32 protein-coding genes and 3 rRNA genes are annotated in these 46032 nt (G+C 59.6%); 32 read left to right on the top strand and 3 right to left on the bottom strand.

The features are described from left to right. The 7 genes from AQ996_RS10015 to uvrB all read left to right on the top strand — a co-directional run. Positions 1-284: hypothetical protein (locus tag AQ996_RS10015; protein ID WP_216594998.1), on the top strand; the 284-nt coding region annotated here is incomplete at its 5' end. Positions 285-870: 586 nt separating this feature from the next. Further along, positions 871-2377 (top strand): 16S ribosomal RNA (locus AQ996_RS05625). 397 nt (positions 2378-2774) lie between these two features. Beyond that, positions 2775-5748: ribosomal RNA gene (locus AQ996_RS05635) — 23S ribosomal RNA — on the top strand. Between the two features lie 147 nt (positions 5749-5895). After that, positions 5896-6011: ribosomal RNA gene (gene rrf, locus AQ996_RS05640) — 5S ribosomal RNA — on the top strand. Together the 16S, 23S and 5S rRNA genes form the textbook arrangement of a ribosomal RNA operon. Before the next feature lie 193 nt (positions 6012-6204). Then, positions 6205-6846 carry a dephospho-CoA kinase gene (gene coaE / locus AQ996_RS05645; protein ID WP_055251805.1) on the top strand — a complete coding sequence of 214 codons (642 nt, stop codon included), beginning with the start codon at positions 6205-6207 and terminating at the stop codon, positions 6844-6846. After that, positions 6839-7420 (top strand): lytic transglycosylase domain-containing protein, encoded by a 582-nt coding sequence (locus AQ996_RS05650; protein ID WP_055251807.1) that lies wholly within the window; start codon positions 6839-6841, stop codon positions 7418-7420. Before coaE ends, AQ996_RS05650 begins: the two co-directional genes overlap by 8 nt. A gap of 51 nt (positions 7421-7471) precedes the next feature. After that, positions 7472-9712, top strand: a complete 2241-nt coding sequence (gene uvrB, locus AQ996_RS05655) for an excinuclease ABC subunit UvrB (protein WP_055251809.1) — start codon at positions 7472-7474, stop codon at positions 9710-9712. Between the two features lie 65 nt (positions 9713-9777). On the opposite strand, the gene AQ996_RS05660 is transcribed toward uvrB, so the two are convergent. The 3 genes from AQ996_RS05660 to AQ996_RS05670 form a co-directional block, all read right to left on the bottom strand. Then, on the bottom strand, positions 9778-11418 hold the full coding sequence (locus AQ996_RS05660) for an NAD(P)/FAD-dependent oxidoreductase (protein ID WP_055251811.1): 1641 nt from the start codon (positions 11416-11418) through the stop codon (positions 9778-9780). A gap of 79 nt (positions 11419-11497) precedes the next feature. Further along, positions 11498-12769, bottom strand: a complete 1272-nt coding sequence (locus tag AQ996_RS05665) for an NAD(P)/FAD-dependent oxidoreductase (protein ID WP_055251813.1) — start codon at positions 12767-12769, stop codon at positions 11498-11500. Continuing rightward, positions 12770-13600, bottom strand: coding sequence for an Mrp/NBP35 family ATP-binding protein (locus AQ996_RS05670; RefSeq protein WP_055251815.1), 831 nt, complete (start codon positions 13598-13600; stop codon positions 12770-12772). It abuts the gene before it with no gap. Positions 13601-13861: 261 nt separating this feature from the next. On the opposite strand from AQ996_RS05670, the gene uvrA reads away from it, so the two are divergent. The 25 genes from uvrA to AQ996_RS05795 all read left to right on the top strand — a co-directional run bounded on the left by uvrA (position 13862) and on the right by AQ996_RS05795 (position 45900). Continuing rightward, positions 13862-16741, top strand: a complete 2880-nt coding sequence (gene uvrA, locus AQ996_RS05675) for an excinuclease ABC subunit UvrA (RefSeq protein WP_055251817.1) — start codon at positions 13862-13864, stop codon at positions 16739-16741. A 133-nt stretch (positions 16742-16874) separates the two neighbouring features. Next, positions 16875-17375, top strand: a complete 501-nt coding sequence (gene ybaK, locus AQ996_RS05680; protein ID WP_055251819.1) for a Cys-tRNA(Pro) deacylase — start codon at positions 16875-16877, stop codon at positions 17373-17375. 3 nt (positions 17376-17378) lie between these two features. Further along, a complete protein-coding gene (gene murJ / locus AQ996_RS05685; protein WP_253274610.1) occupies positions 17379-19682 on the top strand; it encodes a murein biosynthesis integral membrane protein MurJ in 2304 nt (767 codons plus the stop codon). Positions 19683-19688: 6 nt separating this feature from the next. Then, positions 19689-21629 (top strand): excinuclease ABC subunit UvrC, encoded by a 1941-nt coding sequence (gene uvrC, locus AQ996_RS05690; protein ID WP_316242507.1) that lies wholly within the window; start codon positions 19689-19691, stop codon positions 21627-21629. 365 nt (positions 21630-21994) lie between these two features. Continuing rightward, positions 21995-23608 carry an ABC transporter substrate-binding protein gene (locus AQ996_RS05695; protein ID WP_035138897.1) on the top strand — a complete coding sequence of 538 codons (1614 nt, stop codon included), beginning with the start codon at positions 21995-21997 and terminating at the stop codon, positions 23606-23608. A gap of 157 nt (positions 23609-23765) precedes the next feature. Continuing rightward, positions 23766-24722, top strand: coding sequence for an ABC transporter permease (locus AQ996_RS05700; protein ID WP_055251823.1), 957 nt, complete (start codon positions 23766-23768; stop codon positions 24720-24722). 3 nt (positions 24723-24725) lie between these two features. Then, positions 24726-26741 carry a dipeptide/oligopeptide/nickel ABC transporter permease/ATP-binding protein gene (locus tag AQ996_RS05705; protein ID WP_055251825.1) on the top strand — a complete coding sequence of 672 codons (2016 nt, stop codon included), beginning with the start codon at positions 24726-24728 and terminating at the stop codon, positions 26739-26741. Next, a complete protein-coding gene (locus AQ996_RS05710; RefSeq protein ID WP_006236159.1) occupies positions 26742-27569 on the top strand; it encodes an ABC transporter ATP-binding protein in 828 nt (275 codons plus the stop codon). A gap of 80 nt (positions 27570-27649) precedes the next feature. Beyond that, positions 27650-28627, top strand: coding sequence for an acetylxylan esterase (locus AQ996_RS05715; protein WP_055251828.1), 978 nt, complete (start codon positions 27650-27652; stop codon positions 28625-28627). Further along, entirely contained in the window at positions 28620-29471 is an 852-nt protein-coding gene (locus tag AQ996_RS05720) for an acetylxylan esterase (RefSeq protein WP_055251829.1), read from the top strand. Before AQ996_RS05715 ends, AQ996_RS05720 begins: the two co-directional genes overlap by 8 nt. Before the next feature lie 68 nt (positions 29472-29539). Continuing rightward, positions 29540-30460, top strand: coding sequence for a dihydrodipicolinate synthase family protein (locus AQ996_RS05725; protein WP_055251831.1), 921 nt, complete (start codon positions 29540-29542; stop codon positions 30458-30460). Positions 30461-30632: 172 nt separating this feature from the next. Then, a complete protein-coding gene (locus AQ996_RS05730; RefSeq protein WP_006236155.1) occupies positions 30633-31598 on the top strand; it encodes an ROK family protein in 966 nt (321 codons plus the stop codon). A gap of 140 nt (positions 31599-31738) precedes the next feature. Further along, positions 31739-32425 carry an N-acetylmannosamine-6-phosphate 2-epimerase gene (locus tag AQ996_RS05735; RefSeq protein ID WP_022094877.1) on the top strand — a complete coding sequence of 229 codons (687 nt, stop codon included), beginning with the start codon at positions 31739-31741 and terminating at the stop codon, positions 32423-32425. A gap of 98 nt (positions 32426-32523) precedes the next feature. Continuing rightward, the gene (gene rapZ, locus AQ996_RS05740) at positions 32524-33444 is read left to right on the top strand and encodes an RNase adapter RapZ (RefSeq protein WP_055251833.1); all 921 of its coding nucleotides are present in this window, start codon (positions 32524-32526) and stop codon (positions 33442-33444) included. Positions 33445-33450: 6 nt separating this feature from the next. Continuing rightward, positions 33451-34380, top strand: coding sequence for a DNA-binding protein WhiA (whiA, locus tag AQ996_RS05745; protein WP_055251835.1), 930 nt, complete (start codon positions 33451-33453; stop codon positions 34378-34380). Between the two features lie 193 nt (positions 34381-34573). Then, positions 34574-35599, top strand: coding sequence for a type I glyceraldehyde-3-phosphate dehydrogenase (gene gap, locus AQ996_RS05750; RefSeq protein WP_022094880.1), 1026 nt, complete (start codon positions 34574-34576; stop codon positions 35597-35599). Positions 35600-35739: 140 nt separating this feature from the next. After that, positions 35740-36930 carry a phosphoglycerate kinase gene (locus AQ996_RS05755; protein ID WP_006236149.1) on the top strand — a complete coding sequence of 397 codons (1191 nt, stop codon included), beginning with the start codon at positions 35740-35742 and terminating at the stop codon, positions 36928-36930. Next, complete coding sequence (gene tpiA / locus AQ996_RS05760; protein WP_022094882.1) at positions 36923-37690, top strand: triose-phosphate isomerase; 768 nt, start codon at positions 36923-36925, stop codon at positions 37688-37690. The genes AQ996_RS05755 and tpiA overlap by 8 nt, the downstream gene beginning before the upstream one ends. Before the next feature lie 5 nt (positions 37691-37695). Next, the gene (gene gpmI, locus AQ996_RS05765) at positions 37696-39249 is read left to right on the top strand and encodes a 2,3-bisphosphoglycerate-independent phosphoglycerate mutase (protein ID WP_055251837.1); all 1554 of its coding nucleotides are present in this window, start codon (positions 37696-37698) and stop codon (positions 39247-39249) included. A 158-nt stretch (positions 39250-39407) separates the two neighbouring features. Then, positions 39408-39662 carry a preprotein translocase subunit SecG gene (gene secG / locus AQ996_RS05770; protein ID WP_006236144.1) on the top strand — a complete coding sequence of 85 codons (255 nt, stop codon included), beginning with the start codon at positions 39408-39410 and terminating at the stop codon, positions 39660-39662. Positions 39663-39956: 294 nt separating this feature from the next. Then, entirely contained in the window at positions 39957-41633 is a 1677-nt protein-coding gene (locus AQ996_RS05775) for a peptide ABC transporter substrate-binding protein (protein ID WP_040359996.1), read from the top strand. A gap of 156 nt (positions 41634-41789) precedes the next feature. Continuing rightward, complete coding sequence (locus AQ996_RS05780) at positions 41790-42827, top strand: ABC transporter permease (protein ID WP_006236142.1); 1038 nt, start codon at positions 41790-41792, stop codon at positions 42825-42827. A 14-nt stretch (positions 42828-42841) separates the two neighbouring features. Beyond that, entirely contained in the window at positions 42842-43777 is a 936-nt protein-coding gene (locus AQ996_RS05785) for an ABC transporter permease (RefSeq protein WP_006236141.1), read from the top strand. A gap of 2 nt (positions 43778-43779) precedes the next feature. Further along, positions 43780-44871: an ABC transporter ATP-binding protein gene (locus AQ996_RS05790; RefSeq protein ID WP_055251840.1), complete on the top strand. Its 1092-nt coding sequence runs from the start codon at positions 43780-43782 to the stop codon at positions 44869-44871. Continuing rightward, complete coding sequence (locus AQ996_RS05795; RefSeq protein ID WP_006236139.1) at positions 44872-45900, top strand: ABC transporter ATP-binding protein; 1029 nt, start codon at positions 44872-44874, stop codon at positions 45898-45900. Positions 45901-46032 lie beyond the last annotated feature (132 nt).

Consider the following 46032-nt stretch of genomic DNA (forward strand, 5'->3'; position numbering starts at 1 on the left):
GGGAGGCCAGGGCGCCGCTGACCGGTGGACGGCACCGAGCCGTCGCAAGACTTGAAGAAGGGGGAGGCCTCGCGGCCTCCCCCTTTTTTGCGATATACAAACCGACATTTACACTATCTGTTTTAGGTGTGTTCGGATTGGCTTTAGTCGAGGGCATCGTTGTCGTCCGCGGTGAGGTAGATCCGATCTTTTTGCTTATGTCGCTTTCTGGTGGCGCTCAGTCGGCTCCAGGGTTCTGTCGCCACGTTTATCCGGACGGATCTTTTGCTCCTTATTTCCAGTAAATCAATTAAGGGGCATTGTTTCAATCAAATTCGCTCCGCCTGCGGGGGCTCTATCACTAATTAGATAGAGCCCCCGCAGGCGTTTTATAGGTTTGTTAACGTTGTCCTTCAATTTATGACGGGTTAATTAGCGGAGACCAACGAGGGTATAAAGATGCTATGTCTACAGTGGACAGCAAGATTCCCGAGGTCATACGGTCTGTCCATGGTTTATGACCAAATGTGTGACTCTGAGCAACTCGGAGCCAGCTAATTCATTTGTGAACAAAATATGGAGTGCGCGATTCCCGCCCACGGCGCCCCTCCGGTCTGGCAATATATCTCCTTGCCGCGCGGCCCGGTCGGACCGGATCAGCCGCCAGGCGTGCACCTTGAGAACCGGATACTGCGAGGATGGACACACCAGTTGTGTCGCATCCGGGCAGACATCGAACCATTTGAAATGGTCTAACTTGGATTTGTTTTTCGCAAGGCCGCCGAGAGGCGGCCCCGAGAAATTCCTTTTCCTATACAGAACCATATGAATCGAACGGAACCGATCAGCGATGGACTGAGAGGACCGGACGGGCTCGAAGCCCAGATATTTTGGACGGAGAGTTCGATCCTGGCTCAGGATGAACGCTGGCGGCGCGCCTAACACATGCAAGTCGAACGGCACCCACCTCCGGGTGGAAGCGAGTGGCGAACGGCTGAGTAACACGTGGAGAACCTGCCCCCTCCCCCGGGATAGCCGCCCGAAAGGACGGGTAATACCGGATACCCCGGGGTGCCGCATGGCACCCCGGCTAAAGCCCCGACGGGAGGGGATGGCTCCGCGGCCCATCAGGTAGACGGCGGGGTGACGGCCCACCGTGCCGACAACGGGTAGCCGGGTTGAGAGACCGACCGGCCAGATTGGGACTGAGACACGGCCCAGACTCCTACGGGAGGCAGCAGTGGGGAATCTTGCGCAATGGGGGGAACCCTGACGCAGCGACGCCGCGTGCGGGACGGAGGCCTTCGGGTCGTAAACCGCTTTCAGCAGGGAAGAGTCAAGACTGTACCTGCAGAAGAAGCCCCGGCTAACTACGTGCCAGCAGCCGCGGTAATACGTAGGGGGCGAGCGTTATCCGGATTCATTGGGCGTAAAGCGCGCGTAGGCGGCCCGGCAGGCCGGGGGTCGAAGCGGGGGGCTCAACCCCCCGAAGCCCCCGGAACCTCCGCGGCTTGGGTCCGGTAGGGGAGGGTGGAACACCCGGTGTAGCGGTGGAATGCGCAGATATCGGGTGGAACACCGGTGGCGAAGGCGGCCCTCTGGGCCGAGACCGACGCTGAGGCGCGAAAGCTGGGGGAGCGAACAGGATTAGATACCCTGGTAGTCCCAGCCGTAAACGATGGACGCTAGGTGTGGGGGGACGATCCCCCCGTGCCGCAGCCAACGCATTAAGCGTCCCGCCTGGGGAGTACGGCCGCAAGGCTAAAACTCAAAGGAATTGACGGGGGCCCGCACAAGCAGCGGAGCATGTGGCTTAATTCGAAGCAACGCGGAGAACCTTACCAGGGCTTGACATATGGGTGAAGCGGGGGAGACCCCGTGGCCGAGAGGAGCCCATACAGGTGGTGCATGGCTGTCGTCAGCTCGTGTCGTGAGATGTTGGGTTAAGTCCCGCAACGAGCGCAACCCCCGCCGCGTGTTGCCATCGGGTGATGCCGGGAACCCACGCGGGACCGCCGCCGTCAAGGCGGAGGAGGGCGGGGACGACGTCAAGTCATCATGCCCCTTATGCCCTGGGCTGCACACGTGCTACAATGGCCGGTACAGAGGGATGCCACCCCGCGAGGGGGAGCGGATCCCGGAAAGCCGGCCCCAGTTCGGATTGGGGGCTGCAACCCGCCCCCATGAAGTCGGAGTTGCTAGTAATCGCGGATCAGCATGCCGCGGTGAATGCGTTCCCGGGCCTTGTACACACCGCCCGTCACACCACCCGAGTCGTCTGCACCCGAAGTCGCCGGCCCAACCGTCAAGGGGGGAGGCGCCGAAGGTGTGGAGGGTGAGGGGGGTGAAGTCGTAACAAGGTAGCCGTACCGGAAGGTGCGGCTGGATCACCTCCTTTCTAGGGAGATAAATCTTCTAGAGAGATCAACTTAACTCGAATAGAGGGCAGGAGCCCGTCCGGTGGATGTCGCCCGGGGGAAGTCCCCGCAGCACCCGGTCCCCGGGGTCGCACCCGCGTACCTTGAGAGCCGCATAGCGATAGGAGAGAGATGGAAGATCATTCTTCCAGACTCGATTCTTTTCTGCGATTTATCAGACAGAATGATAGCAATCATTCATCCGATCCAAACAAGAAGAATTCACTTATTAATGAGTGAGGAGCATCTGATCGCGAGCACAGTGAGGACACTGTGCCGCGGTATGAGATACCCGAATTGCGACATACGAGCGCTATTCATGATATCGATTAATTAATTTTAGCGACACGTGGATATCCCGCGGGCCCGAGTGCGGTCCCGCAAGATACCACGGGCGCACGGCGGATGCCTTGGCACAGGGAGCCGATGAAGGACGCGGCAAGCTGCGATAATCCCCGGCGAGGAGCACACATCCTTCGACCCGGGGGTCTCCGAATGGGCGAACCCATCCGTAGCAGTACGGATATCCCGACCCCGAACACATAGGGGCCGGGAGGACAACCCGGGGAACTGAAACATCTAAGTACCCGGAGGAGAGGAAATCAATCTCGAGACTCCCCGAGTAGCGGCGAGCGAAAGGGGACCGATGGCCAAACCGTCGAGCGGGCATACCCGGCAGGGGTTCCGCCGGCGGGGTTGCAGGGCCGCGCATCCGGGGGCTGCCGCCCCCGGGCGCAGGTCCGGCTGGGGAGCGGAACGGCATGGGAGGGCCGGCCGCAGCGGGTGACAGCCCCGTACGCGAACCCAGACCGGACGGCGCGACGCGGTCCCTGAGTAGGGCCGGGCACGTGAAACCCGGTCCGAACCTGGGTGGACCACCATCCAAGCCTGAGTACTACCCTGTGACCGATAGCGCACCAGTACCGTGAGGGAAAGGTGAAAAGCACCCCGGGAGGGGAGTGAAACAGTACCTGAAACCGTGCGCCCACGAGCAGTCGGAGCACCCTTCGGGGTGTGACGGCGTGCCTTTTGTAGAATGAGCCAGCGAGTCGCTGGCGCGGGGCGAGGTTAACCGAAAGGGAGCCGTAGCGAAAGCGAGCCTTAACAGGGCGACTTGAGTCCCGCGCCGCGGACGCGAAGCCGGGTGAGCTATCCGTGGGCAGGCTGAAGCGGGGGTAAGACCCCGTGGAGGGCCGAACGCACGTCGGTTGAAAACGGCGGCGATGACCTGCGGATAGGGGTGAAAGGCCAATCAAACCCGGAGATATCTCGTTCTCCCCGAAATAGCTTTAGGGCTAGCGTCGCGCGTTCACCGCCGGAGGTAGAGCACCGGATGGACGAGGGGGCTTCGCCGCCTACCGAATCCAACCGAACTCCGAATGCCGGCGGCCCAGAGCGCGGCAGTCAGAGCATGTGGGCTAAGCTGTGTGCTCGAGAGGGAAACAGCCCGGACCGCCCGCTAAGGTCCCCAAGTTCCAGCCGAGTGGCAAAGGATGTGCGTCCGCCCAGACAACCAGGATGTTGGCTTAGAAGCAGCCATCCATTCAAAGAGTGCGTAACAGCTCACTGGTCGAGTGGACATGCGCCGACAATACACGGGGCTAAGCTGGACACCGAAGCGGCGGGATTTTGATTTTCAGAATCGGTAGGGGAGCTTCCCATGGGCGGTGAAGCCGCCGGGCGACCGGCGGTGGAGCGCATGGGAGTGAGAATGCTGGCATGAGTAGCGAGAGACGAGAGAGTAACTCGTCCGCCGTGAACCCGAGGTTTCCTGGGCAAGGCTAATCCTCCCAGGGTCAGTCGGGGGCTAAGGCGAGGCCGGGAGGCGTAGCCGACGCGCAGCAGGCAGACATTCCTGCACCGCGCACGCGGCGCTACGACCGACGGGGCGACGGATGGGGGTGGCTCGGCGGGGTTCTGGACGTCCCCGTGATGGAGCGCGGCCCGCGGACCAGGGAAATCCGGTCCGCACGAGGGCGAGGCTCCGGACGAAGCGACTGAGCGAAGCGAGTGAGCCCGAGGTCCCTAGAAAAACCCCTAGGCAGGCGCGTGCGCGCCCGTACCGCAAACCGACACAGGTGGGTGGGTAGAACATACCGAGGCGATCGGGTCAACCATGGTCAAGGAACTCGGCACAATGGCCCCGTAACTTCGGGAGAAGGGGTGCCCGCGCGTACGTGAACGGACTTGCTCCGGGAGCGGAGGCGGGCCGCAGTGGAGAGGCCCAAGCGACTGTTTACCAAAAACACAGGACTCTGCAGAAGCCGCAAGGCGACGTATAGGGTCTGACGCCTGCCCGGTGCCGGAAGGTCACGCGGAGGAGTTAGCCGCAAGGCGAAGCCCCGAAGCCAAGCCCCGGTAAACGGCGGCCGTAACTATAACGGTCCTAAGGTAGCGAAATTCCTTGTCGGGTAAGTTCCGACCTGCACGAAAGGCGCAACGACTTGGGCGCTGTCTCGACCATGGACCCGGTGAAATTGCACTGGTCGTGAAGATGCGACTTACCCGCGGAAGGACGGAAAGACCCCGTGAACCTTCACTGCAGCTTGGCATTGGCCGCTGGTCCCGCGTGTAGAGGATAGGCAGGAGGCATCGATCCGGAGGCGCCAGCCCCCGGGGAGCCGCCCTTGGAATACTGCCCTCGCGCGACCGGCGTCCTAACCCGAGGCCGTCAACCGGCTCGGGGACCGTGCCAGGCGGGCAGTTTGACTGGGGCGGTCGCCTCCTAAAGGGTAACGGAGGCGCGCGAAGGTCCGCTCGGGACGGTCGGCAACCGTCCTTTTGAATGCAAGAGTACAAGCGGGCTTGACTGCGAGGCCCACAAGCCGAGCAGGTGCGAAAGCAGGCTCTAGTGATCCGGCGGCCCCGAGTGGGTGGGCCGTCGCTCAACGGATAAAAGGTACTCCGGGGATAACAGGCTGATCTTGCCCAAGAGTCCACATCGACGGCAAGGTTTGGCACCTCGATGTCGGCTCATCGCATCCTGGGGCTGGAGCAGGTCCCAAGGGTACGGCTGTTCGCCGTTTAAAGCGGTACGCGAGCTGGGTTCAGAACGTCGTGAGACAGTTCGGTCCCTATCCTCCGTGGGCGCAGGAGAATCGATGGAGGCTGCCCCCAGTACGAGAGGACCGGGGTGGACGCACCTCCGGTGAACCGGTTGTCGACCAACGGCACGGCCGGGTAGCCGCGTGCGGCGCGGATAACCGCTGAAGGCATCTAAGCGGGAAGCCGTTCCAGGGATTAGTTCTCCTTCCGGTAAGGGCCCAGGTAGACTACCTGGTCGATAGACGGCAGGTGCAAGGACGGCGACGTCCTCAGCCGAGCCGCACTAATCGCCCGAGCTCTTCCGGAACCGCACCTCGCGGCCCGCGGGACTGAGCGCTCACGCGCGCGGTCCGGGCACGAGGATGCCCCCGAGTCGACTCCTCCTATGCGCCATGCGGCCCCCAGGGCACGTAGATGAGACCCAGGACACCGTAACGGTGGGCGCCGCCCACCGGTCAGCGGCCAGAGCATGGGGGGCACGCCCGGTCCCGTTCCGAACCCGGAAGCTAAGCCCCATCGCGCCGAGAGTACTGCGGGGCCAGCCCGTGGGAGGCCAGGGCGCCGCTGACCGGTGGACGGCACCGAGCCGTCGCAAGACTTGAAGAAGGGGGAGGCCTCGCGGCCTCCCCCTTTTTTTGCGTTATATATAAGCTGTGTCTTGTGAACGGGTCCTTCCTTTGACTCTCTTACTGTTTGGCTGTTTTTTGAACTGTCGCTTTCTATTTGCGCGATAATAACTCCCATTGGCGTTGGGGAGGGTTTGATGTTTACCGTATTTGTCTTGGGCAATATTGCTTCGGGTAAGTCTACTGCCTGCCGCTATCTCGAATCTCATGGCGCCATGCTTATCGATCTGGACGAGCTCGCCAAATCGCTGTATGTGCCAGGCTCCGATATCGTCAATGCCCTCGCGGAAGAATTCGGTTGGGACATTCTAGACGGGGAGGGCGGCATTCGCCGCGATGTCCTCGCTGTTCGAGCTTTCGCCTCTCCTGATACAGTTGCGCGGCTCAACGGCATCGTTCATCCGGTTCTCATCGAACAGCTGTCACTGAGGATTCTTGATCCGGTTTGCTGCACGGTTTCGTCCCCCCGTTATCCCTTTGCGGTTGTCGAGGTTTCTGCCCCGACTGGGTTTGAGGATGCTTTTGGGCTGGCTGATGAAATTCTGGTTATCAGCGCTCCTTTAGCAGTTCGTCGCGAGCGTGCCATCCATCGTGGTATGGAGTCCTCTGATTTTGATGCTCGCTCTGCATGCCAACCTGATGAGGCTTCGCTTTGCCATCTCGCTACGACGGTAATCGATAATGCGGCAGGCGATAATTCGCTCTTTGAACAACTGGACGCATGGCTTGCGCGCCATGGCTTCGCGGATGTAGTGGATAAGGAGGAGGACGATGCCTAAGACACGTTTCTTTACGTGGTATCGCGTGGCGCCACTTGCTGTTGTGTTCGTCTTCGGCCTTATTTCGCTCGTCTACTCGTATGCTCCTGCCGCCTTCTTTAAGCCTTTGTATCCAATTGACTACGAGGCATATGTAAAGCAATCGAGCATTTCGCACAATCTTGATCCATATCTGGTGTGTGCTGTCATAAAGTCGGAATCGAATTGGGATCCCGAGGCTGAGTCGAATCAAGGTGCTCGGGGGCTGATGCAGCTGATGCCCGAGACTGCCCAGGATATGATTGCCAAGGGTCTTGTCGATGGTGGCGAGTATTCGGCCGACAACCTTAACGATCCGGCTACGAACATCGAGTTTGGCTGTGCGTATCTTTCGTATCTTCTAACGTATTTTAACGGGTCGACTGACAGTGCCATTGCCGCCTATAACGCCGGCATGGGCAATGTCGACGGATGGGCGCAGCAGAGCACGTCGCTTCATAATGCAATCACCTTTCCCGAGACGCAGGCGTATCTGATTCGTGTCAATAATGCCTGGGTTCGCTACAAGACCCTCTATCCCGATCGGTTCGTATAGGACTATGCCCGCCGCCTGCGTATACTGCAGATATATGAGTTAGGAGTATCCATGGCGGAATTTGAAGTTGAGCGTGTTGGAGGAGAGCTCAAACGTTTTGGCGTTGAGGGCTCTGAGGTGCCGTTTGAGGTCGTGTCTCCATACGAGCCCGCTGGTTCCCAGCCTAAGGCCATTGAGTCGCTTGTGCAGGGCGTGAGGGACGGAGATCGCTATCAGGTTTTGCTGGGCGTGACTGGTTCGGGCAAGACCTTCACGATGGCTAAGACTATTGAGGCCCTGGGGAAGCCGACGCTGGTCATGGCTCCCAATAAAACCCTCGCCGCCCAGCTTGCGAGCGAGCTCAAGGAATTCTTTCCCAACAACGCCGTGGTCTACTTCGTCTCGTACTACGACTATTATCAGCCCGAGGCATATGTACCGCAGAGTGATACGTATATCGAGAAGGATTCCTCGATTAACGAAGAGGTCGAGATGCTGCGACATCAGGCGACCGCATCGCTGCTTTCTCGACGCGACGTGATCGTCGTCGCATCGGTCTCGTGTATCTATGGCATCGGTTCTCCCGAGGACTATGCGGGCCTAGCTCCGAACGTCGACAAGAAGGTGCCGCTCGAGCGCGATGACTTTATCCATGCGCTTATCGATATCCAGTACGATCGCAATGACTATGATTTGGCACGCGGTACCTTCCGTGTGCGCGGCGATGTCGTCGACGTGTATCCGCCCTATGCCGAGCACCCGTTGCGGTTTGAGTTCTTTGGCGACGAGGTCGAGCTGATTGCCGAGATCGACGAGGTTACCGGCGAGATGCTGCGTGAGTACGAGGCCATTCCCGTGTGGCCGGCCTCGCACTACGTGACTGAAAAGCCTAAGGTCAAAGCGGCTCTGAAATCAATCAGTGAAGAGTGCGAGAAGCGTGTGGCCGAGCTCAAGGCGACTGATAAGCTGCTCGAGGCGCAGCGTCTACAGCAGCGCACTGACTATGATCTCGAGATGCTCGAGACCATGGGTTTTTGTAACGGTATCGAGAACTACTCGCGTCATCTGGACGGTCGAAAACCGGGCGAGCCGCCGTTTACCCTGATCGATTACTTTCCTAAGGACATGCTCTGCATCATCGACGAGAGCCATGTAACGGTGCCGCAGATCCGCGGCATGCACGAAGGCGACCGCTCGCGTAAGGTGACGCTGGTGGAGCATGGCTTTCGTCTGCCTTCGGCACTCGATAACCGCCCGCTTCGTTTCGATGAGTTTGAGGCGAGGATTCCCCAGTTCATCTACGTTTCGGCCACGCCGGGCGACTATGAGCTGCGGGTGAGCCAGAACGACGTTGAGCAGATCATTCGTCCGACCGGCCTGCTCGACCCCAAGATCGATGTGCGTCCGGTTCGTGGGCAGATTGACGATCTTGAGGACGAGATTCGCGAGCGCGTTGCCCGCAAGGAGCGCGTGCTGGTGACCACGCTCACCAAGCGCATGGCCGAGGACCTGACCGACCATCTGCTTGATGCCGGCATTAAGGTCAATTACATGCACTCCGATACAGCGACGATGGACCGTGTCGAGATCCTGCGAACGCTGCGCGAGGGAAAGATTGATGTTCTCGTTGGCATCAACCTGCTCCGCGAGGGTCTAGACCTTCCCGAGGTCTCGCTGGTGGCAATTCTCGACGCTGACAAGGAAGGCTTCTTGCGCAATCGCCGTTCGTTGATTCAGACGATTGGCCGTGCGGCCCGTAATGCCGACGGCGAGGTCATCATGTATGCAGACGTTGTGACCGATTCGATGAAAGAAGCCATCGAGGAGACGCAGCGCCGTCGCGAGATTCAGATGGCATATAACGAAGAGCATGGCATTGTGCCCAAGACGGTCCGCAAGGCCATTAACGACATTTCGAGCTTTATTGCCGAGGCCGAAAAGACTGTGGGCTCGAAGGGACGCTCTAGGGGCGATTCGCTGGGTCACGGTGCGTTCTATACACCCGACGAAAACGGCGAGGGCGCCGCGCCGGAGACGGTGGCACCCGAGCAGACGCTTGCCGAGCAGCTGGAAGGGCTACCGCATGACGAGCTCGTACGGATCGTCGAGACCATGGAGGAAGACATGCGTAACGCTTCCGCCGCCATGGACTTTGAGGAGGCGGCACGTCTGCGCGATGCCGTCGTTCAGATTCGGGTGATGCTTGAGGGCGCATCTGAGGACGAAACGATCGAGCGTTTGCGTTCACAGGCTCGCAAGGGCTCTACCTTTGCTTCGGGCAGAAAACGCCAGGGTGCGCGATTCAGGAAGTAGCGAACAGGCCCCGAGTTCCCTGTGGAGCTCGGGGCCTGTGTCGTTCGGACGCGGGGGTTCGTGCACTAGAGGTCTGCTATCAGCGCCTCGGCGCAACGGATGCCGTCAGTGGCGGCACTCATGATGCCGCCGGCATATCCGGCACCCTCGCCGCAAGGGTAAAGACCCGGGGTCGACGCGGCGTGGCATGTTCGATCGCGGGTGACGGTGACCGGGGAGCTCGAACGCGTCTCCACGCCAGTGAGAACCGCATCGGGACGGTCATAGCCACGCAGTTTCTTGCCGAGCAGAGGGATTCCCAAACGAAGCGATTCGACGATATGCTGCGGGAGGGTATCGTCGATCGCCGTCCAGGTCACGCCAAGTGGATAGGTTGGTTTTACCTTTCCGGGCGCCGTGCTGGCGCGCCCCGCAAGGAAATCTCCGACGAGCTGTGCCGGCGCGTTCCAGTTGGAGCCACCCAGGCGATAGGCGGCTCGCTCGCAGGCGCGCTGGAGCTCAATGCCCGCGAGCGGATCATCGCCGGGAAGGTCGTTAGGTGTGACGTTAACGAGTAGGGCGGCATTTGCGTTGCGCCCGTCGCGGGCATTGAGGCTGGCGCCGTTGACGCACAGATGGCCCTGCTCGGAAGAAGCCGCGACAACCTGTCCGCCGGGGCACATACAAAACGAGAACACGCTGCGGCCGTTGGGGAGATGGGCGACAAGCTTGTAGGGGGCTGCTCCGAGTACCGGGTGCCCCGCCGAAGGGCCATATTGGGCACGGTCGATGTCGCGCTGTGGATGCTCGATGCGCACACCCATGGCAAAGGTCTTTTGCGCGAGGGCAACGTTATGTTTTTTGAGAAGCTCGAATACGTCGCGGGCGGAATGGCCGCAGGCGAGAATGAGGTGCTTTGTGGCGATTGTCTCGCTTGCGGTTTCTTGGGGCGTTTGGACATCGACGCCGGTAATGGCGCCAGATCCATCGGTTCGAATATTGACGAGCTTTGTTCGATAGCGGACGGTTCCGCCGAGTTGCTCGATGCGCTGAGAAATGTTGGTGACGACGGCGGGGAGGATGTCGGAGCCAATGTGCGGCTTGGCATCCCACAGGATGTCGCGAGGTGATCCCGCATCGACGAAGGTCTCGAGAATCAGTCGATGGGCGGGATTCTTGGTTCCCGTGTTGAGCTTGCCGTCCGAGAAGGTCCCTGCGCCGCCCAGGCCAAATTGGATATTGCTTTCGGGGTCGAGGGTGCGCTCCTTAAGAAAGAGATCAATCGCTTCCGAGCGGCGAAGTGCGGGGTCGCCGCGCTCGATGAGCAGGGGTTTAAGGCCCGCTTCGGCAAGGGTCAGGGCGGCGAAGAGACCGGCGCAGCCGGCGCCGACAACGACGGGACGCCCCTTGGGTGCATTCGGGACAGGGTTGGGGAATGAAGGAGCCTCGCCGCCTACCATGCGGATGCGCGAGCGGTCGCGCTCGGCGACGCGGCCGACCAACTCCTGCTCGAGTCGGGAGCTTGTCAGCTCAACTCGAAAGCTCAAAATAAAATGAACATCTAGCTTTTTACGGGCGTCGATTGACTTGCGATGGAGCTCAATTGCTTTAATCTGGGAACCCTCGCATCGCAGGGCTCGTTTGACGGCGCGTCTGCCAATAGCAAGGCAGGCGGTTTCATCGCCGGCCTCATCGAGTGACGCGTGGACTTGGGTGATTTCGATCATCGAGGTCTCCTTAGATGCAAGAAAGAGGCCGCCCGGTGTCCCAGACGGCCCGAATGCGTTTTGATTATAGACTGCGCGGCTATAGGCTGCTTGCAGCGCGAATACCCGAGATCCAAGCCCACGCAAGGTTGAAACCGCCGCAATCGGCATCGATGTCGAGCGCCTCGCCACAGATGTAAAGTGGGGCGCCTGCCGCGTTGCTCACGCAGAGGTTAGGAGCCGAGATGCTCTCGATGGGCACGCCGCCGCGCGTGACCTGGGCCGAACGCTCCTCTGTCGTTCCCTCGACGAGCAGCTTAAAGTGCTTGAGGATTGAGACCAGATGGATGACGTCGTACGACCCAGGGTGGCACTGTTCGAATGCGGTGCAGACAACGTGAGAGAACTGCGGGGCGAGCATGCCGTCGAGCCAGCGGCGGTCGCGGGGTGAAAAGCCGCCGAGCAACTCAACTCGCTGGTTGAGCATATCGAGCAACTCGTCTTTGGAGAGGTCGGGGAAAACGTCGAGCAGAATCGTGTCGCCGCGCTGGACGCGACGGGAGAGGTTAAAGGCGGCAACGCCCGAGATGCCAAAGGTTCGGAAGAGCACTTCGCCGTCTTCGCGCCAGAGCTCCTCGTGATTGCGGGTGAGCGTCAAACGGGCGCGGACGCGCAGGCCATCCAGCGTCTTGAGCGCAGTCTGGTCGCCGAAGACCGATGCCGACACAGGGCAGAGGACGGGGTGCTGCGGGGTGAGGGGAAGATTGAACGTCTTCGCGATGTCGGCAGGGCTGCCGCCCGTAGCGATAATTACGGCCTTTGCCTGCAGCGTCTCGTTCTTGCGAGGGGTGTCGGCGAGTGCCTTCCGAAGCGAGCGGAGTTCCGATTTTCGGTCGTCGTGCATTTTTGCCTTGAGTGCTCGCGCGGGACGGTCTATTTGGAGCGCCCAGCCCTCGGGGGCTTTGAATGCCGAGGCAACGTTTGCTCCGCAGATCAAGGTGATACCCAGGTGATTGCAAGCGTTGAGAAGCGCATCGCGCACCGATTCGGCACGAAGGGAGCGCGGATACAGCCGGCCCTCCTCGGAGGTCGTCATGATGCCCAGCGAGGAGAAGAAACTGCCGAGCTCTTGCTCAGGCTGGGGACCCATGATGGATTCGACGAATTCGGGGTGGTTGTACCGCTGGAAATCAATTGATTCGTTGGAAAGGTTACAGCGGCCGTTGCCGGTCGCAAGGAGTTTAAGGCCGCAGGCAACATCGCGCTCAACGATGCAGACGCTTTTGCCTGCGCGTGCGGCCGTAATGGCGGCGGCGAGACCCGAGGCCCCGCCGCCGATTACCAAGACGTTATAGGAGGCGTTTGTGTTCACTTAGGCCTCGGCGGTCTCGTGCGGGGCAATGGCCTCGACGGCAGAGACGGCCTGGGGCAGCATGTGTGCGGGCAGTGCGGTCTCAACCTCGCCCTTATCGCAAGCCTCGGCGAGTGCCGGATTGATGGGAAGCTGCCCTAGGATCTCGAGGTTGTAACGCTCGGCGACCTCGGGGAGCTTGCTCTTGCCAAAGACTTCGATCTTCTTGCCGCAATCGGGGCACTCGATATAGCTCATGTTTTCGACGATTCCCAGAATGGGGACGTTCATCTTCTCGGCCATGTTGACCGCCTTGGCGACGATCATCGAGACCAGATCCTGCGGGCTCGTGACGATGACGATGCCATCGACGGGCAGCGACTGGAAGACCGTGAGGGCGACGTCGCCCGTTCCCGGAGGCATGTCGACCAGCAGGTAGTCGATGGGGCCCCATGAGGTTTCGCTCCAGAACTGCCTGATGGCACCCGCGATAACCGGACCGCGCCAGAGGACGGGGTCGGTTTCGTTTTGGAGTAGCAGGTTAGAACTCATAACCTTGACGCCGTGCTCGGAGATTTCGGGAAGCATAAGGTTGCCGAGGGCATGGACATGGCGTCCGCTCATGCCGAACATCTTGGGGATAGAGGGGCCGGTGATATCGGCATCGAGGACGCCGACCTTGTGGCCGTGGCGGGAAAGCTCCGTGGCGATGGCGCCGGTGACGAATGACTTGCCGACGCCGCCCTTGCCAGAAAGCACGGCGATAACGCGCTTGACCTCGGACAGCGTATTCTCCTCAAATTGCGACGGCGACGTTTGCCCGCCGGCTGCCTGTGCGTGCTCGCAACCCATGTAAGACTCCTTATGAATGATATTGGGACCAGGATCCCACGATGTGACACGAGCGTCATTGTACCCTCGTTTGCGAGCGGGAGTCATTCATGATGCGTGGTAGGTGATCGACGGTATTCGAAAGTACGGTCCGAGCGTGCAGCCTGCGGCGTCAGGCAACGCAAAAGGTCTGCGAATCTTGTATTACGAACATCTGTGCGCGTCGAGTGCGCTAAACTCATCGTCAGTGTGATTTGAAGTTGTAGGAGGCAAGGAGCTTCCATGTCTGATTCTTCTATCGTTATTCGCGGCGCGCGCGAGCATAACCTGCGCGATATCGATGTTTCCATTCCGCGCGACCAGCTCGTGGTCATAACCGGTCTTTCCGGATCGGGCAAGAGCTCGCTGGCGTTCGATACCATCTATGCCGAGGGCCAGCGCCGTTACGTCGAGAGCCTTTCGAGCTATGCACGTCAGTTTTTGGGCCAGATGGACAAGCCCGATCTGGACTCGATTGACGGCCTGTCGCCGGCTGTGTCGATCGATCAGAAGACGACGTCCAAAAACCCACGCTCGACGGTGGGCACCGTAACCGAGATTTACGACTATCTGCGTCTGCTGTTTGCTCGCGTGGGAACGCCGCACTGTCCTGAGTGCGGTCGTGTCATTGAACGTCAGACGACCGATCAGGTCGCCGATAAGGTGCTGGCGGCGGGGGAGGGCCGTCGCGCGTTTGTGTTGGCGCCGGTGGTTCGTGGACGCAAGGGCGAATATGCCAAGCTGTTTGAGGACCTGCGTGCGGAGGGCTTTAGCCGCGTGCGCGTCGACGGCGAGGTGCGCTCGCTTGACGACCCTATCGACCTGGACAAGAAGTTCAAACACGACATTGAGGTCGTGGTCGACCGTATCGTGATTCGACAGAACTCCCTGGGTCGCATTGCCGAGTCCGTTGAGCAGGCGACGGCACTGGCGCACGGTAACGTGAACGTGTACATGCTGCCCGACCGCGACGCTCCCGAGGGAACCGAGGGCGAGCTGCTGGAGTATTCGCTGGCACTGGCGTGCCCGGAGCACGGGCATTCCATCGACGACCTGCAGCCGCGCGATTTCTCGTTCAACGCGCCCTATGGCGCATGTCCCGAGTGCGATGGCCTGGGCTTTAAAAAGACAGTCGATGCCGAGGCGCTGATTGAAGACCCCTCAAAGTCGATTGCCGACGGAGTCTTTGGCAGCCTGTTCGGAAATTCCAACTATTATCCGCAGATTTTTGCCGCGGTCTGCAAACACTTTAAGGTGAGTGCCGATACGCCATGGGAAGACCTGCCCCCGCGGGTGCGTCGTGCGTTTTTGGATGGCATGGGCGACACGAAGATTTCGGTCGACTATCAAAAGCTCGACGGGCGTCGCAGCCAGTGGGACACTAAGTTCTCGGGTGTGCGCAACATCCTGTACGAGCGCTACAGCGAGACGACGAACGAGAACACCAAGGCTCGCTTGGAGAAATACATTCGCGAAGAGCCATGCTCGAGCTGTCACGGTGCTCGCCTGCGTCCCGAGATGCTTGCCGTCACCGTAGGCGGCAAGTCCATTTACGATGTCTGCTGCCTGTCGTGTCGCGAGTCGCTCGAGTTTTTTGAGGGCCTGGAGCTTACCGAGCGTCAGCGGTTTATCGGCGGGCGCATCGTCAAGGAGATCCTGGAGCGCCTGCGTTTTCTGGTCGACGTCGGACTCGACTATCTGACGCTCGATCGTGCCTCGGCGACGCTTTCCGGCGGTGAGGCCCAGCGCATTCGCCTGGCAACGCAGATCGGCGCCGGCCTCATGGGCGTTCTGTACATTCTGGACGAGCCGTCGATCGGCCTTCACCAACGCGATAACGAGCGCCTGATCAAGACGCTCGAGCGCTTGCGCGATATCGGTAATACCGTTATCGTCGTCGAGCACGACGAAGATACAATTCGCGCTGCCGACTACGTGATCGATATGGGTCCCGGTGCGGGCGTTAACGGTGGACACGTGGTCGCCGCGGGAACGCCTGCCGATATCATGGCGTGCCCCGATTCCATGACGGGTGCCTATTTGACCGGCAAGCGGATGATCCGCGTGCCCGATGAGCGCCGCAAGCCCGGCCGTGGCTGTCTTAAGATCACGGGTGCCCGCGCTAACAACCTCAAAAACGTTACCGCCAAGATTGAGTTCGGTACGCTCACGGTCGTTACCGGTGTTTCGGGATCGGGCAAGAGCTCCCTGGTCACCGATACGATTGCGCCCGCTCTTACGAATGCCATTCATCGTTCGACGCGTCCCGTGGGGCCGTACAAGAAGATTGAGGGCATCGAGTGCATCGATAAGGTAATCGATATCGACCAGTCACCGATCGGTCGCACGCCGCGTTCGAACCCTGCGACCTATATTGGCCTGTGGGATGATCTGCGTGCGCTATTTGCAAGCACGCCGGAGTCGAAGGCGCGCGGCTACTCGCCGGGACGTTTCTCCTTTAACGTAAGCGGCGGTCGCTGCGAGGCGTGCAAGGGCGATGGCCAGATCAAGATCGAGATGCACTTCCTTCCCGATATCTATGTCCCCTGTGAGGTATGTGGCGGTAAGCGTTATAACCGCGAGACACTCGAGGTTACCTACCGCGGCAAGACAATCTCGGACGTGCTCGACATGAGTGTCACCGAAGCACTGGCTTTCTTTGGGAATATCCCGCAGATTAAGCGCAAGCTGCAGACCCTATATGACGTGGGTCTGGGCTACGTGAGCTTGGGCCAGCCCGCTACGACGCTTTCGGGCGGCGAGGCGCAGCGCGTGAAGCTCGCCAAGGAGCTTCATCGTCGTCAGACAGGCAAGACGTTCTACATTTTGGACGAGCCCACAACCGGCCTTCATTTTGAGGATGTTCGCCAGCTGCTCGACGTGTTGCAACGCCTGGTCGATGCGGGCAACACGGTTCTGGTGATCGAGCACAACCTTGATGTCATCAAGGTTGCCGACCGCCTGATCGATATGGGCCCCGAGGGCGGCAATGGCGGCGGAACCGTCGTGGTTTCAGGCACGCCGGAACAAGTCGCGGCATGTTCGCAGAGCTACACGGGCAAGTTCTTGGCGCCGCTGCTCAAGCGTGACCGTGAGCGTCAGGCGCAGCTCGACGCGCAGTAAAGAGACGTTGTAGTACCGACGCGCCACCGATTCCTTCTGATTCGGTGGCGCTTCTGTGTGTCGAGATGGCATATGCGGCGGAATTGGCCCTATACTTAATCTTTGCGTCGCTCTGCAAGGGAAAGGATGTGCCATGGCAAAGGCTGTTAAGACGCCAAAAACCAATGCGATGCGCGAGCTGGAAAGCGCCGGCATCTCCTATGTTCTCCATACGTACGAAGACGATGGCGATGAATCGTCAGGTCTGGGCGTCGCGATTTCCGAGCAGCTCGGCGAGGAGCCCGGTCAGGGATTTAAGACTCTGGTCTGCACGACGCCGTCCAACGACCATGTCGTGTGCTGCATTCCTGTTGTTGACGAGCTCGACCTCAAGGCCGCCGCGCGCGCCGCAGGCGAAAAGTCGCTGACCATGATGCATGTCAAAGATTTGCTTGCCGCGACGGGGTATGTCCGCGGCGGTTGCAGTCCGGTCGGTATGAAAAAACGATTCCGGACGCTTATCGATGAGACATGCGTCCTTTGGGATACCATTTTTATCTCGGGTGGCAAGCGCGGCTATCAGCTTGAGCTTGCTCCCGATGACTTAGTTGCATTTTGCGGGGCGACGGTTGCCCCGATCACGAGAGAGGACTGAGCGATGCCGCAGGAAGAATCAAAGTCCGGAGCTCACTTTGCAAAAGGGTCGGCTCCTCAGGCGCCCGCGCCCGAGGCCGCTTCGTTCGATAACGAGATTCGACGCGCCTGGTCTGCTGCCGCTGACCCGGGCGAGACGGCCGTGTACTTGCGTGCCGCCGGTGCCGGCACGGCGCTTCCCCGTACGGTTCTTTCTTCGGCTCGTCCCGATGAGACGGCTGTCTTTTTGGCCGCCGCTCAATCGAGCGCCAGCGTGATGCCGATCGCCTCCGAGGCTCCTCGTGCGCCGCGTCCCGATGAGACGGCGGTGTTTTTGATGGCGGCCCAGGGAAAGAGCGCGCCGCAGAGCGCCCCTGCCGTTCGTTCCGCCAAACCCGCGGCTCATGATGATGGCGAACCGCTTCTTTCGGATGACGAATGGTCGCCGCTTGGTTCGACCGATCCCGTCGAGGGCGTGGCCATCGACGGTGATGACGACTGGGACCCTCTGTCGTTTTCTGCCCGAACCGTCGCCGCCAATGAAGTTGACACGGTGTTTGGCGACCATGCCATATTCGATGATGATGCCGTATCCGGTAACAACATGCCGAACAGCGATGACGCCGCACCTGCTGATGACGCCGTTTTGGTTGACGACCCCTTTGCGATGACCGGCTCCTTTGCCGTCGTGGACGATTTACTGCCACAAGATGAGGTTCATGAGGACTCTCAGGACGACGTAGACGATATGGGTTCGTCGGACTACTCCACGGTTGGTCGTTCTGCTGGCCTCATGACCGTGCTGACCATCGTGTCGCGCGTCACCGGGTTTATCCGCACGTGGGCCATGGCGGCCGCCATCGGCATGTCGCTGCTCTCGTCCTCCTATCAGGTTGCCAACAACCTGCCCAACATGCTCTACGAGCTCGTGATGGGCGGCATGCTCGTTACGGCGTTTTTGCCGGTGTATATGGGCGTGAGGCGCGAGCAGGGCCGCGAGGCATCGAACGAGTATGTCGGCAACCTGCTCGGTATTCTGCTTCTGCTGATGGGCGGCATCTCGCTGCTGGGCACCGTGTTTGCTCCCGGCTTTATTTGGACGCAGTCGTTCCTTTCGGGCGATGGGGGCAGCATGGATACCGCTGCGTTCATGTTCCGCTTCTTTGCTATCCAAATTCTGTTTTATGGCTTGGGCTCGGTGTTCTCGGGCGTTCTCAACGCACACCGCGACTACTTCTGGTCGACGTTTGCCCCGGTTCTCAACAATGTCATCGTCATCGCCAGCTTTATGGGCTTTGCTCCCGTGTCTGCACAATTTGGCGAGCAGGCCGGTATTATCTTGATCGCAGCTGGTACGACCCTCGGCGTTTTTGTCCAGATGGCCTGCCAGATTCCCGCGCTTGGCAAGCATGGCGTACATCCTCATATCCATATCGACTTTAAGGACCCCGCGCTGCGACAGACGATTGCGCTTGGTATCCCGACGCTGCTCGCCACGGTGTGCATGTTTGTCTCGACCTCCATTACCAATGCCGCCGCGCTGGTGGTGCAGCCCGAGACCGGCCCTTCCGTCATCGCATATGCGCGCCTGTGGTACACATTGCCCTATGCGCTGATCGCCGCCTCGCTTTCGACGGCGCTCTATACCGAACTGTCTCACGATGCACAGGAGAAGGATTACGACAGCGTCCGCACGGGCATTTCGCGCGGTGTCGCCCAGATGCTCTTTTTCCTGATTCCGTTTGCGCTGTACCTGATCGTCTTCGCCCGTCCGCTCAACATGATCTACTGCGCCGGCAAGTTCGATGAATCCGGTGTGGCGCTGGTGTCGGAGTTCCTTATCTATCTGGCACTTTCCCTGCCGCTCTACGGCGTGGTCGTGCTGATGCAGAAGAGCTTCTCGGCCCTGCTCGATATGAAACCTTATAGCCGCTATTGCCTGTACTCCGCTATCGGTCAGGCCGGTTCGGTGCTGTTGTTTGGCGTGGTGCTGGGCTACGGTATGCCGGCAATTGCGCTTTCGTACGTCGTTGACTACGTGGTTTTGGTCGGATGCTCACTGTGGTGGCTGCGCCGTCGTCTGCATGGCCTTCAGGTCAAGTCTATCCTGCACGGCGGTTTCTTCGGCCTACTGTTCGGTGGCTTGGGCGCTGCCGCGGGCGCCGGCGTCATGTGGGCACTCGAGCACTTTTTCGGAGTGCTTGGCAGCTCGATCCTAATTACCCTGGGCTACGTTTGTGTTGCAGGCGTCGTCTCGCTCGCTGTAACTTTTGGCCTTGCCTTCGTCTTTAAGATGCCCGAGGTCTCGGCGCTGCTTCGTCGCAAGTAGGTGCGCGTGGCAGGTCACGACAACATTCCAACACTTGCCGAACAGGTTTCGCGCGTTCCCACGCAACCCGGCTGCTACCTTTGGAAAGATGCCAAGGGCGATGTCATCTATGTGGGCAAGGCAAAAAACTTGCGTGCCCGTATGCGTCAATACGTGACGCTGCAGGACGAGCGTCAAAAGATCCCGCTCATGATGCAGCTGGTGGCGAGCTTCGACTATATCGTGGTGGAGACCGAGCACGAGGCACTGGTGCTCGAGCGCAATCTGATTGGCCAGTACCATCCGTACTTTAACGTCGATCTCAAAGACGATAAAAGCTATCCCTTTATCGCCATTACCAAGGGCGACCTGTTTCCGGCTATTAAATACACGCGAGAGCGTCATAAACCGGGAACGCGCTATTTTGGCCCCTATACCGATAGCCGTGCGGCACGTGAGACCATCGATACGCTACGCAAGGTTATTCCTATTTGCTCGGCATCCTGTGCGGAATGGCGCCGCTGCCGCCGCATCGTCGAATCTCATAAGGGCGAAGAAGACATCGTCAATATGATTTGCGCGCAAAACGGGCGTCCCTGCTTTGACTACCATGTCGGGCGCGGGCCGGGCGCATGCGTCGGCGCGATTTCCCCTGCCGACTATGCCAAGAACGTCAAGCGTGTCGAACGTTTCTTGTCGGGCCATCGCAAGGATGTCGTCGACGAGCTTACGTCCGAGATGACGGAGGCAGCCGAGACGCTCGATTTTGAGCGTGCAGCGCGCGTCAAGCGTCGTCTGGAAGTCATTAGAGGCCTGGACGATCGCCAACAGGTCGTTTTTCCATCAAGCGTCGATATCGATGTCATCGGCTTCTATCGCGAAGAGACTATCTCTGCCGCCTGCGTCTTTGTCGTTCGCGAGGGCCGAACGGTTCGAACTTGTGAGTTCATCCTCGATAAAGGCCTAGACGTCGACGAGGAAGAGCTTCAATCGGGCTTTCTTAAGCGCTATTACGACGAGACGGCTGATATTCCAGCCGAGATCAATCTCTCTGTCGAGCTTGAGGATGCCGAAGCGTTGGGGGAGTGGCTTGCGGGCAAGCGCGAGCGCTCTTGCCATCTCCATAGGCCGCAGCGTGGCGAAAAGCACCGCCTGCTCGATATGGCTTCCAAAAATGCGCGCCATGCCCTCATGCGCTACATGATGCGTACGGGGTATGCTGACGATCGCACCAATCAGGCGCTCCTGGAGCTCGAAAGTGCGCTGGCGCTGCCTGCGCCGCCGTTGCGCATCGAGTGCTTCGATATCTCGACGTTGCACGGCACCTTTACCGTCGCTTCGATGGTGGTATTTACCAACGGCCGTGCCGACAAGGGCCAGTATCGTCGCTTTAAAATTCAGGCCGAATTGGACGAGGCGAACGACTTCGTATCGATGTCCGAGGTTCTGGGACGTCGCTATGCTCCTGAGCGCATGGCGGACGAGCGCTTTGGCTCGCGCCCCGATTTACTCGTTGTCGATGGCGGCAAGCCGCAATTGACCGCTGCAATTAAGCAACTTGAGGCGCTCGGCCTCGATATACCAGTTTGTGGCTTAGCAAAGGCCGATGAGGAGGTTTTCGTGCCGTGGGACGAGACTCCCGTCGTGCTGCCGACCGGCTCCGCTTCGCTTTATCTAATCAAGCAGGTTCGCGATGAATCCCACCGATTTGCAATTACGTTCCACCGCGAGTTGCGCGATAAGGCTATGACGGTTTCGGTGCTTGACGACGTTCCAGGCGTGGGACCCACCAGAAAACGTGCCATTATGCGCCATTTTGGCTCGATGAAGCGTTTGCGCGCGGCAAGCGAGCAGGAGATTGCAGAAGTTCGAGGCGTTCCGGCCGATGTCGCCAAAGCAGTCCACGAGGCACTTGTTGCATGGAATGCCGAGCGTGCCCAGACGTCGGCCAACCGTTCCGAAAACTAAACGTGCTTCTAAACAACTGATATACATGATTGGCCGATTTTCAATCATTTGTTTCGCGGCGATTACCTGCAGATTTCGGGTTTTATTAACGCTAAAACGTTTGACTCGACATGGTGAATAACACTGCTATCCTGCGGGTTGACGAAGACTGATATCTCACCTCGTCGATACATACTGTCTGTCGAATCATTTGTCAATGAATTCGGCGAACGGTAGTAAATACCGTTCAAGCGGATGTATGTATCGGTCGCCGAGCGCGGCACCTCACTTGGGTTCGTCGGTAGGTAAGGTATATATCGTCCGCAAGTTGCGCGGGGGCAAGTCTAGGTGCTCCCGGGTAAGATTCTCTATTGATAGGAGAAGACATGGCCATCATCAACAAGGGTATGTCCAGGCGTTCGTTCCTCGGCCTCACCGGCAGCGTTGCTGCTGTCGCAGGGCTTGGTCTCACCGGCTGCGGTGGCAGCTCTAGCGACGAGGGTTCCGCTTCCGGTTCCACCGATTCCGCCAACCGTGGCGGCGGCGTGATCACCGCTGGTTCCGCTTACGCTCCGTCCAGCTTCGATCCCGCCAGCACCGGCTCCGCTGTGGGCCTGGGTGCTAACTGGCACGTCGTCGAGGGCCTCTACGGCATCGATTACCACGACTACAGCACCTTCAACGAGCTCGCCACCGACGATCCCAAGTCTGTGGACGACACCACTTTCGAGGTCACCATCCGCAAGGGCGCCAAGTTCTCCGATGGCACCGAGGTCACCGCTGACGATGTCGTTGCCTCCTACACCGCTTGCGCCGCTTCCGCTACCTATGCTCCGTTCTTCCAGCCCTTCGAGTCCATCGAGGCCAAGGACGCCAGCACCGTGACGGTCAAGACCAAGGTCCCCAACTTCTCCCTGCTCAAGGATCGTCTGGCCATCGTCCGCGTTACCCCGGCCACCCAGACCGAGGAGGATCGCGCCAAGCAGCCGATCGGCTCCGGCCCCTGGATGTACGACTCTATCTCCGATACCGAGATCACCCTGGTTCCCAACCCCGAGTACAACGGTGAGTATGCTGCCGAGGATAAGAAGATCCAGTACAGCATCCTGACCGACCCCACCGCTCGCGTTACCGCTCAGCAGGAGGGCTCCACGCTCGTTATGGAGCTCGTTACCGCTGACGCCGTCGACCAGCTCGAGAGCGCCGGCTGCAAGATCGATAACGTTCAGGGTTTCGGCACCCGCTTCATCATGTTCAACGTCGCCAAGGAGCCTTGGAACAACGTCAAGGTCCGTCAGGCTGTCATGTATGCACTCGACACCGAGAAGATGGTCAGCAACACCTTCGCCGGCCTTGCCACCGCTGCCAGCTGCTACCTGCCCAAGAGCTTCACCAACTATCATGAGGCTTCCACGGTGTATAAGACCGACGCCAAGAAGGCTAAGAAGCTCATCGAGGAGTCTGGCATCACCCCGGGTGCCATCACCCTGCGCACCACCGACAACGAGCAGATTAAGGGCATGGCCGCCCAGGTCAAGAACGACCTCGACGCTCTCGGCTTCGATGTGACCATCCAGACCGATACCTCGCCGGCCACCTACGCTGCCATCGACGGCGGCGAGGCCTACGATATCCTCCTTGCTCCTGGCGATCCTTCCTGCTTCGGCGCCGACCCCGACCTGCTGCTTAACTGGTGGTACGGCGACAACGTTTGGATGCAGACCCGTTGCCCGTGGAAGGAGTCCGCTGAGTGGCAGAAGCTCCACGGTCTCATGGACGAGGCTCTTGCCGCCGAGGGCGACGAGCAGCAGAAGAAGTGGAACGAGTGCTTCGACATCATTGCCGACAACGCTGTTCTGTACCCCGTTGTCCACGTCAAGACCGTCTCCGCTTCCTGGGACGATCCGTCCACTGCGCCCAACGGCGAGGCCCTCGATGGCTTCAAGGGCATCGGCACGACGAGCATGTCCTTCAGGGGCGTCGCGACCGTCAAGGCGTAAGGCTCGCTTGAGTCTGTATGCAGGATGTCGGTCGTTGGGACCGTATCCTCATAGTTGAAACAAAGACCCGGGCGGCAACGATGTCGCTCGGGTCTTGTAATGAGTATCCGTACTCATATACCAGTTGGTCCTACCGACAAAAGAAAGGGGAGAGAACGTGAACAACTTGCTACGTTTGATTGGAAGGCGTCTCGTGGCGCTGCCGATCATGGCATTGGGCGTCACCGTCCTGGTGTTCTTCCTTATGTCGTTCTCCAAGACCGACCCCGCCTATACGGCGTTGGGTGACGGTGCCTCGCCCGAGGCGGTTGCCGAGTACCATGAGAAGTATGGTCTGGACGACCCCTGGCCCGTGCGCTACGTGCGCTACATGGGCGATCTGATCCATGGCGACATGGGCACCTATGGTGCTGCTCGCAACTCCGTTGCCAAGCGCATCTCCACTGCCCTGCCCGTCACGATGCAGCTGACCTTCATCGGTCTTGCCATCGGCGCGGTCGTTTCGTTTTTACTCGGCGTCATCGCGGCACTGTATCGCGATAAATGGCCGGACCAAGTGATCCGCGTCTTCTCCATCGCCGGCTTGGCAACCCCGTCGTTCTGGCTTGCCGTTCTGTTGATTCTGCTGTTCTCTTCCTACCTTAAGGTGCTTCCGGCGTCCGGTGCTCTGCCTCACTTCACCACCAACCCGGCTGGCTATCTGGGACGTATGATCATGCCCGCCATTGCTCTTGCCTTCCCGCTGACGGGTCAGATGACTCGTATCGTGCGTACGGCCATGGTCGAGGAGCTCGACAAGGACTATGTCCGTATGGCTCGCGGCGCCGGCGTTCCCGAGAAGGTCGTCGTCGGCATCAACGTACTTCGCAATGCGCTGATCACCCCGGTCACCACCCTCGGTCTTAAGATCGGTTACCTCATGGGCGGCGCCGTCGTCATCGAGGTTATCTTCAACCTCCCCGGCATGGGCACCGCGATCCTGCAGGGCGTTCAGGGCAACGAGGCGAACCTGGTTCAGGGCGTCGTCATCGTCGTTGCTCTTGCCTTCATCATCATCAACATCGTGGTTGACATGCTCTACCTGCTCATCAACCCGCGCATCAGGACGGTGTAGATTATGGTAAAGATTCGAGAGAAGCAAACCGAGCAGCTCGAGAAGGCTGCCTCCAAGGGGCTCAAGCTCGGTGGCTGGAAGAAGATGACGCTGTCTTCTAAGATTGCCGCCGTCGTGCTGGCGCTGGTCGCCCTGACCGCGATTCTGGCGCCCCTTCTTGCCCCCTATAGCCCGGTCGAGATCTTTACGGCTCGCCAGGCTCCCGGCAACGGATTTATCTTCGGTACCGACGATAAGGGTCGCGACATTCTGTCGCGCATGCTCTACGGTGGTCGTTACTCGCTGATTATCGGCTTTGGCGCCACTGCCATGGCTCTGGTCTGCGGCTCGGTCGTGGGCGCCCTTGCGGCGGTTTCGCGCAAGGCCGTTTCCGAGACGATCATGCGTATCCTGGACATCATCATGTCTATCCCGGGCATCGCCCTCGCGGCCGTCTTCGTCTCCATCCTGGGCAACTCCGTGCCGTCGATCATCTTCGCCATCGGCTTTATGTACACTCCGCAGATTGCCCGTATCGTGCGCGCCAACATCGTGTCCGAGTACGGAGAGGACTATGTCCGCGCGGTCATCGTTTCCGGCGCCAAGGCTCCGTGGATTTTGATCAAGCATGTTCTGCGTAACTGCATCGCCCCGATCATGGTCTTCACCGTTACCCTGGTCGCCGACGCCATCATCTTCGAGGCCTCGCTGACCTTCATCGGCGCTGGTATCCAGGAGCCCACCGCTACCTGGGGCAACATCCTCGCCGACGCCCGCGGCGGCGTGCTCGCTGGCCGTTGGTGGCAGGCGCTGTTCCCGGGTCTGGCCATCATGGTCACCTGCCTGGCGCTCAACATCCTCTCCGAGGGCATTACCGACGCTATGGCCGCTGCTCCCTCCGCCGCCCTGGATCCGACCGACTCCTCCAAGCGCCGCGAGGCCGACCTGCTGGTCTCCGACCCCGTTCGCGCCTACAAGGAGCAGGCTCAGTCCCTGTCCGCCCGTCTTGGTGCTCTGCGTGATGTCGAACTCAAGCGTAACGACCGCCATGTGCCCGATGAGTCCGTTGAGCCGATCCTTTCGGTCCGCGATTTCTGCATCCAGTTTGAGCACCACGGTGACATCAACGTCGTCGACCACGTCAACTTTGATGTCCGTCCTGGCCAGACCATGGGCCTGGTCGGTGAGTCCGGCTGCGGTAAGTCCATCACCACGCTGGCCATCATGGGCCTGACCGACGATGACGAGCATCTTTCCGGCGAGGTTCTCTGGGAGGGCCGCGACCTGCTCAAGATGAGCAAGAAGGAGTGGTTCGGCCTGCGCGGTACCGATATCGCCATGGTCTATCAGGACGCCCTGTCCTCGCTCAACCCCTCCATGCTTATTTCCGCCCAGATGAAGCAGCTCACCAAGCGTGGCGGCACCCGTAGCGCCGAGGAGCTCCTGGAGCTCGTGGGCCTCGACCCCAAGCGTACGCTCGAGAGCTATCCGCATGAGCTTTCCGGTGGTCAGCGCCAGCGCGTTCTGATCGCTATGGCCCTTACCCGCGACCCCAAGCTGGTCATCTGCGACGAGCCCACGACCGCTCTGGACGTTACCGTCCAGAAGCAGGTCATCAAGCTGCTCAACGACCTTCAGGCCAAGCTCGGCTTTGCCATGATCTTCGTCTCGCATGACCTGGCGCTGGTCGCCGAGGTCGCCCATAACATCACGGTTATGTACGCCGGTCAGGTTATCGAGCAGGCGCCCACCAAGGAGCTGCTCACCAACCCGATTCACGAGTACACCCGCGGTCTTCTGGGTTCCGTTCTGTCCATCGAGAGCGGTTCGGGCCGCCTGCACCAGGTGCCCGGCGCCGTTCCGAGCCCGCGCGATTTCCCCAAGGGCGATCGCTTCGCGCCCCGCTCGAGCCATCCGCGTATTGGCCTGGACACCCGTCCGGTCTTCAAGCGCGTGCCCGGCACCGAGCACTTCTATTCCGAGCTCCCCGACGAGGTGCTCAAGGCAAATGGTTTGACCCCTCACGCGGAGGTGATGTAGATGAGCGAGACCGCAGTCAACGGCGTCGAGCCGATCATCTTCCTTGATGACGTCCACGTCACCTTTAGGACCCGTACCGGCTCGATTCTGCACCCTAACCTGGTTCACGCCGTCCAGGGTGTAACGATTAAGCTCATGCCCGGTCAGACGATCGGCATCGTCGGCGAGTCCGGTTGCGGTAAGTCCACCACCGCCAACGTCATGTGCGGCCTGCAGGCCCCCACGAGCGGCAAGGTCTACTTTAAGGGCAAGGACGTTACCAAACGTACCGCCGAGGACCGCCGCCACATGGGTCGCGTCATCTCGGTCGTGTTCCAGAACCCGGCCACGGCGCTCAACCCCCGCATGGTCGTTCGCGAGCAACTGCTCGACCCCATGCGCGTCCACAACCTGGGTACCGAGGCCGAGCAGGAGAAGCGCGTCAAGGAGCTCTTGGAGCTCACCGGTCTGCCCAGCTCCGCCGCCGAGGTTCTTCCCGGCCAGCTTTCGGGCGGCCAGCGCCAGCGCGTCGCAATTGCCCGTGCCCTGTCGCTGAACCCCGATGCCATCATCGCCGACGAGCCCACCTCGGCTCTGGACGTTTCGGTCCGCGCGCAGATTCTGAACCTGCTGACCGACCTTAAGAAGGAGCTCGGCCTGGCCATGGTGTTCATCAGCCATGACATCCAGACGGTCCGCTATATCTCTGACGACATCATCGTTATGAATGGCGGCAAGATCGTCGAACAGGGCGAGGCCAAGCAGGTCTTCCAGCACCCCCAGGACCCCTACACCAAGATGCTGCTCGGCGCTGCGCCGTCGCTGCTGCATCCCAAGCTCGGCGAGTAGTCTCGCTTTCCCTCCCGTGCGCCCGGTTCCCTTGCCGGGCGCACCTCCGTTGCGATTTCGAAAGGTTGGGTTCACGAGCCATGCCAAGTGCTCAGGAGCTACAACAGCAATTTGGTGAATATCGAGGCGCTATGCCCCGCCCATCGGATTTCGATCTCTTTTGGAAGGACCGCATGGCCGAGGCCGACGCCGTCGAGCTCGACTACGCGATTGAGGCGGCTTCGGTTGCGGATTCCGCAACCTGTCGGTTTTTCGACCTCTGGTATACCGGCATGTGTGGCGCACGCCTGCATGCTAAGTACCTTAAACCCGTCTCGGATGAGCCCGTGCCATTGGTACTTCAGTTCCATGGATATCCGGGTGCAAGCCGCAGCTGGTTTGAGCAGGCGTCGTTTGCGGGCATGGGCATGGCGCTCATCGCCCTCGACTGCCCCGGTCAAGGAGGTCCCTCCGAGGACATTGGTGGATTTGAGGGCACAACGGTCGCGGGCCATATCGTCGCCGGTATCGACGGCGACCCGGCCAACCTCTACTATGTCCGCTTGCACCAAGATATTCGCATCCTGTGCCGCATCGTTCGCGAGCTTGAGGGCATCGATCTTGCCCGTGTGTTTGTGAACGGCGCGTCGCAGGGCGGCGGTTTGGGCATTGCGACCTGTGCGCTTAACGGCGAGCTTATCAATCGCGCCGCCATCCTCTATCCCTTCCTGTCGGATTTCCGCCTGGTCTGGGATTTGGACGCCGACGATATTGCCTACGAGGGTCTGCGCTATTGGTCGCGTTGGTTTGACGAGGACTCGACTCGTATCGAGGAAGCCTATGCCAAGCTGGCGTACTTCGATTCCAAGAATTTTGCCCCCATGGTCAAGTGCCCCGTGCTGTTTGGCACGGGCACGGCCGATACCGTCTGTCCGCCGGCAACGCAGTTTGCGGTGTACAACAACCTGTCCTGCGATAAGCGTCATGAGTTCTTTGAGGGCTTTGGCCACGAGGAGATTCAGGATTTTGACGATCTGATCATTCCGTTTTTCTGTGAGGGAGGGGAGGCTCATGTCTAAGTGCGAGAGCAATGTTGACGAGCTGATAGTCCCCGGGCTCGTGGGAATTCCCGGAACGGTTTCATCAAGGCTCGCAGAATATCGGGACTGGCACGGCGATGTCCAAGCAGATGTTTCTGATTTAGAGACATGCGCTTCGAATCTTGAGATTCAAGGCCAGGCCATTACGGCGATTGACTTTGTTAACCCCTGCGCTCGTTACTCGGAGATTTCCTTTGAGCTCGGTGACGATGCGGTCCACGCTCGCTTGATTGAGCCTGTTGGTCGTGCCCGAGTATCTAAGCGCGTGCCGCTGTGCCTGATGTTCCACGACATCGATCGGCCTGTGCGCGGCTGGCATCACATGACGAGATTTGCCGCCATGGGGTATGCCGTCCTCGCGCTGGACGATGAGACTATTGGATCCAACGATCTGCAGCAGGGGATTACCTCGCCTGCTTTTGTCGAGCGTGTCCGTTGGGGCTGCGCGTTGGCGAAGGTTGCGCGCAACCTTGATGGCATGGATCCCGACCGCATCTTTGCATGGGGCGAGGGCCTTGGCGGCGGTGTCGCGCTGGCGGTTTCTGCTCTGGATGAGCGGGGCCTTGCCTGCACGGCGCTTGCCAATCCGCTTCCCAGCGGTCTCGAGACGCTGTCGCCTCGGGTTCGTGGCTCGGTGCTCATGGGCACATCGCTCATGGATACCGTGAGTGATCCCAAGGGTCAGTTTGCCGTATTCAACGGTCTTGAGTGTGACCGGAGGCATATCATCTATGCCAAATACGCTCACGAGCGCATCAATGCGTTCGAAAACGAAGTCGTCGACTTCTTTAACCAAACGTTCTATCCGTGTTCTTTGGCCTAGACGGCCTGGACACTGCCAACAAGAGTGGGTGGCATAGGGCCGCCCGCCAGACAACTAAGGAGATTCTTGTGGCAACTCAGAAATTCACCGGCGTTATCCCTCCCGTCGTTGTTCCCGATACCGAAGACCACCAGCTCGACGTTGCCTCCTTTGAGCGCAGCATCAACCGCATGATCGACGCCGGCGTCGATGGCCTGTTCTTCTTGGGCTCTTCGGGTGAGGTCGTTTTCTCCACCGACGAGCGTCGTCGCCAGATCATCGCCGAGGCCGTCCGCATCGTCGACCACCGCGTGCCCGTCTTGGTCGGCATCATCGATACCGAGACCGAGCGCATGATCGAGCACGGCAAGGTCGCTCAGGAGCTGGGCGCCGATGCGCTCGTCGCCACCTGCCCGTTCTATGCCCTGCAGGGCATGACCGAGGTTGAGGAGCATTTCCGCATCCTGCACGAGGAGCTCGACCTGCCCATCTTCGCCTATGACATTCCCGTGTGCGTTCACACCAAGCTCCCCTGGAAGCTCCTTGCTAAGCTCGGCGCCGAGGGCGTCCTGGCTGGCGTCAAGGATTCCTCGGGCGATGACATCTCGTTCCGCTACCTCATTCAGGAGAACGAGAAGAACGGCCATCCGATGAGCATCCTTACCGGCCATGAGGTCGTCGTCGACGGTGCCTATCTCGGTGGCGCCGACGGTTCCGTCCCGGGCCTCGCCAACGTTGAGCCCGAGGGCTACGTTCGTCAGTGGAAGGCCGCTCAGGCTGGTGACTGGGCTACCGTCAAGGCCGAGCAGGATCGCCTCAATGAGATTTCGCACATCTGGGATGTCACCTCGGGCGTCCAGGGCTATGCCGGTGGCGTCGGCGCCTTCAAGACCGCTATGAACCTCATGGGCATCTTCGACAGCCCGACCATGCCGCGCCCGGTGAAGGCCATGACCGGTGAAAACGTCGAGGCGATTCGCAAGGTCCTCCAGGACAACGGTCTCCTTTAAAGCTTTCCCAGGCACCCGACCTCGCCGTTCAACCGTGCGGCCATGACCCATTAGGTCAATGGCCGCACGGTTTCTCGGCGATCTCGGGCACCTGGAAAACCTTTACCGCGCTGTGACGGCTAGCCTGACGGCGCATTTCCTGTAGTTGTTTTTGTCTCCGAAGGAGAACAACATGGAGAACAAGTACGTCTGCTCTGTCGATATCGGCGGAACTAAGATCGCGACTGCCATCATGGAGTACCCGGCTGACGGCGGTGTGCCCCATCCCGTTTTTGAGGCTGAGGTTCCCACCGAGGCCCAGGAGGGTGGCGAAGCGGTCTTCCAGCGCATCGAGGCGTCTATCAAGGCAGCTCTTGAAGCAAATCCCGATGTCGAGGTCCTCGGAGTTGGCATCGGCGCTGCCGGTGTCGTCGACCCCAAGACGGGCGCCATCGCGTATGCCAATGAGATTATGCCCGGCTGGTCCGGCGTTCAGTTGGGGCCGCGCCTGCGCGAGGACCTCGGCCTTCCCGTTGCCGTTGTAGGCGACGTGCAGGCTCATGCTCTGGGCGAGGCCCACTGGGGCGTCGGTAAGGGCAAGTTCTCCGTCTTGTGTTTGGGCATCGGTACGGGCATCGGCGGCGCATATGTCGAGAACGGCCGCGTGATGCAGGGCTTCCATGGTGCTGCCGGCCATATGGGCCACATCGAGTGCTCGGCTGCCGCCGGCATTCCCTGCGCCTGCGGGCGTTCCGGCCATCTGGAGTCGGTTGCTTCGGGCACTTCCATTGGTCGTATGTACGATGAGCGTTTTGGCCGCGTCGACCCCAGCCGTCCTTCGGTCGGCCGTGACGTGAACGACCTGTGCCGTGCGGGCGACGCAAAGGCGACCGAGGTCATCCATGACGCCGGCTTTGCGCTGGGTGCCAGCTTGGGCTCGCTCGCTAACATCCTGGACCCCGAGGTCATCGTGCTTTCGGGCGGCGTGATTCACCAAGGTCCCGATTGGCGTTCACAGACGTGGAAGGACTCGGTGCACGAGGGCTATGCCAGCCAGGCGCTCGACCCGCTTCAGGACACGCCGATCCTCATCGGCTCTCTGGAGGGCGACGCGCCGCTCATCGGTGCCGCCGAACACCTTCTTGCATCGTTGAAGTAAACATAACTACCAAGTGCGCCTTCTGAGGTGCCGCAGATTGACGTGAAAGAGGAGCGAAGCGTACTTCGGTACGCGAGCGACGGTTTGAACGTCAAGGTGCGGTGTCTCAGAAGGCTGTTTTGAGAAAGGTTGAGTCGAACATGACCGTTGATCCTTTGATCCAGTCCCTGAAGGGTAAGCTCGTCGTGAGCGTTCAGGCGTATATGGGCGAGCCGCTTCGTACGCCCGAGACCATGGCTCAAATGTCCCGCGCTTGCGAGCTTGGCGGCGCCGCCGCCATTCGCTGCCAGGGCCTTGCCGACATTGCCGCCATTAAGGGCCGCTGTGAGGTTCCTGTTATCGGCCTGTGGAAGGATGGGCACGAGGGCGTTTACATCACGCCGACGCTGCGTCACGCTCGCGCCTGCGTTGCTGCCGGTGCCGATATCGTGGCGATCGACGCCACCGATCGTCCGCGCCCCGATGGTAAGACGGTCGAGGATACCTTCCGCCCGCTGCACGAGGAGGGTGTGCTCCTGATGGCCGATTGTGCCACCATCGAGGACATTCGCCGTGCTGTTGATATGGGCTTTGACCTGGTATCCACCACGCTTTCTCACGGCGTCGCCGCCATCGACTGCACCATGGCCGATGGTCCCGACCTGCCGCTCCTGCGTCAGGCGACCGAGGAATTCCCCGGCCTTCCCATCATTTGCGAGGGTCGCGTACATACGCCCGAAGAGGCTCGCGCTGCAATCGACGCCGGCGCGTGGGCCGTTGTCGTCGGCACCGCCATTACGCACCCTACGAGTATTACAAGTTGGTTCAAGGCTGCGCTTGAGGCGTAAGACGGGCCTCTTATCCGCTTGGGGCGGTATACTCAATAAAGGCAATTGATCGCGCGGGATCCGCTGGCCGGGTCCCGCGCTTATTTTAGGAGGCACACATGCAAAAGGGAGATGCCATGGATGCGGCGGAGCGCTCGGAGCGTATCCCCGATATCGTTATCATCACCGGAATGTCCGGCTCGGGCCGAACGCAAGCCATGCATGTGTTTGAGGACATGGGCTATTTTTGTATCGACAACCTGCCCCCACGCCTGATTGCCCAGCTTGCAGAGCTCGTTGGCATCAATACGGGCGTGGGCAGGCACCTTGCCGTTACCTGCGACCTGCGTAGCCAGGGCTTGTTCGATGAACTGCTCGATGCTGTTGCCGCACTGGAAGAGCGCGAGATGAGCTGCGACATCGTGTTTCTCGAGGCGTCTGACGAGGTGCTGATTCGCCGGTATAGCGAAAACCGTCGCCGCCATCCCATTGCAAAGCCGGGGGAGACCACGGCCGACGCTATTCAGCGTGAACGTCTGCAGCTGAAGGGCGTTCGCGATCGAGCGGATATGATTATCGACACGAGCCGCTTGCGCACTTCTGCCTTACGTAACAAGCTTCGCATGGCTTTTTCCGAGCTGTCCGACCAGCAGCTTATGGACGTCCACGTGTTCTCGTTTGGCTTTAAGCATGGCATGCCCGTCGAGGCGGATATCATGATCGATGTGCGCTTCTTGCCCAATCCTTTCTACGATCCCGAGATGCGTACCATGACCGGTCTCGATAAGAAGGTCTCCGATTTTGTCTTGGACCACCCTAAGACCCAGGAGTTTTGGAAGGCCTGGACACAGTTGCTCGATACGGTCATGCCGGGTTATATCGCAGAGGGCAAGCCGCAGCTTTCCATTGCCATCGGCTGCACGGGCGGACAGCACCGTAGCGTCGCCATTGCCGAGGCCACGGCCCGCTACCTGGAGGGTGCTCAGTATCATGTGAGCATCTCCCATCGTGACCTGTCGCGTGCCAACACGAAGGCATAGGTTTACATGTCGTTTACCGCTGAGGTGCGTGACGAGCTTGCGCGCTGCGAACCAGAATGCGAATACTGCGATTTGTCGACGCTTGCTGCGCTCACGCGTGTGAGCGGCACGCTTTCGTTGGCGGGCTCGGGACGGTACCGCTTGACGGTCGCGACCGAGACGGGTGCTGTGGCGCGCACGATGATTGCGCTGACGCATCGCATTCTTAAGCTCAAGACCGAATTCACGGTTCGTAAGTCGGTCCTGCACAAGGTGCGAAACTACCTCATCACCTTGCCCGATCAGCCCGATTTGGATAAGGCTCTGGTGCTGCTGGGCATTCTCGACCGTAGGGGAGGGCTCGTCGCGGGTGTGCCGCGCCACATCGTTGCCCGTCCTTGCTGCAGGCTCGCCTATATTCGCGGTGCGCTGATTGCCGGAGGCTTTGTTGCCGACCCGCGTGGCGATTTTCATTTGGAGATCGCGGTTCAGGGCGAGGAGTATGCAAAGGGACTTTGCGATCTTCTGGAGCAGATTGGAGTTCACGCCCGCGTCAATGCGCGTCGCGGCTCGTATGCCGTGTACATCAAGAGTGCCGAGGAGATTAAACGTCTGTTACAGCTGATTGGCGCCAAGCGCAGCGTTGCCGAGATTGAAGAGGCCCGCGCAGTCAAGCTGGTGAAGAACGACGTGAATCGTCGCGTGAACGCAGAGCTTGCCAACCAGACCAGAAGTGCCGGTGCCGCTCAACATCAGCTTGCGCTCATCGACGAGCTTGATCGGCGCGGTTTGCGTGAAACGCTGCCGGACGCTCTGGCAGTCTTTTGTGACTTACGCGAGCGTTACCCCGATCTCTCGCTGCGAGATTTGGGGGAAATGGCCGACCCTCCTTTGTCGAAGTCGGCCTTGTATCACCGCGTTTTGCGCCTTGAAAAGCTCATTGAAGCAAGCAGGTAGTTTAACGCAATAGCTTTTATGGTGGTTGAACTGCTGTTTTATACGTTAAAGCGTTTTAACGCAAATTTGATTTTCAATTTCGAGCATTCTCGTGAAATTCAAGTCAAAAAAAAGGTATATTAGGCGAGTGGTTAGTTTGTGGGCCTCAACGGCGGGCGCTGTAGCTTGCGGGGGCCTTACGAAAGGAGACACAATGGCAGTAAAGGTTGCTATTAACGGCTTCGGTCGCATCGGTCGTCTGGCCTTCCGTCAGATGTTCGGTCATGAGGGCTCCGAGATCGTCGCTATCAACGACCTCACCTCTCCCGATATGCTCGCTTACCTGCTGAAGTACGACTCCACGCAGGGCAACTATGCTCGCGATCACGAGGTCGTCGCTGGTGAGGATTCCATCACCGTTGACGGCAAGGAGATCAAGATCTACAAGGAGGCCGACGCCAACAACCTGCCTTGGGGCGACCTCGACGTCGACGTCGTTCTCGAGTGCACCGGCTTCTACACCAGCAAGGCTAAGGCTCAGGCCCACATCAACGCTGGCGCCAAGAAGGTCGTCATCTCCGCTCCGGCCGGCAGCGATCTGCCCACCATCGTGTACAACGTCAACCATGAGACGCTGACCGCTGAGGACAACATCATCTCCGCTGCTTCCTGCACCACCAACTGCCTCGCCCCGATGGCCAAGGGTCTGAACGACTTCGCTCCCATCGTGTCCGGCATCATGACCACCATTCACGCCTGGACTGGCGACCAGATGCCGCTCGACGGCCCGCAGCGCAAGGGCAACAAGCGTCGTAGCCGCGCCTGCGCCGTTAACATCGTCCCCAACACCACCGGTGCTGCCAAGGCTATCGGCCTGGTTCTCCCCGAGCTCAACGGTAAGCTCATCGGTGCCGCCCAGCGCGTCCCGACGCCGACCGGCTCCATCACCAACCTCTACGCTGTCGTTGACAAGAAGGTCACCGTCGACGAGGTCAACGCCGCTATGAAGGCCTACGCTGCCACCATCTCCGAGACCTTCGGTTACAACGAGGACGACATCGTCTCCACCGATATCATCGGCGAGACCCACGGCTCCATCTTCGACGCCACTCAGACCATGTGCTCTGACCTCGGCAACGGCCAGACCCTCGTTCAGGTCACCTCTTGGTACGACAACGAGAACTCCTACACCTCTCAGATGGTCCGCACCATCAAGTACTTCGAGAAGTTCGTTGCTTAATTTAGCTTTTAGCGAATAGCTCGTTGAGCGTCTAAAGAAGGGCGCGGCCTCATAGGGCTTACACCCTAGGGTCGCGCCCTTTTTATAGGAAATCGTCTGCCGTAATGGGAGGCAGACACGTACGAAAGGTAGAAGCAAACATGGCCTTTACCAAGAAGACCGTCCGCGACATCGATGTCGACGGCAAGCGCGTTCTCGTCCGCGTTGACTTCAACGTGCCTATCAAGGATGGCGTCGTTGGCGACACCACCCGCATCAAGGCAGCCCTGCCCACTATCAACTACCTCGTTGAGCACAACGCTCGCGTCATCCTCATGAGCCACCTCGGCCGTCCCGAGGGTACTGGCTTCCAGCCCGAGCTCTCCCTCGAGCCTGTCGCCAAGAAGCTCGCCGAGCTCTCTGGCCTTGACGTTGCTTTTGTTGCTGACACGTATGGTGAGAAGGCCGCCGAGGCCGTTGCCGCCGTCGAGCCGGGCAAGGTCCTCGTTCTCGAGAACGTCCGTTTCGACAAGCGTGAGAAGAAGAACGATCCCGAGATCGCCAAGAAGCTCGCTTCCTATGGTGACGTCTTCGTTCTCGATGCCTTCGGCACCGCCCACCGCGCCCAGGGTTCCGTCGTGGGCCCCGCCGCTTACCTGCCTGCCGTCGCTGGCTTCCTGCTCGAGAAGGAGGTCGACACGCTGACCGGCATCTTCGCCGAGCCCGAGCGCCCCTTCGTCGCTATCGTCGGCGGTTCCAAGGTTTCCTCCAAGATCGGCGTTCTCGATCACCTCATCGACTCTGCTGACACCCTGATCATCGGTGGCGGCATGGCCTACACCTTCTTCCTGGCTCAGGGCCTGTCCGTCGGTCAGTCCCTCAAGGAAGAGGACTGGGTCGAGCGCGCCGGCGAGATGCTCAAGAAGGCCGAGGAGAAGGGCGTCAAGATCCTGCTCCCCATCGACAACCGCGTTGCTGATCACTTTGGCGAGGACGCTGTCCCCGAGGTTGTCGCTTCCGACGCTATCCCCGACGACCGTGAGGGTATGGACATCGGCCCCAAGACCGAGGAGCTCTACGCCGAGGCTGTCAAGGGTGCCAAGACCGTGTTCTGGAATGGCCCCATGGGCGTCTTCGAGTTCGATAACTTCGCTCACGGCACCCAGGCTATCGCCGAGGCTGTCGCCGAGGCTGATTGCACCTCGATCATCGGTGGTGGCGACTCTGTCGCAGCCGTCAACAAGTTCAACCTGGCCGACAAGATGAGCTGGATCTCTACCGGTGGTGGCGCTTCCATGGAGCTCGTCGAGGGTAAGGCCCTGCCCGGAGTGGAGGCGCTTCTCGATGCCTAATCGCACCCTTCTTATTGCTGGTAACTGGAAGATGAACAACGACGTCGCCGAGGCCGCCAAGCTCGCCGACGAGCTGGCTCAGGCTCTGCCCGAGGTTCCGGCTGGCGTCGAGGTGCTCGTCTGCCCTCCGACCATCGACATCACCACGGTTCATGACCGTATTCAGGCTGCCCCCATCGCCCTCGGTGCACAGAACGTGTACTGGGAGGCCAAGGGTGCCTTCACCGGTGAGTCTTCTTGCGACATGCTCAAGTCCGCTGGCTGCACCTACTGCATCATCGGTCACTCCGAGCGTCGTGATTACTTCCACGAGACCGACGAGGATCAGAACAAGAAGGCCAAGGCCCTCGTTGCCGCCGGACTTGTTCCCGTCTTCTGCTGCGGTGAGTCCCTTGAGGTCCGCGAGGCCGGCACCTATGTCGAGCACGTCGTGAACCAGGTCAAGGCTGGTCTTGCTGGTCTTGAGATCACCTGCCCCAAGCAGGTCGTCGTCGCCTACGAGCCCATTTGGGCCATCGGCACCGGCAAGACCGCTACCGCCGAGGACGCTCAGGAGGTCTGCGGCGCTATCCGTGAGACCCTCAAGGAGATGTTCGGCGAGGAGCTCGCCAACGGCATCCGCGTTCTCTACGGCGGTTCCGCTAAGCCCGGCAACATTGCTGAGCTCGTCGCCAAGCCCGACGTTGACGGCGCCCTCGTGGGCGGCGCTTCGCTCAAGGCTGCCGACTTTGCCTCTATGGTCGTCAAGGCAGGCGAGTAGGACATATGGCACAGCGTCATCTTCCTGCACTCCTGATCATCATGGATGGTTGCGGCCTTGCTCCGGCCGATGGCGAGAACGCCGTCGCCGCTGCCAAGACGCCCTTCCTTGATAGCCTGTACGAGAAGTACCCCCACACCACGCTCGGTGCTTCGGGCGAGGACGTGGGCCTTCCCGATGGCCAGATGGGCAACTCCGAGGTGGGTCACCTCAACATCGGTGCCGGCCGCATCGTGTTCCAGGAGCTTTCGCGCATCAACAATGCCATCAAGGACGGCTCCATCGCCAAGAACGAGGTTTTCGTTAAGGCTATGGACGATGTCAAGGCTGACGGCAAGACCCTTCATCTCATGGGCCTTATGAGCCCTGGCGGTGTTCATTCTCATATGAGCCACGTCGAGGCTCTGGTCAAGATGGCTGCCGAGCACGGTGTCAAGACCGTTCGCGTCCACGCCTTCATGGATGGTCGCGACGTTGACCCGCAGTCCGGTGCCGGTTACATGAGTGAGTTCTGCGCCTTCCTGGCTAAGATCTCCGAGGAGACCGGTTGCGACGCTCGCGTTGCCACCGTCTCGGGCCGTTATTGGGCCATGGACCGCGACAACCGTTGGGAGCGCATCCAGCGCGCCTACGACGTCATGGTCAACGCATCCGATGCCGATACCGACCCTGTTGCCGGTATCAAGGCCTACTACGAGAAGGATCCGCGCGGCGACGAGTTCGTCGAGCCCTTCGCTGCCCACAATGAGGGCATCCACGAGGGCGACGCGGCCATCTTCTTCAACTTCCGTCCCGACCGCGCTCGTCAGATGACTCGCGTGTTCACGGACAAGGAGTTCGACGGCTTTGAGCGCGAGCAGATCAAGCTTTCGCACTTTGTGACGATGACCGAGTACGACCCGACGTTTGACGTCGAGGTCGCCTTCCCCAAGACGTTCCCCGAGAACGTCCTGGCCGACGTTATCGCCGCCAATGGCCTGAAGCAGCTGCACACCGCCGAGACCGAGAAGTACGCCCACGTGACGTTCTTCCTCAACGGCGGCATCGAGGAGCCCAAGGAGGGCGAGGAGCGCGTGCTCGTCGCTTCTCCCAAGGTCGCTACCTACGACCTGCAACCTGAGATGAGCGCTCCCGAGGTTACCGAGAAGCTTGTCGCTGCCATCAACGAGGATCGCGCTGATTTCTACATCGTGAACTTCGCAAACTGCGACATGGTTGGTCACACCGGTGTCTTCGACGCTGCCGTTAAGGCCGTCGAGGCTGTTGACGATGCCCTGTCCAAGGTTGTCCCGGCGATTCTCGCTAAGGGCGGCTTTGCGCTGATTACCGCCGATCACGGCAACGCCGATCACATGTTTGACGTTGCTTCCGACGGTTCCAAGCATCCGTTCACGGCTCACACCACCAACCGCGTGCCGTTCATCATCGTTGATGAGAAGGCACAGCTCACCGGTATCGAGGACGGCCGTCTTTCCGATATCGCTCCGACCATGCTCACCATGGCTGGTATTGAGCCTTCCGCCGAGATGACGGGTCGCGTACTCGCCACCGAGGCCTAATAGAAAACAAATACCGTTTTCTAGTAAGGGGGTTGTCCACAACCGGACAACCCTCTTTTTTGCGCTATTTCTACCTCGTCACCAAATGGCTGATGGGGGAGTGCTGGGGGTTGTGGTACAGTACTGGAGTTTGAATTGTTCTATTAAGGAGCTTATCTATGGGTCCGTTCCAGATTCTTCTGTTTGTCGTTTGGGCTGTCTCTGCCGTGGCGCTGACGATTCTCGTCCTGATGCATTCCGGTAAGGGCACCGGCGTTTCGGATATGATCGCTAGCTCGCTGTATAACTCCAGCTCTGCCACGGGCGTCATGGAGCAGAACCTCGATCGCCTGACGGTAATTATGGCCGTCGTTTTTGCCGTGTGTGTCGTCCTGTGCATGTTCTTCTTCCCGCAGGGTATCGTCGGCTACTAAGCACGAGCCACATAAATACTTGAAAAGGGTTCTGCAAGTGCGGGACCCTTTTTGTTTACATATTTGTAACAGAGCCAAAATATCCCCACATACTTCGCCCAACTAAAGAAATTCTCGACCGTTGACGGGAATTAGCCCCAAATCGTGTATAAAATGCGCTAATGTATTGCGAAACGTTGGTTCGTTGTGCATATCCAGCCATAGCAACGGGCGGCGTTTTGATGGTTCGGATCGGATTGTCTCGACATGTGTCCGACTGAACATTTCTTTGTCCTATCTCATAAGGAGGATGGCATGGCTGATTCTATGTTCCACCAGCCCGTTATGGGTCGTCGCGCCTTTGTCGGCGGTACCCTTGCTGCGAGCTCCATGGCTTTTCTTGCCGCATGCGGCAAGAAGGGCGGCGACGCTTCCGGTTCTGAGTCCGGTTCGAAGCTGAACTTCTACATCAACAACCCGGTCTGCATCGACCCCTACAATGTCCAGGAGGACCAGGGCACTCAGGTCGAGTACCAGCTCTTTGATGCTCTGACCTCTTATGACGCCGAGAAGGGCGAGATCGTTCCGCTGGCTTGCGAGTCCTTCGAGGCCAACGACGACGCCACCGAGTTCACCTTCAAGATCAAGAAGGCCAAGTTCCACAACGGTGACGACGTTACCTCCAAGTCCTTCAAGCTCGGTTGGGAGCGTCTGGTCAACACCAAGTCGGCTGTCGCTACCGAGTACGGCCCTTCCGAGGTCTCCTATCACCTCTCCATGGTCGAGGGCTATGACGATCTGCTTGCCGGTAACGCTACCGAGCTCAGCGGTGTTACCTGCCCCGACGATGAGACCCTCGTCGTCAAGCTGGCTTCCGCTTACGCCGACTTCCCCTTCGTCGCCTCTCACCCGGCTCTGGCCCCGGTTCCCGAGTGCGCCGAGTCCGATGTCAAGAGCTTCTACCTCGCCCCGGTCGGTAACGGCCCGTTCATGATGGACGGCAAGTGGGAGGATGGCCAGGAGATCAACGTCAAGAAGTTCGACGATTACTATGGCGACAAGGCCAAGATCGATGGCATCCACTTCCAGGTCATCAAGGACATGGAGACCGCCTACAAGGAGTTCCAGGCCGGTAACCTCGATGTCTGCGACGTTCCCGTCGCTCAGATCGACGCCGCCAAGAAGGATCGCGGCGTGTCCAAGGACGGCTACACCATGGGTGACGGCGAGCGCATGCTGCTCGGCGCCGAGCCTTCCACGTACTATCTGACCTGCAACACCACGGCCGAGCCGTTCAGCAACGCCGACCTGCGCAGGGGTATCTCCCTGGCCATCAACCGTGAGGCCATCTGCAAGACCATCTTCAAGGGTACCCGTACTCCTGCCGACGGCATTGTTCCTCCGGGCATCGATGGCTACAAGGAGGGCGCATGGGAGTTCTGCGCCTACGATGTCGACAAGGCTAACGAGTACCTCGACAAGGTTGCTCCCGCTGGCGCTAACGGGGATCGTGGCATTAGCGTGACCCTGTCCTACAACCAGGACGGCGGTCACAAGGAGATCATGGAGTCCATCATCGGTGACCTCGCCAAGGTTGGCGTTACCGCTGTCTCCGATACCCCTGAGTGGTCTGCCCTGCTCGAGCAGTATCAGAACTTTAACTATCAGTTCGGTCGTCTGGGTTGGATTGCCGACTACCCGATCATGGACAACTTCCTGTATCCGCTGTTCCACTCCGACTCCCTCGGTGGCGACAACCGCTCCGGTTACAACAACCCCGAGTTCGACGCCAAGGTCGACGAGGCTCGTACTATTGTTGACGACGAGGAGCGCGTCGCTAAGATGCAGGAGGCCGACGCAATGGTCGCTGCCGACTGCCCGGTCATCCCGATTATGTTCTACACGCACACCATCGCCGGCTCCGATCGCATTAAGCACCTCTATGTCGATCCGCAGAAGCACGCCGATCTGGGTACCGCTGAGCTCGCCTAAGAGTTTGCAGCTTCCGTGAGGGTCAAGTATTTACGTAGACCTCATGGGAAACATACAGTTCTCCCTAACCTGGGGTAAACTGGCTGATGGTAATTTTGGGATGCCGGTCTGGCGATCGGCATCCCATTTAGGTTAATCCCTAGATAGGGGAGTGGTATGGGTAAGTACATCGTTAAACGTGTGCTTCAGTTCATCCCGGTGTTTTTGGGCGTTACGCTGATTCTGTTCGCCCTCCAGAATATCGTGCCGGGAGATCCGATCAAGCTGATCGGTGGAGACAAGGCTCTGTCCCCCGAGGTGGAGCTTCAGCTTCGCGTTCGCTATCACCTGGTCCAGACGGACGATGACGGCAACGCGATCCTTGACGAGAACGGCGACCCCGTTCAAACGTCGCTCGTGGACCGTTACTTGTATTACATGAACGGCCTGCTTCATGGCGATCTGGGCAATTCGTATCAGCGCAAGCTGCCGGTTACGGAAATCTTTGCCCAGAAGTATCCGTATACGGTCAAACTTGCCGCGTGCGCCATCGTGCTCGAGGCAATTATGGGTATCGGTGCGGGTATCATTTCGGCGGTAAAGCGTTATTCCTTCTGGGATATTTTGGTAACGCTCACCACGTCGATCCTCGTTGCGGTCCCGGCCTTCTGGCTCGGTATGTTGCTGCAGCTGTTCTTTGGCGTCATCCTCAAGGACGCCACGGGCGGTGCAATCTCCATGCCGATCTCGGGTGCCGGCGGTTCCAGCTCTCAGTATCAGGATTGGATGCACTATGTGCTTCCGACCATTACGCTGGCTTCGGTTTCGACCGCTTATGCTGCGCGCATTATGCGCTCGCAGCTGCTTGACGTCATGAACCAGGATTACATCCGTACGGCAAAGGCCAAGGGTCTCTCCAATCGTGCGATCATCGTCAAGCATGCGCTTAAGAATGCACTCATCCCCGTCGTTACCTATATTGGTGTCGACTTTGGCGGCATGCTTTCGGGCGCCATCCTGACCGAGACGGTCTTCAACTGGCCCGGTATCGGCTATGAGGTCTATCGCGCCATTAGCATGCGTGACTGGCCCATCGTTATGGGCGGCGTTACGCTCATCGTTGTCGTCGTCATGGTGATCAACCTGCTCGTCGACATTAGCTATGCATTCCTCGACCCGCGCATCCGCCTTGGCGGTCCGTCGGATAAGGCCTAAGGGAGGTACGTCTCATGCAGGAAACTGATTCTCAGTCTCAGGAGCAGGCTACCGCCACCAAGGTCGCATCTGCTCCCGCCAAGTCCCGCACGCTGTGGGGCGACGCTTTTAAGCGTCTTCGTAAGAACAAGCTCGCCGTTATCGGTGTCTGCTGGATCATCATCGTCGTTGTGGTTGCCCTGACCGCAGATCTGTGGGCTAAGCCCTGGCTCGGTTCGCCGACGGCTTCCGATTCGACCACCATGGCCGAGACATCGCTACTGGCTCCGTGTGCCGAGCACCCGTTTGGCACCGATGCCCTCGGTCGCGACATTCTCGTCCGCGTTATCTACGGTGCACGCGTTTCGCTTTCTGTCGGTATCATGGCCACCGCCATCTCCACATTGATCGGCCTGGTCATGGGCGCCCTGGCCGGTTTCTACGGCGGCATTTGGGATACGATCATCATGCGCTGTGCGGACATCTTCCTGGCGTTCCCGTACGTGCTGTTCGTTGTCGCCATGATCGCCGTTATCGGCCGTGGTCTTCAGAACGTCTTTATCGCCATCGGCATTCTTGGCTGGCCTTCGATTGCGCGCGTCTTCCGCTCTGCAATCTTGACGGTCAAGGAAAACGACTATGTTGATGCAGCGCGCGCGATGGGTGCATCTGATGCTCGTATCGTCGTGCGTCACATCTTCCCGAACTCCGTCGCCTCCATCGTGGTCTACGCGACCATGAACATTGGTGGCGCCATTCTGACCGAGTCCGCTCTGTCCTTCCTCGGCATGGGCGTTATTCCGCCTACGCCTTCGTGGGGCTCCATGATTCAGGACGGTCAGCAGTATCTTCTGACCGCTCCCTGGATGATGATCATGCCCGGTCTGGCAATTCTCTCGACGGTGCTCGCCTTCACCCTGCTGGGTGACGGTCTGCGCGACGCCCTCGACGTCAAGATGAAGGACGCATAAGGATGAAGAAGAACAAGAACTATGTGGACCTGAAGGACCAGCCGGTTCCTGAGGGCCAGCATCTGCTCGAGGTCGATGACCTTAAGATGTATTTCCACACCGAGGATGGCGTTGTTCGCGCTGTCGACGGTGTCTCCTACACGCTCGATCGCGGCGAAACCCTGGGCGTCGTCGGTGAGTCCGGCTCCGGTAAGTCCGTGACCGCCATGACCATCATGGGCCTCATCTCGATGCCTCCGGGAAAGATCGAGGGCGGTGACGTTCGCTATCGCGGCCGCTCCATCCTCGAAATGACCGAGGAAGAGATGCAGCACATTCGCGGCAACGATATCGCGATGATCTTCCAGGATCCTATGACCTCCTTGAACCCGGTCTATAAGATCGGCAGGCAGGTGGGCGAGGGTCTTCGTCTGCACCGTGGCTACTCCAAGCAGGAGGCGCTCAAGCGTGCCACCGAGCTTTTGGACCTCGTGGGTATCCCCGAGCCCGAGAAGCGCGTCAATGAGTATCCGCACCAGTTCTCTGGCGGTATGCGTCAGCGAGTCATGATTGCCATGGCCCTTGCCTGCGATCCCGATATTCTGATTGCCGACGAGCCCACGACTGCCCTGGACGTTACCATCCAGGCTCAGATTATCGAGCTCATGCAGGAGATGCAGGAGAAGAACGGCAACGCCATCATCATGATTACCCATGACCTGGGTGTTGTCGCCGATATGGCCGATAAGATCATGGTTATGTACGCCGGCCGCCCCGTTGAGTTCGGTACTGCTGAGGAAATCTTCTACGAGAGCCGCCACCCCTACACCTGGGGTCTTATCCGCTCCATCCCGGAGCAGGCAATCGAAGAGAAGAAGCCGCTGACGCCGATTCACGGCAACCCGCCTTCGCTCATGAACCTGCCTGAGGGCTGCGTCTTCTCTCCTCGTTGCCCCTACGCGACGGACAAGTGCCGCAAGCAGCGCCCTGAGCGCGTTGTCACCGAGTCCGGTCACTATTCTGCGTGCCACTATTCCGGTGACCCCGAGTTCCTCAAGAACGCTCCTGAGACGTCCCGTACGCGCAAGGATTCCAAGAAGGGAGGCGAGGCGTAAATGGCAGACAATAACGAGCGCACTCCACTGCTGAAGGTCGAGCACCTCTCCAAGGAGTTTCCCGCAGAGTCCGGCATGTTCGCCAAGCGTTTTTCCAAGCGCGTCGTCTCTGCTGTAAACGACATCTCTTTTGAGATTTATCCTGGCGAGACCTTTGGTCTGGTTGGCGAGTCTGGTTGCGGTAAATCCACCACGGGCCGCACTATCATGCGTCTGACCAAGCCGACCGCCGGCAAGGTGTTCTTCCAGGGCAAAGATGTTGCCGAGATGAGCAAGCATGAGATCAAGGACATGCGTCGTGAGATGCAGTTTATCTTCCAGGATCCTTATGCTTCGCTCAACCCTCGTATGACCATCGGTGAGATTGTCTCCGAGCCCATGACCATTCATGGTGTGGGTACCAAGGAGGAGCGCATTGAGCGCGTCCGTGAGCTTCTCGACGTCGTTGGACTGAACCCCGAGCACATCAACCGCTATCCGCATGAGTTCTCGGGCGGCCAGCGTCAGCGTGTCGGTATTGCCCGCGCTTTTGCGCTGAAGCCCAAGCTGATTATCTGTGACGAGCCGGTATCCGCTCTGGATGTGTCCATTCAGGCCCAGGTTCTGAACCTGCTCAAGGAACTGCAGGACAAGTTCGGTACCGCGTATCTGTTTATCGCACACGACCTGTCCGTCGTACAGCACATCTCCGATCGCGTTGCCGTTATGTATCTGGGTAAGATGGTCGAGGTTTCGGACTGGAAGACGCTCTATAGCGAGCCTCACCATCCGTACACGCAGTCGCTGCTGTCTGCCGTGCCGGTTCCCGATCCTGATATCCAGAAGACCCGCAAGCGCATCATCCTCGCTGGCGATCCGCCGTCGCCGCTGGATCCGCCGACCGGCTGCCGTTTCCACACGCGTTGCCCGATCGCGCAGGGTATCTGCTCCGAGAAGCTCCCCGAGTTTAAGGAAGTTGCACCGGGTCACTGCTGCGCCTGCCACTTCGCCGAGCCGTTCCCGATCAAGGAATCGCACATCGACCTGTAGTCGGTTGTTCTCGTCCGGGCCCGCCCTGGTGTTTCTTTTCAGAACGTCCTCGGACATGAAAGAACCCCCGCTGCGCACTGAACTGCCTCCCATTTCTTGGACACAAGAAATGGGAGGCCTTTTTATGGCTGG

This window comes from Collinsella aerofaciens (assembly GCF_001404695.1).
GTDB lineage: Bacteria > Actinomycetota > Coriobacteriia > Coriobacteriales > Coriobacteriaceae > Collinsella > Collinsella aerofaciens_E.

Coding starts and splice junctions, on each gene's coding strand:
- coaE (WP_055251805.1), top strand. CDS start 6,205: ATGTTTACCGTATTTGTCTTGGGCAATATTGCTTCGGGTAAGTCTACT.
- AQ996_RS05650 (WP_055251807.1), top strand. CDS start 6,839: ATGCCTAAGACACGTTTCTTTACGTGGTATCGCGTGGCGCCACTTGCT.
- uvrB (WP_055251809.1), top strand. CDS start 7,472: ATGGCGGAATTTGAAGTTGAGCGTGTTGGAGGAGAGCTCAAACGTTTT.
- AQ996_RS05660 (WP_055251811.1), bottom strand. CDS start 11,418: ATGATCGAAATCACCCAAGTCCACGCGTCACTCGATGAGGCCGGCGAT.
- AQ996_RS05670 (WP_055251815.1), bottom strand. CDS start 13,600: ATGGGTTGCGAGCACGCACAGGCAGCCGGCGGGCAAACGTCGCCGTCG.
- uvrA (WP_055251817.1), top strand. CDS start 13,862: ATGTCTGATTCTTCTATCGTTATTCGCGGCGCGCGCGAGCATAACCTG.
- ybaK (WP_055251819.1), top strand. CDS start 16,875: ATGGCAAAGGCTGTTAAGACGCCAAAAACCAATGCGATGCGCGAGCTG.
- murJ (WP_253274610.1), top strand. CDS start 17,379: ATGCCGCAGGAAGAATCAAAGTCCGGAGCTCACTTTGCAAAAGGGTCG.
- AQ996_RS05695 (WP_035138897.1), top strand. CDS start 21,995: ATGGCCATCATCAACAAGGGTATGTCCAGGCGTTCGTTCCTCGGCCTC.
- AQ996_RS05705 (WP_055251825.1), top strand. CDS start 24,726: ATGGTAAAGATTCGAGAGAAGCAAACCGAGCAGCTCGAGAAGGCTGCC.
- AQ996_RS05710 (WP_006236159.1), top strand. CDS start 26,742: ATGAGCGAGACCGCAGTCAACGGCGTCGAGCCGATCATCTTCCTTGAT.
- AQ996_RS05715 (WP_055251828.1), top strand. CDS start 27,650: ATGCCAAGTGCTCAGGAGCTACAACAGCAATTTGGTGAATATCGAGGC.
- AQ996_RS05720 (WP_055251829.1), top strand. CDS start 28,620: ATGTCTAAGTGCGAGAGCAATGTTGACGAGCTGATAGTCCCCGGGCTC.
- AQ996_RS05730 (WP_006236155.1), top strand. CDS start 30,633: ATGGAGAACAAGTACGTCTGCTCTGTCGATATCGGCGGAACTAAGATC.
- AQ996_RS05735 (WP_022094877.1), top strand. CDS start 31,739: ATGACCGTTGATCCTTTGATCCAGTCCCTGAAGGGTAAGCTCGTCGTG.
- rapZ (WP_055251833.1), top strand. CDS start 32,524: ATGCAAAAGGGAGATGCCATGGATGCGGCGGAGCGCTCGGAGCGTATC.
- whiA (WP_055251835.1), top strand. CDS start 33,451: ATGTCGTTTACCGCTGAGGTGCGTGACGAGCTTGCGCGCTGCGAACCA.
- gap (WP_022094880.1), top strand. CDS start 34,574: ATGGCAGTAAAGGTTGCTATTAACGGCTTCGGTCGCATCGGTCGTCTG.
- AQ996_RS05755 (WP_006236149.1), top strand. CDS start 35,740: ATGGCCTTTACCAAGAAGACCGTCCGCGACATCGATGTCGACGGCAAG.
- tpiA (WP_022094882.1), top strand. CDS start 36,923: ATGCCTAATCGCACCCTTCTTATTGCTGGTAACTGGAAGATGAACAAC.
- gpmI (WP_055251837.1), top strand. CDS start 37,696: ATGGCACAGCGTCATCTTCCTGCACTCCTGATCATCATGGATGGTTGC.
- secG (WP_006236144.1), top strand. CDS start 39,408: ATGGGTCCGTTCCAGATTCTTCTGTTTGTCGTTTGGGCTGTCTCTGCC.
- AQ996_RS05775 (WP_040359996.1), top strand. CDS start 39,957: ATGGCTGATTCTATGTTCCACCAGCCCGTTATGGGTCGTCGCGCCTTT.
- AQ996_RS05780 (WP_006236142.1), top strand. CDS start 41,790: ATGGGTAAGTACATCGTTAAACGTGTGCTTCAGTTCATCCCGGTGTTT.
- AQ996_RS05785 (WP_006236141.1), top strand. CDS start 42,842: ATGCAGGAAACTGATTCTCAGTCTCAGGAGCAGGCTACCGCCACCAAG.
- AQ996_RS05790 (WP_055251840.1), top strand. CDS start 43,780: ATGAAGAAGAACAAGAACTATGTGGACCTGAAGGACCAGCCGGTTCCT.
- AQ996_RS05795 (WP_006236139.1), top strand. CDS start 44,872: ATGGCAGACAATAACGAGCGCACTCCACTGCTGAAGGTCGAGCACCTC.